The organism is Corynebacterium gallinarum (assembly GCF_014837045.1).
GTDB lineage: Bacteria > Actinomycetota > Actinomycetes > Mycobacteriales > Mycobacteriaceae > Corynebacterium > Corynebacterium gallinarum.
Window position 1 is genome coordinate 1 of the sequence record NZ_JACSPR010000014.1, and the last position, 57,671, is coordinate 57,671.

A 57,671-nucleotide genomic window follows, 5' to 3' on the forward strand; every position below is an offset into this window, starting at 1 on the left:
CCCTTACTTTCACCCGTGTTTACATGGATGCGCGAAAGCTAAAGCCATGTATACAACCCTTGGCATGTGACCTGCGGAAATGCACACCCTGTATACAGGGTCACTTCGTGAACAGGGTGTGCCGATGGGGCCTGTATACAGGATTTACCACCCCATCGCCGCAGGTCACATGCCTGATCCCTCATTCCTCTCCACAAGTTCCGAGGAAGTTCGGTGTTAGGGACGAAAGGGCATAAGGGTAAGCGACGCCACCCCGCTTTTCGCTGCGCTCAAACCGGGGTGTCGCTCGGCATAGCCGAGGCTTTGGCCGGGGGCTCGGTTTCGCTGCGCTCAACCGGCCCCGTCCACCCGCTGGCGCGGGCCCCTTACCGCCCTGGTCTCACCTCTCGCTGGGGCTCGATGTGGCCAGGGTCGGCCCCTCGTTCGCTGGCGCTCACTCAGGGTGCCCAGGCGGCGGCTGGAGGCGATGTCGGATGCGTCAGCTCTGGTTCTCGCTGGGGCTCGTCCCTGTCTGTCTCATCCGTCGCCTCCAGCCGCCGTGCACCCGTCTCGTGGCCGAGCCGGTTGATCTGCCCGCGTGACCGCGGGCAGCTGTTGCGCCCCGCCGCAGGCGTGGCTTCGGGACTCCGGGGCGTCGCTGAGGCGGCGATCCCTGTCGGGTCGCTGATCCCCTCAAGCGCCCCGGCCGTCCGGGATGCGGATCTCGATCCGGCGCTAGAGACCGGGCTGCGACCCGGTCGGTATCGAGCCTGCGATTGCTGTTTCGATCTAGCCGATGAAGCGCCTCATCCACGCCGTCGACGCTGTCTCCAATCCCCGTGGCTGGCCTACCGGCAGCGTGGATTGAGGGGTGTCGTTGAGACGCCGATTCAGGTGGAGTTGAAGCGGCGATCTGATGGGGTTGTCGGCGCTACTTTTCCTCGTCAAGAACCCGCCCAGAACCGATCCCACGAGGGTCAGCGTGAGACGGGTGTTCCACCCTCGTGGAGGCGAGCCTGAGGCGCTGATTCTGGTGCCATCTGCGACGAGCATCGCGGCGGTTCTCCCCCACCGCCGAGCCACCTACGGGCGACCTCCAAGAGGCCCCGGCTGGCCCCGCCGCCCCGTCTGTGGCCACGGCGCTGCCGCGGCCACAGAGGCTGACGATCCGGCGTGTAAGGCTCAGCTCCGGGACGCGCTTGCCGTACCCCACATCGACCACGCGAGGCCTTGTCGATGGTGCGCCCAGTGGCGATCTCAGTAGGCATGATCCCCGCGACCTAACAGCGCTTCCCGGCCCCGTGAGTGGATATTCGCTGTGTTATTGGGGCCGATATTAGGCCACTTAATGACCGTCTTATTCTTACCCGCGTGAGGGTCGCTGGGCACGGCTCTGGTGGCCTGTTGCTGGCCCGGTCAATAACACGAGGAATAACGCCACCGACCCGACCTCGGTGGGCAGCCATAGGCTGCTCGAAGCTGGCGGCGAACACCGGTCTTCTCGTAGGCAATCCGTGTCGAAGCAGTACCGACACCGCACTCGTCCCCGTTCGTTTTTGGGCGGGAAAAGCTGGGTTTGTTCGACTGTTCGATACTCACTCATATGTTCGATAAACCGCGAATGTCACCCACCGTGAAGGAGCGCCCTCAATGACCCCGCAGTCTCGCCCCACTGACCACACTGCCGACCATAACGACTCAAGCCCCGATTGCTCGCCCGCGTCATCACCCACGGTGCTTAACCGCGAGACCGCCTTCCACGGAGCGATCTTCGACATCGAGGATGTCAGAGTCCGTCTCCACGACGGACGGGTGGCCCGCCGCCAGGTCGTCGCCAAAGCCGACGGGGCCATCACCATCCCGATCACCGACCGCGGCACGCTTATCATGGTGCTCCAGCACCGGGTGGGGCTCCTGGACAACCCCGCCTACCCCGACTGTGAGGTCTACGAGTTTCCAGCCGGCCACGTCGACCCGGGCGAGACGCCCGCGGCGGCCGCGGAACGCGAGCTGCTCGAGGAGACCGGCTACACGGCTGCGCGAGTGATCCCTGCCGGCTCCACGGCCACGGTGCCCAGTTACAACACCGAGTTTGGCTACCGCTTCCTGTGCGTCGATGCAGCACTGACCCAGACCCCAGCCCCGGGTCAGTTCGAGGACGTCCGGACAGCGGAGGTCACCGCCGACGAGGTCGCCGGCTTCATCGCCGGGATGCTTAGGGTGACGGTATCGCCGGAGGGTTGATGGCTGATAGCTGTGTGGAGGGGTGCTCTGCTCTATGCGTGAGATCGTCCACGGGAAGAGTGGACGATCTCGCGGTGAGAATGCAGTCGGGCCAGCGACAGGGCGCTCGTCAGTCAGTATATTTCTTCTGGAATTCCCGCATCGCCAAGTACACTTGCTTGTTTCTGCTGATGCCGGTGGCTTCCGTATAAGTGACCATCCATTCATAAAGATCCCATGGGATCTTATACGTTGTTTGATGCTGGTCATGGCCAGGATGTTTCTGGCCCCGGCGGTAATGATCCGGGACAATAAATCTTAATTTCGATGACACAGCCTCCTCTTGTGGTTGCTGTGATACTGAGGGTGGAGATGGTGGCGTGGTAGGCGGGCCCTGGGGTCGAACGCTTCGCCGTCGGTGGCGTGGTGATGTCATCGTGGTGACTCCTTCTTGGTTGAAGTTCGCCCACGACGATACTCAGGGCCTATGGCTTTTTTCGCAGATGTATCATAGGTGATTCAAATTTTATTCAAGATAATAAGGAGCTCCTGGGTACGGTAGGTCGCCACACTAGCGCTACCTGTACCTCTGCCGGGTTATCTCAGAGGAACTCGTACACAGGTGGCTGGACTGTGCCACCATTCTTCTTGATCGGAAACCAGTTGCTCCCTTTCAGGCTCCCGTGTCCACTGACGCTAAAAGATCGGGTCGCCGCCCGTTCTACTAGCTAGGTCGTGCGCCTCCGTGGGGCTTTCACAATCTCTCGGAGAAAGTATTGCAAGTGCCGTCGAAAACTATCCAGCCAACGTAGCCGGTATCCCTTGAGGGACGTGAATGTTTAGGATTTCTAGCCCATGTCCATGATGTTTTTATAGCCACAAGATGCGCACTGGACATAACCGTAGGAGTTTCCGCCATCTTCCCATGGTGCAGTGAAGTCGCCGCGAAGCTCCCGCTGGCAGCTCACACATGTACGTCCCGTGGTTCGACGGCTATCGTCAAAGGGACTGATGAGCCCCCCGTTCTGCAAGTAGAAGCGCTCACTGCAGCCAGTGCAGTTGAACCAATAGGTGGCATCGGGTGCATCCCCTTGAACCATGCTTCCGCATGCGGGACACGGTGGGATACCCATGGTTTCCTGGTAATGCTCGTGGCTGTCATAGAGGTTAGTACTTGTTACGTCATTATCGTGACTGCATTCTGTGCATTCCCACGTTGAGTAATCAGTTGTGAAGCCTGACTGGTCGTTTAACTTGGTGTTGCAGCCATCGCAATACCATTCATCGTCAGATCCGCCCAGGGACGATAGAAATCCGCCAACAATGTTCCCGAATAAACCCATGGTAGAAATCACTTTCTTAATAGTTTTTGCTGGTTATGAGCTTAAACTATTTGCTAGCGATAGAAGACTTGATCGGTGAGTTATCGCGTATGTTTCCAACGTCTTAGCGTAGGTATGTTGTTATGTTGGTACATTAATATGCCGTGAAGCTAAAGCGTAAGTATGTCAAATATGGTGCCACGTCCATCTTGGTTCTCTTCCACATGAAGGACGGGGTAGGTGAAACCGCCTCCGCGGCCCTGCTATGTGCGACTGCCTACGTTTGCGGAACATATGTCACTCTCATCGACTCCGGCCCTCAGGGCGCCGTCATCGGTTGGGGGTAGGCGGTGAGCAGGTTTCGAACAGATGTTTCTGCTGGCTAACAGCCCAGTCGTATCGGTGGGATAAAGTGCGGTTTTTACATAGCTGACCAGGAGGAGACGATTATGCGAAAGCTCAATACCCATAATTATTCGTGGGAGGGTCATTGGTGGCTTCCTGATCTTCAGGAGCGTCACCCGGGTGTCCTTTCCTATTCCCCAGCGGAGGGATTTGTCCTGAAGCTATTGAGTGAAGGATTTGAATCGCCCTACGTTGAAGTAGATGTGCCCCCCATTCGATTCACGGGCAAGGGGCGAGGGGTGAGGGTTCTCGGGCTGCGAGACAGCATCTACCCGGCAGTTTATGGTGAGGCGGACGGGAGGTTCGTGACGATCTTCAATGTGATGGGCATCCAGTCCTCCCAGAAGCATGCCGCCCAAGCAGCGTCAGCAAAATCCACCTATAACGCCTCAGCTGTGGTTGAAGGCGCTCATGTGCCAAGTGAAGATTCCGCCGTCATCAAATCAGCTTCGGTCTCCATTGATAATCTGCACCGATGGTTGGGGGGTCCGGAAGAACTCTCCGTTCTGTCCAGCTATTCGGAGGACCCCGTCCACCAGGTTCATCTTGTAGAGGTACGCACAGGCCGGAAGCTCGGGCCGAAACGTGGAGCAACTTTAGAGTGTGGAACAGCAGTGACCATCTCCCACAGCTGGATACTTCCGAATCTCCGGTGGTCAACAAATTCTTACGAGTCTCAAGCTCAAGAGTTCGCACAAATTGAGTTTGCGCCTCCCGCTTCGTGGTCCTTGATGGATGTCCGCAAGCATGCGTGGGAAATGTCTAGCTTGATCACCCTGGCACTTGACCGGCCTTGTGCGCCTCACGCGATTGACGTGGTAGTCCAGGATCCCGTGAAAGATCAGTGGGCTTCCTATCTCACACATAGGGCCACTGGAGAAAACAGTGAAGAATTCGTCCACAAGTACGACCCATCAACGTTCACCTGCGACGAGGTCCGATTCGAAGAAGTTGTCCCAGCATGGTTCGCCTTCTGTCGGAAGCACGGCGCAGTGCTGAATCTGTTCACCACCTTGAAGACCGGGACTGTGGACTATCTTGAAACTTCTGTGTTCTTAGCCGCGATTCTTGCTGAAGCGTTTCATAAGGGAGTCTTTGGAAGAAAGGGGGCGATTACACCTCAAGCCAGAGACCTCGCCGAGAAGATTTTCCATGAGGACACAAATCCGTCTTCTCTTTTCAAACGCCTTGTTGACCTGTACTGCCGGGCACCACAAGCTGTTGCGCACGCCCTGATTCCCGATCTAAAGGCATGGAGTCGGGAACACGTCAACGCACGCAACTCAATTTCTCATGAAGCTGGGTTGGGTGAAGCTTCGCCACACAGTGCCTGGGCCGCTGCCCAAGTCACCCTAGCTCTCGTGACGGCGCATTTGATGGTTGCTATTGGGGTGAGTGAGTCTATTATTGAGCAGGCCCTGACCGAGTCGCCGACTTTCCGGAAGGCCACTTACTCTGCAAAAAAGTATCTCAATACGGCTGATGGAAGCGGTGTTGTCGCAAAATAATGTTCAGCCCAGCTGTCTTCGCGGATATGGAAGCCGCATCCTAGGCGCTGACACTAGACATACAAACATAGGTGTGTTGTAGCGTTAAAGCGTGCAACATACGTATGTTGTGAGTTTAGGACGTAAGTATGTCAAACTAGGTTCATGTCCATTCTGACTATTGCCCACACGAAGGGCGGGGTAGGTAAAACAACCTCCGCCGTCTTGCTGTGCGCAGCTGCCCATGCCCGCGGAATAGACGTCACCCTCATCGACTCCGACGCCCAGGGCACCGCCACCGCCTGGGCCCAGGCGGCCGAGGAGGGGGGCGATGCCTTCCCCTGGCCCATCGTCACGGCGGCCACTCCCGCCCATCTTGTCCGCGCCCTCGACGATCGTGAGGGACTCGTCATCGTCGACACTCCACCCGGTGGTTACGAAGTTATCGAGACCGCGATCGAAGCCGGCGACTTGATCCTGATCCCTACCTCTGCCTCTCCCCTAGACATCAACCGAGTTTGGCCCACTGTGGAGGCGACCAGTCACAAACCGGCCGTAGTCTGCCTGACCCAAATCGACTCCCGCACGACCCTGCCCAAAGTTGCTCGCACCACGCTCGAAAGTGAGGACGTGGTCGTCACCGAGGCGGAGATACCCGCCCGCGAGGCGTTAAGACATATGTATGCTACAACGCCACAACGTCTATATGGCTATGATGAGCTGCTCGCCGAACTGCTGTCTTCGAACCTGCTAGGAGAATACTGATGGCCGACCTGTCCAAGAAGCTGGCGAAAGCCTCACCCACCACTGCGCCGAAAAAGAGGGTGGCAGACACTTTCACGACGGCCACCGACAAGCCCACCCGCACTACCGTCTACCTCCCGGCTGGCTTGGCTAAGCGGCTCAAGCACGCTGCTATCGAGGAGGAGAGCAGTGTCTCTGCGATCCTTGCCGAATTAGCGGAAAGTTGGCTGGAAAAAAAGAGTAGGTAAGTGTGTTTTTATGGCTAAACATACGACATAGAGACGCTATAACATAACAACGTCTTAGTGTAACAACGTCATTATTTACCTCTTTTTTCTGTTGAGAGCTACTTGCTTCGAGATTCTGGGGCGTGATCACCGGTAGAGGGCACATATGCAACAGAGCATAAAAAGACCTTACGGCGGTAGAAATTTTCCCTAATGGGGCATAAGGGCGTGTTATCCACGGCATATGTCCATGCAGTGACTTAGGCTGTCAGGAAGCATTAATGAAGAATGCCCCGCTGGCGGCAACCGGCGAGGCATTCGCTGACCCCCAGGTCTGCACCCTGGGAGAAAGCTTCACCGTGAGTATACCTACCCCACGTGTCGAAGTCCTACCGACACGATCATTACTGGGCGACGCCGTCGCCTTAGTCACTGAGCACCTTGGTGCACGCCCAGTTCAGCTACATTCCAATGGAGCCACCGCCGGGCAACGCGCGGGCCTACTGGCACATCTGGGGCGTGAAACCCTCCACGGGGCGCCGAAGCGAAACTTCTCTGCTGCTTGGCGCAAAAATTCGGACGGGACCAAGACCCCGCGGCTCTACCGGGTGGATTCCCCTGCGCTCGGCAGGCTGCAGTACGTCAAATTAGCTCACCCGCAGCGTGCCACCGTCATCGTCCTGGACATCGACCAGACCGGCACTGAAGGTGGACAGGTAAGTAACCTCCACCCGAACGTGATGACACTGCTGGCCCAGCTGGCTGATCATGGCGCCGGCCCCGCCTGGATTGGCGTCAACCCTCTTAACGGTAAAGGCCAGTTGATCTGGCAGATCGACCCCGTCTACGCCGACACCAGCGGTGACTCCTCGAATATCCGCTTGCTCAAGGCCACCACCGCGGTGTTGTGCGACCTGCTGGGGGCTGACCAGCACTTTGCGCACGGGTTTTCCCGCTCCCCCTTCTACACTGGAGATGATCCGACCGCATACCGGTGGCACTACCAACATGCCCGCGTGCACCGGTTATCCACCCTGATTGAGGAGGCACGAGCGATGTCCGGAGCACCTGCCGGTCATACTCCGGCCCCACGCCAGTCCTTCACCAGCGGACGTGAGCTCATCGAAGCTGTGAAAGCCCGCCGGGAGGAGGCCACCGCTTACTGGAAGATCGCCAAGGAACTAGAGGGCGAGATCGCTGACATGGATGCTTACGATGCCGAGCGCATCGATGGAGTGAAGGTCCTCTGGCTTATCGAAGGCCAGCGCGCAGCCCGCGACGAGACGGCCTTCCGCCATGCCCTGCGCAGCGCCCACAAGCTCCGAGCCGCCGGCAACCGTATGACGGACGCGGCGATCATCGACGCCTACGAGCACGCCTACGCAGTCGCCCAGCAGGTCGGTGCGGACGGGCGCGTCGCGGAGATGCCTCCGATGCGCGATCGCCAGACCATGGCTCGTCGCGTACGTGGCTATGTCCTGGCCGGTAATAAGGACGGTGGATCGAAAACAAGTGGCGGGGCTGGCTCCGGTACGGCGACGTCCCGTGAGCGCAAAGCACTTGCGACGATGGGGAGCCGGGGTGGAAAGAAGGCTGCGCAGCGATGGAAGGACCGCGATAGTGACTACGTCAAAAACGAGCTCGCGAAACTGGAGAAGACGCACCGTAAGAAACGCATCGCGGGACAAACGACTAAAGCACGCATCCAAACCCTCGTGGGGCAACACTACATAGAGACAGGAAAAGTGCTCTCCCGCAAAGAAATCATGACGGAAACGGGTCTCTCTCGAGCGACGGTCACCCGGCACCTCTCGGCGCTGAGGAGTGAAGGATTGATCCCTGAAACCTAGGGGGCTCACACCGTAAGCAATATACGGTTCCCCTGCGCTAGCAGTAGAGGCGGTGACCCACTACCTACCTGAAGGGCAGTGGGCGTGCAGAGGTTCTAGGTGGAGAGGTGCCGCTTCTTAGAGAGACACTGTGGTTCTTGGACTCATCATGTTGTGTGGGTGGGGTGGTGGGTCTACAGAGTTCTTGCGTACCTTGCCGGGGTGGGACACTGTGCGTCAGGCAGCGTGCTGGGCCATCGTCTCCATCTGCTCGATGACTAGCTTGATAGCCTCCGGTTGCTTATCCGGTGGGTAGCCGTTGAGGATCAACAACCGTTTGACCGAGGATCGTAGTTTCGCCCGGACATCCTCCCGGACTGTCCAGTCGGTGCGGACATCACGGCGCATCACGCCCACCAGCTGGCGGGCGATCTCGGCGAGCATCCCCGGCCCCTGCTCCTGGACCGCGGACTCGTTCAGCGCCACGGCATCGTAGAAGGCGAGCTCATCGTCGTTGAGCGGGGGAGTGAACTGCTTCCCGCGGGTGGCTTCCTGGGCGACTTCTTTGGCTAAGGCCACCAGCTCGGCGATGACCTCAGCTGAGGTCAACTGCTGGTTGGTGTACTTGTTCATCAGCTCGGTGATCCGCTCCGAGAACGCTCGCTGCCGGATGACGTTGTTGCGGGTGGTGCGCTGGGTTTCCTCCGCGATCAGTGCTCGTAGCGCTTCTATCGCCAGCTGTGGGTTGCGGGCCTTTTGGGTTCTGGCGATGAATTCTGGGGTCAGGTCGTCGAGGGAGGGTTTGGGCATGCCGGCAGCAGCGTAGATGTCCAGGACCTCGCCGGTGGCATCGGTAGCGGTAGCGATCAATTGCCCGAGCATGCGCTGGACGTCCTCCGGGACGGGTTCGCCACGGCTGGCGCGGTCCTGGGCGTCGTATTTGCCCATCCACACCCGGATCTCCTCGTACACCTGGATCTCCGGGCGTAGCTCCTCCAGCTGCCCGGACCCGGTGCACAGCGCCCACGCGCGGGCTAGCTGTCCGGCGGTGCGTTGGTAGCGGGCGGCCAGGGTCTCCGATTCGTCTTCCGCGGTAGCATTGCCGGGGGTGGCGGGATCGCGCAGGTAGTTCACCGCCCCGGTGACCGCGTTGAGGAAGGCCTTCGGCCCGGACTGATTGAGCACACCCCGCCAGTCGTAACCGTCGAGCAGCTCCCGGATCCGGCCGACAAGGACGGTGACTAGGGCGGCGGCTTCCTCGATGTTCTTGCCGACCGGCTTGTTCTTCTGATCGGTGTGGGAGTACTCGGCCAGGGCCGTGGCGAGGTTATCGGCCAGGGGAGCGTAGGCGACGAGCAGGCCGTCAGTTTTGCCGCGGAAGGTGCGGTTGACCCGGGCAAGGGTCTGCATCAGCAGTGCACCCTTCAAAGGGCGGTCAAGATACAAGGTGTGCAGGGGAGGGGAATCAAAGCCGGTGAGCATCATGTCCTTGACGATGACCAGCTCAAGCTCATCGTCCGGGTTTTTGAGTCGCTCTTTGATGGTGTTGTTCGCTGACGCACGACGCACGTGGTCGGCGACCGGGGGAGTATCTGATGCGGAGCCGGAGTAGACGACCTTGATCTTACCCTTGTCGATTTCCTCGGAGTGCCAGTCCGGGCGCAGGGTGGTGATCGCTTCGTAGAGGTTCGCACAGATCTCCCGGGTCGCACCCACAATCAGTGCTTTGCCGAAGGTAGGGGCACCGTCCGGATCGGCGATAAACGGGGCCACGGCCTGGCGGCGCTGCTCCCAGTGGGCAACCAGATCCTTCGCGAGAATGGCCAGGCGATCAGGTGCCCCGTAAACGGCGTTAACCACCGCAACGGACTGCTCGATCCGGGCCCTGGTCTCGCCCTCAAGCCCGGTGGTGGCCTCATCGGCGGCAGTGTCGAGATCATTCTCGGTGACACCGTCTGCCAGTTGCACCTTGATCAGGCGGGGTTCGAAGTAGACAGGCACGGTCGCGCCGTCGTCGACGGCGCGCGACAGGTCGTAGATGTCGATGTAGTCGCCGAACACATCGCGGGTGTTGCGGTCCTCGAAGGAGATCGGCGTGCCGGTGAACGCGATGAGCGTGGCGTTGGGCAGGGCGTCGCGTAGGTGGCGGGCGTAGCCGTCGAGGTCGTCGTAGTGGCTGCGGTGGGCCTCATCGACGATGACGATGATGTTCTTGCGGTCACTGAGCAGCGGGTGTTCGGTACCGGAGTCCTTCTCGTCTTTGGTCAGGCCGAATTTCTGCAGGGTGGTGAAGTAGATCCCCCCGGTCCCCCGGCCGGTGAGCTCTGCGCGTAACTGCGCGCGGGTGCTGATCTGGTGTGGGGTATCCGGTAGCAGCTGGGAGCGGGCGAAGCCGGAGTAGAGCTGCCCATCAAGTTCAGTGCGGTCGGTAACCAGGACGACGGTGGGGTTTTTCAGCACCGGGTGGCGCATGACGGCAGCAGTGTAGAGCTCCATTTCCATGGATTTGCCTGAGCCTTGGGTGTGCCAGACGACGCCGGCTTTGCCGTTGGTGCGTACCGCGTCAATCGTGGATCCTACGGCCTTGGTGACCGCGAAGTATTGGTGGGGTTTGGCGATGCGTTTGACCAGGCCGTCGGCGCCGGCATCGAACGCGGTGTAGGAGCGCAGCAGCTGCAGGAACCGGGTGGGGTTGTACAAGCCGGCAATCGCGGTTTCGATCGGTAGGACGGCTTGCCCGTCCATGGTGTGGTTGACGGGAACGGGGGCGCCGTCGTCGTCGACGTTCCAGGGGGAGAAGTGGTTGAGTGGGGTAAACGGGGTGCCGTACTTCGCGTCCAACCCATCGGAGGCAAAGGTGAACACACAGAACCGGAACGCCAGGGGAAATTCGCGGAGGTAGGTCTGCAGCTGGGCGTGGGCGGCTGCGACATTGGCTGTGTGGGAGCCGGCTTTTTTTAGTTCCATGATGCTCACAGGCATGCCGTTGCAGTAGAGCACGATATCAAACCGGCGTCGGTAGTCGCCCTGGACGAGGGTGATCTGGTTGACGGCGAGGAAATCGTTGTCGAACTCTTCTGTCCCGATGATGCGCAGGGTTGGGTTGTGTTCGGTGCCCTCTGAGTCGAGGTAGGTCAGCCGGTAGCCGTCGACGAACATCTTGTGGATGCGGTGGTTCTCGGTGATCGCATCCTGCGATGTGGGTGCGGTGATCTCAGCACAGGCCTGCTGTAGGTACTGATCTGGCACACCCGGATTCAGCCGGCGTAGGGCAGCAAGCAGGCGGGGGCGGATGAGTAGTTCATCCCAGGAGTCGCGCTCCCCGGTGCCGGGAGCGATGTCATCGCCGTGGAGGGGCAGCCAGCTGTTCTCCCCGAGCTGGTCGAGGACCAGAGCTTCCCAGTCAGCCTCGGAGAAACTGGTCTGTATACCCATCACACGCTCCTGTTTTCATCTTTTTATGTCCTATGACCTCACCTTAACCAGCGTGAACACCAGTCCAGGTCAGTAGACAGGCATATTCTTCACCACGAGGTGGATCAAAGGGTGCTCTCGAGAACCTTCTCCGCGTCCTTAACCTGAAGTTTTCCTGACATCAGCTGCGGTAAGAGCGCATCACGAGTGGCGGCGAGAGAGTGATTCTCAAGTAGTGCCGCCCGGGCGCTGTTATGGAGAGCAGCTGCGGTTTCATTAAAGGCCGCCATGGTCTCCGGGGCTGCCTTTCGGACCTGGAACTTCTTGAAGTTCCCTCGGCTCAACTCCAGGAAGGTGGCGCCGTTGGCGAGGGAAATGAACTCATCGACACGGCTGCGCATTTCGTGGAAGAGCCAGAAGCGCAGTGAGGGATCGTTCGGTTGCACGACAATGAAACCTTGATTGACGGCAGTTAATACTTGAGCGAGCGCGAAGGCGCCGATGGTTGCCCTAGACGTCATCAGGATTGACCCTGCCGGGTACAGCTCGGATGAGCAGGCATTCAGACCGGCTTCGGAGATAGTCCTGGAAGTTTTTTCCAGGTACGGACCGCTTAGCGCGGTCACGTCTGTCGGAGTCGCCCATGGCACCTCCCCGTCCCAATACTCGGGTTTCTTGGTGCTGGGGGTTCCTCCACCGGAAACCTTAGCGATATCAGCGAAAGTCTCATCTGAGTAGGTAGCTGATATGAGAGCGTGACGAAAAAGGGAATCGGCAAGCTTGTCAGAAGTCTTCGCCAGCTGGGTGTTGGCGGCGATCTTGTCGTCGAGAGCCCCAAGAACCTCCGCAATGGCACGCTGTTCAGTAAGGGGGGGAAGAACAGCATCAAAAGCTTCGATTCGAGAAGGGCTCGTATGGCGAACGGTGCTTCCTGAGGCGGTTCCTAAAATGTATGAACGGTATAAATCAGTGCGTAAATAGTACGCCAAAAAATTCTTACTTAGTCGATTCGGGTCGGTAACCTCTACGAGACCAATTCTCTGATTATGGAGATAACGGCGCCCAGCTGGCACCACCGCAGGCAATCCTAGAGTGTCCCCCGCCTTACTGAGATCCGTCATTGTGATGACTAGATCTCCTGGCTGCAACTCATACTCTTTAGGAAAATCACCAGAGAAGGTTTTTGGCTTTGCCTCTCGAAATCCGCCGCCTACAGCGAAATTACCTGGTGTTAGAAGTGTAGGAAAATTCAAATCCTCACTGAATTCCTTGCCTGGAAAAGCAAAACCATGCTTCACTCGGAGGATATCACCAAGGCGAATGGACTGGGGCTTAGACATCAATCCTCCCGAGTTGCTCGCGCACAATCGCTGCCAGTCGTTCGGATTCGTCGAACTGCTCGAAGAGTTCCTTCTTCAAACGGGCAATCTTTTCATTGATTGGTTCCCCGTCGTCTTCGATTTCGGCTGCGCCGACGTAGCGGCCGGGAGTCAGAGCGTAGTCGGCATCCTTGATCTCGTCGAGGGTGGCTGAGTAGCAGAAACCAGCCTCATTCTCGTAGGTCTTTCCTTCGGCGGAGGGGGTTCCGCGCCATGCGTGGAAGGTGTCGGCGATCTTGGCGATGTCTTCGTCACTGAGAGCGCGCTCTGCCCGGTCGATCATGTGGCCGAGGTTGCGGGCGTCGATGAACAGTACCTGCCCCGTACGGTCTATCGAGCCGTTCTCGCCGGCGGTTTTGTCCTTGGCGAAGAACCACACGCATACCGGAATACCGGTGGACCGGAACAACTGCGTGGGTAGGGCCACCATGCAGGAGACAAGGTCGGCTTCGACCAGTTCGGCACGGATTTTTCCTTCGCCACCCGAGTTGGAGGACATGGAGCCGTTGGCCATGACCACACCAGCCGACCCGCCGGGAGCGAGCTTGGAGATGATGTGCTGGATCCAGGCGTAGTTGGCGTTGTTCTTCGGGGGCACACCGTAGCGCCAGCGGGGGTCTTCTTCGTTGCGTGCCCAGTCCTTGATGTTGAACGGGGGGTTGGCCATGATGTAGTCGGCCTGCATATCTGGATGCTGGTCGCGGGCGAAGGTATCACCCCAGCGAGGGGCGAGGTTGGCGTTAAGTCCGTGGATGGCGAGGTTCATCTTGGCCATTCGCCAGGTACGTTCGTTGAGTTCCTGGCCGTAGACGGAGATCGCGGTGCGATCCTCGTTGTGGGCGTCAAGGAACTTTTCGGTCTGGACGAACATGCCACCTGAGCCGCAGCACGGGTCGTAGACTCGTCCGCTAGTCGGCTCGAGGACTTCGACGAGGACGCGGACGACGCCTGCAGGGGTGTAGAACTCGCCGCCGCGCTTGCCTTCTGCCCGGGCGAATTTCTCCAGGAAGTATTCGTAGACCTCGCCGAGTAGATCTCGTGCGCGACCGGGGCCTTGACCGGTAAACTGGGCGGTGTTGAACAGGTCAATCAGCTCACCAAGGCGGCGCTGATCGATGTTGTCGCGGTTGAAGATACGCGGCAGCGTGCCTGCCAGGGTGGGGTTCGCGGCCATGATCTCGTCCATGGCTGCATCGATGAGCTCACCGATGCTCTTCGGCGCCTGGCCGTTCAGGGCATGCAGGCCCTTGGCGTTATCCGCCAGGTACTCCCATCGGGCATGTTCAGGAACCCAGAACACACCGTGGCCGATGTATTCGTCGATGTCGTCGATGAGTAGCCCTATCTGCTCATCCGTCATGCCGTCCGCGGCGAGTTCCTCACGGAGCTGGGTGCGACGCTCGGTGAAAGCATCGGAGACGTATTTGAGGAACACCAGTCCAAGGATGACGTCCTTGTACTGGGAGGCATCCATGGAACCGCGGAGTTTGTCGGCGGCCTTCCAGAGCGTGTCCTTCAGTTCCTTCATGGTCGAGGGCGTAGCCCCGTCCTTCTTCTTCGTAGACAAATTGTTTTCCTTGTGTAGAGATGGTCTTTTTAGCTTAGGCGCAGTGGTCGACATACCTACCCTCGGTCCTCTTTGATTATCGAATGCTTGTGCGCTAAGAGGGGGTTGTAGTGTTGTCGGTGTCCAGTTGGTGTTGTCGCCGTAGCGGACGAGATTTATTGCGGCATCTACGGTCTGGCTGACCTGTTGGGGCAGGCGCTCAGCGGTGGTCTGGAGATCAGCCAGTTTGGTCAGAGGGCCAGCAGGTTCAGTTTGGTGTTCGCCAGCCGGATTTGGAATTTCGATCTTCTGGGGGTCTCTCCGGTAGATCACTGTCTCGAGGTTGGCCGCTTCATTGAATGAGGCATTGATGCAGGCTACTAAGCAGTTATGACTCCTCCCTCCGGGTGCCTTAAGAGGTGCAGGGTGGGCGGAAAAACATACGTATGTTGTAACGTCATGGCGCTAAATATAAGTATGTTGTGGTGTTATGGCGATTTAGTGCGTAGCAGCTCAACTCCCAGAACTTCTGCTTAGAGATCGCGCGGATAGGTCAGGGTTGTTGGGTCGGGCGAGTCTCCCAGCGATAGGTGCACCAGGCCTCCCGGGCCAGCCGGCGAACAACGATCACGGCGTTGGCTAAAGAAATGAACGCTTCAATGACCCGGATGCGACGTTCGGTACACACCTGCAGTTTCTTGAACCCGCGGTTATGCCACGAGTTCGTCCGCTCCACCACCCACCGGGCCCCGGCCTGCAACGGGACCCCTTTCTGGCTGATCACCCACTCGCAGCCAAGTTCGGTCAACAGACTGCGGGTCTTGCTTGAGTCGTATCCGGCGTCCAGATGCACGGTGATTTGATCGGGCAGGGCGAGTCCGAACCGGCCTAGTTTCTCCAATGTCGGGCGCAACAACGGTGAGTCATGCCGGTTGGCACCGGCGACCACGCACCCAAGCGGGATACCTGCGCCGTCGACCAGCAGGGAGCGTTTCGTGCCTTGTTTGCCCCGGTCAACCGGGGATCGCCCGGCGGCTTCACCACCGCAGGGGGCTTTGACGATGCACCCGTCCACGCTTAAGTTTTCCAGATCGAGTCCGACGATACGGTCGTAGAATTCCAAACAGATCTGTTCCAGCTGCTCGAAGATGCCGGCGGTGATCCACTCGTCCCGGCGATCTTGGCATAGGAGGCGCCGAGGACGAGGACCTGGATGAGCTTGTCGAAGATGATCCGGTCCGGGATTCGTGGGCGGTGGCACCGAAGTGGGTGGGTGTCGGTCACGGGTGGGATCAGCGCGGCGAACTGGCACCAGAGGGGGTCGATGATAGAGGATGGAAGGGCAGGCACGAGTGCTCCTGAGTGGTGTACGTTTTCTTGGTCGAATCCGTATCTACCAGGCCTCGTGCCTGCTCTTGTTCACCACCCCACCGTGGCCCCCTGTATCTTCCTATCCGCGCAATCTCTTATAACAACGATGCGTGCAAAAGTAGCTGCCTACACCACCGAGCGAGATGTAGCCAGAATAGAATCTGCTGCTAACACCGCTTCGACCTTGTGCTTAGTAGTCTGTGCTGCTGAAATCTCATCTCGTGCATTCATGAGTCGCCGATAAATATCCGCAATCACTTTTTCGCGTCCTTCAAGGGCGGTACCGATCCCCTGCGTGAACATTAACTTATCCCACACAATGATCTGTTCACTAAGATCAAAAGAAGCATCTGCAGCCAAAGCATCAATTTCATTATTAACAGCTTCACTATCATGATCTACAGAGAACTGAGATCTGATAATCAATATCAACCCTATAACAGGAACGATAAAAGTCACCAAGAACGCCAGAATCCATAGAATCGGACCCCAAGCGAAGAAAAGTACAACAGGGGCACCCAGCACAGTCATAGCGATCCAAAACTGCTTATTGTCGTTCTTACCCTGCTCTGTTGGATCATTACTCATATTTATAAATTAAATCCATTTCAAATAACCAGGCCAAAGCGAGATTGCTGCATAAAACAACAGAATACCCGCGATTAATCCAATAACGACAAGTACAATTCCGATATTCCTGAGAAATAGATCATTAGTCACAGGCTTCGCATAGACATCACCAGCAAGATTACGCAAATGCGCTCGCACACTTGCCTGTTCAACCTCTGACATAGCTTGGCGACGCTGGCGGCGGATACGCTCAACATCAGCGACAGACACCCGTGGCGCTTCTTTGGGGCGACCAAGCTCAGCCCACGTGAATTTTGACATGTATAAAATTTAACACGGTGTTGTGTAAAACATATATCTATCCTGCAGCAGTATAAAAGGGACCTGACCCGCCCGTTAGGTGTCTACCAAACGGAGGTCAGGTCCATAAGAACCAGATCTCAACATTATAGAAATGTTGATAATAATGTATGTATCACCAGTGTCGCGACAATCGTTACGACCGTCTTGCCTGGCCACCGCGCATAGTTAAAATCGATCCCCCTTCCCCACCGCATGGGCACCATTGCAGCAGGATCCCCCGGGTTGTAGTAGAAAATACGCAGAACATAATGGGCAGGGTCGTCCCGGGGATCTTTCCCTTTACCCACACAGGGCAGATTGTCCGACATCGTTTGCCCCGACCGGTTATCAGCTACCCCATCATCATCTGAGGTCATTGTCGTCCCAACATCCCAATCAACGTGGTGAATCCTTATCGTCCCTCCTCCAGCGTAGGGCACCTCTGTTAGCCGAATAGCGGCCCACGTAGTAGGAACGCTATTAGTTAGAGTGCTATTGAGGCGGGCGCACAAGTGCCATGGCGAGGGTGTCCCATTTCCAAGGAAGTGGAACACCCTTAATGACGCCAATTGAAAATGCATAGTCCCAGGAGAAAATTGTTCCACAAGCTATTCCAACGAACTGCCTCACTAAAGCTGCTGCAGAATAGACTTCCGGTACGCTGTGGGCCATGGATATTGGTTACGCCCGGGTTTCCACCGCGAAACAAGACCTCGACCGCCAGATCGACGCGCTCCGTAAAGAAGGTGTTGCGGACAAATACATCTACGTCGACAAGAAATCCGGATCCACCACGAATCGGCCCGGACTCCAGCAAGCCCTGGAGCAAGCCCGCGCGGGAGATGTCATCGTCGTCCACACCCTCGACCGGCTGGGCCGCACCGTCCGTGACACCCTTAACCTGATCCATGACCTTCAGGAGCGTGAGGTCGGGGTGCGCACCTTGGCCGATCCGATCAAGGTCGATTCCTCGAACCCGAATGATCCGATGGCGCAGTTGGCGGTGGTGATCTTGTCGTTGTTCGGGCAGATGGAACGCACCTACGCCGTCGAGCGCGCGGCCCATGCCCGGGCCGTGGCCGAGGCGAAGGGAAAGCGCGTGGGCCGGCCCAGTGTGGTGGACCCGGACAAACTCCGATACGCCGAACACTTGCGCAACGAGGGTTACTCGATGAGCAAGATTGTGGAGAAGACCGGCATCACCCGCTCCAGTCTCTACCGGCACCTCCCGCCCCGGCCGGTAGAGACCCACACCGCTGCAGACATCCCCGACGCCTCAAGCCCCACCTTGGGGTGACGGTTGGGACTGCGGATGTGTTGTTGGACTACCCGTCATCGACTGGTCCGAGACAGCGTCCGTAGCCCCTCAATACTCGTGTGTACCAAGCTGAAAACATCAGACGTCGTGTTCACTATGTCGCGGGGCAGTACAGCTAGGACACCTTCCGGCCCTGTTCGGGATCATTGGCCAGGGAGATCAGTTTCCTGAGTGCGCGGACGGGGATCGTCGCCTCGTCGCTGGTGTGCTCGGCGACAGCGCCTTCGACCATCCGGCGGATGACTGACCCGGTGGTGTCGTTTCCTTCTGCGGCAATCTTTCGGACCGCCTCCAGAACCGATACCGGCAGCCGGACAGTAAAGGAGTCCATCGGTTCCGTCGGCCCGCCGGGACCGGCATCATCTGTCGTCGGCTGGGCGGCCTTGGCCTCCTCGGAGAAGTCGCCGGTGTCGTAGTAGTCGGCCAGTTCCTGGAAGTTAGTGTTCATTATGTCCCCTTGTGTTTGAAGTTCTTTTTCTCGCCCGGGGTCATCTCCCGTGCGGTCACCACATAGTCGCGGCCATCGAGGGCTTCGGCCAGGACGACCAGCAGATGTCGTCCGGAGTTCGTGGTGCCGAACACCAGCGTGGTGTTGTCTCGGCCCGGTCGGTAGAGCTTGGGATCTGCTTGTAAGACCTCATGGACGTCTGCGGGAGTGACATTGTGTCGAGCGATGTGCTGTTCGCTCATATCAGTCCAGGCGATCTCGTGCCACATTCATATATCCTGTCTGACCTCCACTTCATGTACGTATACATATCGTACGCGATAGCGCGCTCGGGGGAAAGGGGGTCTGGCGGCGGGTGCCCTGCTTCGTGCGGCGGTATCTTTGGCCGCCGGCAAGCGCGTCTCGAGCGTCTGTGTGGTCTATCCGGGTGTTCTCATCAGATAACAGCTGAGCCGCCCTTCGGCGCTGCAATCCACAGCGACCTTGGACGACATTTTCCTGACGGGTGTCACGTAAACGATCGTATAAGTGATGGGAAAATACTATGACACTGATTGGTTATATGCGGGTCTCCAAGTCGGACGGATCGCAGACCACCGATCTGCAGCGCGACGCCCTCATCAATGCCGGGGTGGATCCGGGGCATCCCTATGAAGACCGGGCGTCGGGCAAAAGTGAGGACCGCCCGCATCTCGAGGCGTGCCTCAAGGCACTGCGCCCTGGCGACACCCTGCTCGTGTGGAAACTCGACCGGTTGGGCAGGAATCTACGACACCTGGTCAACATCGTCCATGACCTCACCGCCCGGGAGGTGGGGCTGAAGGTGCTCACCGGTCAGGGGGCGGCGATCGACACGACCTCGGCCCAGGGCAAGCTAGTGTTCGGGATTTTCGCTGCCCTGGCCGAGTTCGAGCGTGAGCTGATCTCCGAGCGCACCAAAGCCGGCCTGGAATCTGCCCGGGCCCGCGGGTGCAAGGGGGGCCGGCCGTTCAAGATGACCCCGGCGAAAGTGCGTCTGGCGATGGCGGCAATGGGCCAACCCGAGACCAGTGTCGCCGCGTTGTGTAAAGAACTCGGGATTACCCGTCAGACCCTCTACCGGCACGTCTCTCCCACCGGTGAGCTGCGGGAGGATGGGCGCAAGCTGCTTTCCGGGAGCTGACTACTGGCGGTAGAGCGCGGGTGGGTCGGGTTTTCTGGGGTCGTCTCGAGGTGTCCTATATATAGAGGTATAGGGGAGAAAAATTGAGGGGGGAATCCGGTCCCACTGACTTCCCCATCACTGCAGTAGTCAAAAGAGTCTGTGGGTCACATCCCAGGATGATCTCATGGCAGGAAAAGTCGGCCCGGGAAAATGCCCCTGATCTTCATCGTGCCAGAGAAGGGCCGCGCATCTCGCGAGTGCGGCAGTATCCCTAAAAGTTACCCCCCGAGACTATAAGTTCGTGTAACTTAACTTTTATGAAGCTCCGTGGCGCCCGAGCCGAGCTGAACAAAGCGGCGTAAGAGGCACCGGGTGATCCCGGGTCGAGGCGACAGTCCCTGCCCTGGCTGCTGGGCCCGGCCTTCATGGCTGCGGTGGCCTATGTGGACCCGGGTAACGTCGCGGCGAATATCACCGCCGGGGCGCAGTACGGGTACCTGCTGGTGTGGGTGCTGGTGGTCGCCAATGTCATGGCGATGCTCGTGCAGTACCTCTCAGCCAAGCTCGGGTTGGTCACCGGTCATTCCCTGCCGGAGTTGCTGGGGCAACGGCTACCCCGGGGACGACGCTGGGCATTCTGGGTACAGGCGGAGACGGTGGCCGCGGCCACGGACCTGGCCGAGGTGATCGGCGGGGCGATCGCCCTCCACATTCTCTTCGGCCTCCCCTTGTTGGTGGGGGCCTGCTCATCGGACTGGTATCGATGCTGCTGCTGGCCGTCCAATCCAGGCACGGTCAGCGCCCCTTCGAGTTCGTCATAGTAGGTTTGCTGGTAATCATCACCGCCGGCTTCCTCACGGGCATGTTCATCGGCACTGTTTCCTGGAGGGAGGCATGGGCCGGGGTTGTTCCGCGCTTTGAGGGAACCCCGACGGTGGTGTTGGCCGCGAGCATGCTCGGGGCCACGGTGATGCCCCATGCCATCTATGCCCACTCCTCCCTCGCCCGAGACCGCCACGGTGACACCATCGCGCCCGAGGCATTGCCGCGTCTGCTCCGTGTCACCCGGTGGGATGTTCTCCTGTCGCTGCTGGTGGCCGGGTCGGTCAATATCGCGATGCTGTTGTTGGCTGCCGGCAACTTGAACGGCATTCCTGGCACCGACAGCATCGAAGGGGCCCACGCGGTGATCACCGACACGCTGGGCCCGGTGGTCGGGGTGGCCTTCGGTGTTGGTTTGCTGGCTTCCGGGCTGGCGTCCACCTCGGTGGGCTGCTACGCCGGATCCACGATCGTGGGCGGATTGTTGCACCGGCAGATCCCGCAGGTGGTGCGGCGAGCGGTCACCCTGATCCCGGCCTTGGCTGTGATCGCCATCGGTGTGGAGCCGACGTGGGCGCTGGTGCTCTCCCAGGTGGTCCTGAGTTTGGGCATCCCCTTCGCCCTGATCCCGCTGGTGGTGCTGAACAGTGATCGAACCCTCATGGGTGGCTTCGCTATCCGGGTTCCGCTGCGGGTGGCGTCCTGGGTGGTGGTCGCGTTGATTGTGTCGCTGAACCTCGCCTTGATCGGACTGCTGGTCACCGGTCGGGGCTGACCGGCTGTGGTCTTCGGTAGCGTGAGTCCATGGACCTGAATGAGATCACGCCGGTAGCCCAGGACTACCTCAAGGTGATCTGGGCGGCCACCGAGTGGGGAGGCCCACCCATCACCGCCACGGCCTTGGCGGCACGGATGGGCACGACCACACCCAACGTCTCGGATACGGTCAAGCGGCTGGCGGCCCAGGGACTGGTGGAGTATCAACCTTACAAACCGGTCATGCTTACCGAGCAGGGCGAGAAGTACGCCATCGCGATGGTACGCAGGCACCGACTACTCGAGACCTTCCTCGCCACCACCCTGGGCTACCCGTGGGAGGAGGTCCACGACGAGGCCGAACGGCTCGAACACGCCGCCTCAGAAACCATGATCGAGCGTATCGACGCTTTCCTCGGGAACCCCGCCACCGATCCACACGGTGACCCCATCCCCACCGCCACCGGGTATGTCTCCCGTCCCGTCGATGCCACCCGGCTCACCCACGTTGTTCCGGGTGACTACGTAATCATCCGCATCTCTGATGCTGACTCAAGCCAGTTAGCCGGCTTTAGGAGGCAGGAAATAGTTCCGGGCGCCATAGTGAACGTCGCTGGCGCGGACCCACGCCAAGACAGAGTTCTCCTCAAAGGCGCTGATGGGAAAGAGGTCATCCTCACCACGGAGCAAGCCAATGCCATTTGGGTAGCGCCCTCCCCCGGCCTCCGGGGCAGCACTTCCTTGTAGCTGGTAGGGGGGGGATATCGGCCGCACCACTCTTTGCATCTAGCGTGATTGTTTTCTGAAGTCCTGCGCCCAAGGCGCCCGTTTGCGATGCGTGACGTTCGGAGCTGATGCACATATTTCCTGGCCCATCCTCCGGGGGCGGGCAAGGATTGTTCAGTGTCTGCTGTATAGTTAAGTGCATGCTGACTATTGCTTCCTGTCTCGATGTGATGAACCGGTTAGGCCGTGCCATGGCCGATCCCACCCGGTCCCGGATCCTGTTGTCCCTGCTGGAGGCGCCCGGCTATCCCGCGCAACTGGCTCGGGAGCTGGAACTGACGCGCCCGAATGTGTCGAACCATCTCGCCTGCCTACGCGACTGCGGCATCATCGTTGCCGAACCGGAGGGCCGGCAGACTCGCTACGAAATCGTCGACGCCCACCTCGCCCAGGCGCTCAACGCGTTGCTGGACGTCACGCTCGCGGTGGATGAGCACGCTCCCTGTCTCGACTCGGGCTGTGACGTGCCCGGTTGTGTCACCGGGCAGGAGGGCATGTGATGGTCTCCGGCTTGCTGTCGGCGATTGGCCTGTTCCTCGCCACGAACATTGACGACATCATCGTGCTTTCGCTGTTCTTCGCCCGCGGTGCGGGACAAAAGGGGACCACAGCCCGGATCCTGGTCGGCCAGTACCTCGGATTCGTCGGCATCCTCGGCGCCGCCGTCCTGGTGACCCTGGGGGCGGAAGCCTTCCTGCCCGAGCAGGCCATCCCATACTTCGGGCTCATCCCCCTGCTCCTCGGCTTATGGGCGGCCTGGCAGGCCTGGCGGAGCGATGATGACGACGATGACGCCGGGAAGGTCGCCGGGAAGAAGGTGGGTATCCTGACCGTCGCCGGGGTGACGTTTGCCAACGGCGGCGACAATATCGGCGTCTACGTCCCCGTCTTCCTCAATGTGGGAACCGCCACGGTCATCACCTACTGCGTCGTCTTCCTCGTCCTGGTGGCAGTTTTGGTCCTGCTGGCAAAATTCGTTGCCACCCGTCCGCCCATCGCCGAGGTCCTCGAACGCTGGGAACATGTACTGTTCCCCATCGTTTTGATCGGCCTGGGTATTTTCATCCTCGTCGGCGGCGGTGCTTTCGGTCTCTAGGTGTACTTCCTCGGGAGGTTGTAAACGGTGTGAGCAGATAAGCAGATAAAGGAAGTCCCCGGTAGTGGTGTAGGTAACCACACGAACAACCACACCGGAGGCTTCCATGACACACCGTAACGCGCCGATGACCCCGACCGGTAGGGCCAGGATGATTGAACTGGTCATCACCCACGGATGGACCCAGCGCAGGGTTGCAGAACGGTTCCAGGTCTCCCCGGCCACCGTCAACCGCTGGGTACAACGCGCCCGCAACGGTGAGCATCTCGGCGACCGTTCCAGTCGGCCCCACACCTGTGCCCACCGGCTGCCACAGCGTAGTGAACGCCGGATCATCAAGCTGCGGTTCACCCGTCAGTGGGGACCCCACCGCATCGGCTACCACCTGGGCATTGCCCGTTCCACCGTCGGCCGGGTCCTGGCCCGCTACGCGATGCCCAAGCTGTCATGTATCGACCAGGCCACCGGACTGCCGGTACGAAAGAACCCGGCAGTGCGCTACGAACGCGACGCCCCTGGGGATCTGGTGCATGTCGACATCAAAAAGCTCGGGATGATCCCCGACGGCGGTGGATGGCAGATCCACGGACGTGGTTCTGCCCAGGACCGGAAGGCGGGGGTCGCCCGGCAGAGGAGAACCCGGGCAGGGGCACCGTCCGGACGGGGATACTCGTACCTGCATCACGGTCGTGGATGACCACTCCCGGGCGGTGTATTCAGAGATCCTCACCGATGAGAAGAAGGAGACCGCGGCCGGGTTCTGGAAACGGGCCGAGGCATTCTTCGCACGTCAGGGGATCACCGTACGTGGGGTGATGACCGATAACGGGGCCTGCTACCGCTCGCATGCCTTCGCCGCGGCACTGGGAGACGACGTCAGACACATCTACACCAGGCCGTATCGTCCGCAGACCAACGGCAAGGTGGAACGGTTTAACCGCACGCTGATGCAGGAGTGGGCTTACGCGCACCCCTATCTCAGCGAACAGGCCCGGCAGGCAACGTATGAGAAGTTCATCCACGAGTACAACTACCATCGGGCCCATACCGCTATCGGAGGGCTAACTCCCATGCAACGCGTTCACAACGTCACAGGGAAGTACACCTAGGGGATTGATCATTAAATGTATGCAGCATGGTTGATTCTCGGCCTCGAAGGCCGCGAATCGCCACGCCACCCCTCCCATTGCCGATGGTCATTGCCTGGGGCAAGCGCGCGGCGTGATGATGGGATCGAAGGGCAGGCGGGATTGTCGGCCCCTCGGAAGTAGGCCACGATGATCGACCGTGTTGAGATAGCAGATGGATACTGGCGAGCCTATGCCGAACTGGAGGACGTCCTCGCGCGGGCCGGGGATGCCGAGCTGCGCAGCCATAGCGTGGGGACCCGGTGGACCAACGAGGAATTGCTATTTCACATGGTCTTCGGCTACTTGGTGGTCCGCCGACTACTACCTCTAGTCAAGTTCTTCGGCTATCTGCCGCCCTCGCTGAGCGAGGTGTGCGCGCGTCTGCTCAATTCCAGCACCCGCCCCTTCGGCTGGGTCAACTACTGGGGATCTCGGGCTGCGGCCCGGGTCTACCACCGTCACCGCATGGCCCGGAAACTCCGGTGGCTCACCACCGCCCTGGCCACCAGTCTGGAGAAGGAATCCGAGCACTCCCTGGCACGTGAGATGGCGTTTCCGACCCGGTGGGATCCGTTCTTTGCCCCGGCGATGACGGTGGCGGACGTCTATGCCTATCCGACTCGGCACTTTGATTTCCACGCCCGGCAACTGAGTCTGCCCTTCGAGCGGGGAAACGCGGAGGAATAGGAAATCCTCACTCCAAGGACCCTCGCCGCCAGTGACCGGCCGGGGACTGTGAACAGCCCCGAAATATAGTGCTAAGCAGGTCAAAAAGGGCGGACAAGCCGTCGCCGTGGGGTCCCACTCTGGCAGTGAGTGATCAACAGACCTCTTCGTGATGGACGTGGCCGTCCTGCTCGATCTGGATAGTCGAGTGCTCAATGCCGAAGTCTTGCAACCGAGTTTGAGCGGCGGCCAGAATCCCTCCGTCGGAGACGTTCATATCGTCGACGACCAGGTGGCAGGTGGCAAGCGGCTTCGTGCCGTCGGTGCTCCAGATGTGCAGGTCGTGCACGGCCGTGACCCCGGGCAGGCCGACCAAGGCGGCTTCTACCTCGCGGGTATCGACACCCCGGGGGGTGTGGTTCATCAGGACCGAGAGGGACTCGGCCAGCAGGCGCAGTGCTCGCGGCAGCACCAGGGCGGCAATGAACAGGGAGGCGATGGTGTCGGCAGCTAGCCAACCGGTGAAGTGGATGATCAGGCCGGCGATGATCACGGCAACCGAACCGACCAGGTCGGAGAGCACATGCAGGTACGCCCCGCGCATATTGAGGCTCTCATGCTGACGGCGCATGAGAATCAGGGCGGAGATCAAGTTAGCGAGCAAACCGACCACCGCCACGACGAGCATCATGCCCGTGTCGATCGATTCGTGGCCGCCGATCCGGCCAACCGCGCGGATGACGATCCAGACCGAGACCGCGGAGACCACCGCAGCATTGACCAGTGCGGCGAGCACCTCGACGCGTCGGTAACCGTAGGTGGCCCGAGGGGTGGCGGCACGACGGCCGATGAGGAGGGCCACCAGGGCAATAAGCAGCCCCGTGGAATCCGAGAGCATATGCATCGCATCGGACAGCAAGGCCAACGAACCGGAAAGGAGGCCGCCGATCACCTGCGCCAGGAAGATGGTGGCGGTCAGGGCGAAGGTGACCGCCAGGGCGGTGAGGGATCCGTTCGAGGCAGTACGGTGGCCGGGGTCATGGTCGTGTTGGTGCTCGCTCATGCCTGTAGCCTAACGGGGAAAACCTCTTATTGAAAGCTTATTAAAAATCCTTGAGGGTATCCCATTCCGCACCCTCCGTATAGACATCGAGCGGGCCGCAACGTGGGTGCGGAAGGCTGCGGTTAGAACCGCTCGTGCCGGCGGTTGGTGAATTTCCGGGAGTGGTTCGGCTGGCTGTCGCCGTAACGGTCGTGCAACATGCGTGCACGGGCACCAGAGGATGCGGAAGTAGTGGCTTGGGCATGGGCGAGACCCTGGGTGTCATTTTCCGGGTGAATGGTGCGGAGGGCGCCCACCGGGTCGGAATCTGTCTCTTCGTCCTGAGAGTCCCCGGTCTGCTGCGAGGATGCGGATCCGTCGGCCAGCTCGGCCTCCTCGCGGCGCACACGGCGGCGTTCCTTCAGCTCCGCCCAGATAAAATACCCCAGGCCGAGCGGGGCCATGATGCCGAAGGCGATCCACTGGAAGGCGTAAGACAGGTGCGAACCGCGGTCGAGCATGGGCACCGGGATGGCGTTGATCTCCCCGGCCTGCCCCTCGGCCAGCTGCACATAGTCCTCCGCCAGGTCCATGCCGATCACCTCGGAAATCTGCGCGGTGTTGATGCCGTAGACCTGGCGGTAGCCCTGGTCCTCGATCGGGGGGGACATCGGTGTCTGCTCGGTGAATCGGGCGTGGCCGACGATGGACTGCTCACCGGCTGGCGCAGTATCCATCGGTGGGACACCGCCCTCAAGCGGCGGGTTGAAACCCCGGTTGACCAGGATGATCTCACCGGAGTTCAGCTGGAAGGGAGTCAAGGCATGGAAGGCAGGGGAGGAGTCGACCGGACGGTTGCGCATCAGCACCTCATCCTCGGACAGGTAGTGGCCCTGAAGGATCACCCGGGCCCATTCCTCCCCGGGCTCGATACTGCCCTGGGCGTCAAAGATCTCCTCGGCGGGGACGAGCTCGACCTCGAAGGCGGCTTCGATCTGCTCGTTGCGCTCGACGATAGTGCTATCCCTGCTCAGCTGCCACGGCGCCAGAAAGGTAAAGGCGACGTAGGAGAAAGCGATGATGGCAAGGACACCGAACACCCAGCCGGGCCGGAGGAAGGTCCGCCAGCCCTTCTTCTGCGGGGCCCGACCGTACCTGCGTTCATGTGTGCTGCTCACAGCCATGAAGTCTACTGCCCCGTCCGGTGGAAAGTACATCCTGTCGCAGGGTGCTCATGGGGAAAGCACTACGAGACCCGGGACCTTCCGTACGCATCCTCGTCGGCGGTGACCGTGGTCGCCTCGACGGGCTTCAGGTCAAGATGCTGGGTGCGGGCGGCCCGCAGGCCGTTGGCGATGACGATGACCTCGGCCACCTCGTGGACCAAGACAACCGCAGCTAGTCCCAACACACCAGTGATCGCCAGCGGCAACAGGACGATGATGATCGCCAGGGACAGCACAATGTTCTGGTTGATGATCGCCCGGCCCCGGCGGGCGTGGCGCAGAGCCCTGGGGATCAGGCGCAGGTCATCGCCGGTAAACGCCACATCCGCAGACTCGATCGCCGCATCCGAGCCCTTGGCACCCATGGCGATACCGATATCGGCTCGGGCCAGGGCGGGCGCGTCGTTGATGCCGTCACCGATCATCGCCACCGGGCCGCGGGTCCCCAGTCCGGCCACGGCGGTGGCCTTGTCCTCCGGGCGTAGCTCGGCCCGCACGTCCGTGATGCCGGTCTCCCGGGCCAGCGCAGCGGCGGTGCGGCTGTTGTCGCCGGTGAGCATGGTGACCCCGAAACCCTCATCGGTGAGCGTCCGGATGACCTCGGGGACCTCGGGGCGGAGTTCATCGCGCACCCCGATCGCCCCCACGGGCTGGCCATCGCGGTGGATGACGACCACGGTCATGCCTTGTTTTTCCAGGTCCTCGACCTGACCGGCCAAGGGGCCGGGGGACAGCCAGCGGGGGCTGCCCACGGCGATCTGCGCTCCGTCAATAAGTCCGGTGATGCCCTGCCCGGCGGCTTCGTCGACCTGCTGGGCGGCCGGGGCCTGCGGTGTAGCGGCGGTAATGGCGGCAGCCAACGGGTGGGTGCTGTGAGCCTCCAGCGCCGCGGCCCAACCGAGGACATCCGCCCGGGTGGCTCCACCAGTGGTGAGCACATCTACGACGGTGGGCCGGTTGCGGGTCAGGGTGCCGGTCTTGTCCAGGGCCAGATGCCGGATACCACCGAGGTGCTCGAAGGCGGCGCCGGACTTGATGACCACCCCGAACTTGCTGGCCGCCCCGATCGCAGAGACGACCGTGACCGGCACCGAGATCGCCAGCGCACACGGCGACGCCGCGACCAGCACGACCAGGGCACGCTCAATCCATACGCCCGGATCCCCCAGCCAGGACCCGATGACGGCGACGAGGATGGCGAGGATGAGGACACCGGGCACCAGGGGACGGGCCAGGCGGTCGGCGATCCGGGCCCGTTGGCCCTTATCGTGCTGGGCCTGTTCCACCAGGGCGACCACGGTGGTCAGGGAATTGTCCGTCCCGCCGGCGGTGGCCTCGACCTCGAGAGCCCCGGTGGTGTTGATCGACCCGGCCAGCACCGCATCACCGGGGCCGACTTCGACGGGGATGGATTCCCCGGTGATCGCCGAAACATCCAGGCTGCTGTGCCCGGACCGGATGATCCCGTCGGTGGCCAAGCGTTCCCCGGCCGCCAGGCGCAACACGTCCCCGGGGACCAGCTCCTCGACCGCCACACTGCGGGTCACCCCGTGGGAGATGATGGTCGCGGTCGAGGGGATCAGAGCAAGCAGGGACCGCAGGCCCGAGCGGGCCTTGTCCATCGCCTTATCTTCCAGCGCCTCTGCGATGGAGTAGAGGAAGGCCAGGGCGGCGGCCTCCTCGATGAACCCGAGCAGGACGGCACCGGTGGCGCTGATCGTCATCAGCAACCCGATACCCAGTTTTCCCCGGGTAAACAACCCCTTCAGCGCCCCAGGAACGAACTGGGAGGCACCCAACAACAGGGAGGCCCAGAATAAGACGAGGGCGATCATCCCGGCATTGGGGACGAACCACTCAAGGATCAGACCAACCAGCAACGATACACCGGAGGCCACAGGAAGGAGGATAGCCCGATCACGCCACCAGGGCGTGTGCTCCTCTTCTCTGGCCATCGGTGCAGATGGTTCACAACCACAGGCAGACGTCATGACTGCTGGCCTCCTTCTGTATCGCAACAGCCGGCGACCGGACAGGCAGGGTCTAGGCAGGGGGCATCCTCATCAACGGCGAGGGTGATCTCTACCAGGGCATTGAGCGCGCGGGCCAGGTGTGCGTCGACGATCTCGTAGCGGGTACGCCGCCCCTCCGGCTCGGCGACTACAATCCCGCAGTCGCGTAGACAGGCCAGGTGGTTGGAGACATTCGTCCGGGTCAACCCCAGCGTTTCGGCCAGTTGGGCCGGATACCCGGGGGATTCGAGTAGGGACAACAGGATCCGGGACCGGGTGGGATCGGCCATGGCACGGCCCAGGCGATTCATCACATCAAGACGAGAAGCAATAGTCAGCATGCACTGACTATACAGTGGGGACTGATTAGTCTGCAATTGTCCCTAGGGTGGTCGCCCCTGGATGTCCGACGAACGTCAGGTGGGAGGTGGGGTCCTGAAACCGCGTCAGCCTGGAGGGAGATTGACCCGCGGCATGGCACACCGGCGCTCAGGATGTAGCGGGAGTCTTCTGCTCCCTAACGCCTGTCACGGCTCCGGACAGCCAGCACGATGGCCCCGGCGATGACGCCGAAGAGGGCCAACCCCGCGAGGGTCAGGACTATCGGATTACTGACTATGGAGGTGTCCCCCTCGGCGGTGTTCTCGACAGCTGTGGTCTCCTCCACAGGCTTGGCGTCGGCGCCCGTGGGGGTGGCGGTCGTTTGGGCGTCACCGGCGACGGTGAAAGTGGTCGCGCTGCGGGTGGCGTGGCCGTCGGAGGAGAGGATCTGGAAGCCGACGGTGTAGTCACCTGGCCCGCCGCTGACATCCGCAGGTAGATCAAGGGTCACCAGTCGGCCGTCGATGGTCGGCTCACCACTGAACAGGAGATCACCGGAGTCCTGGTCGGTGATGGCCACGGTGCTGAAACCCTCCTGGGGCAGCCCGGAGAATTCCAGCTCGATGCTGCGCGGAAATTCTTCGACCACGTCACCGTCCGCGGGATTGCCGCCGATCACGGAGTCATGCGCGAGGGCAACCGGGGTGGCTACGACGGTCAGGGCACCGACCGCCGCAGCAGTAGCCAGCACACGACGAGGGAGCATGGGGGAGATGAGCACGAAAGTCCTCCTGGACCGGGCCGGTTTTTCAACCGGATGTGAGCGACTAAGACACCTGCCTGCGGGAGGTACCAAGACACTAGTCGGAACAGGCGGGAGGAAAGTTCCCGGCCACGGCGCCTTCACCGGGTGTTGTTCTTCCCAGGTCGGTGCACCCCTGCAGGGTGCGAACCGGGGAAGAGACCGGTCCCTGGGTAATGTACAAGAACACCCGCAGGCCCCATTAGGGTGAACCTCACGCCCGCTTCCGAGCACACCATGAGAGCGGAGGCGGCATGGACGGCGAAATGGACACAGATGACCCACCCGGTAAATGACACCCCCACTGCCACGGATACGACCACAGGGACGACCCCCACCATCGGGAGCCGGCCTCAGGAGCGGGTGCGCCCCACGTGGCCGTTGTACCTGCTCTTTTTCGCCGTCGCCGGTGCCATCGGCGGGACGGTTGCCTACAGCTTCCTCGGTGAATCCCTCGCGGCCCTGGGGATCCCCAACCCGGGCATCGCGACCACCTTCGGGTTGCCGTTTTTCCGTGCGGTCGGTTGGATGCTCGCTGCCCTGTCGGCCGGTTCTTTCCTGTTCGCTGCTTTCCTCATCTCCCCACGGTTGCCCGGCGGTGATCACGACCGCCTGCACCAGGCCTCGTTGAGTGTGGACGGGCACCTGGCCTCGCGTACCGGTGCGGTCGCGGCCATCTGCTTCGGACTGATCGCGTTGTTGATGATCCCGCTGGTGCTCTCAGATGTCTCCGGCACCCCCCTGGCCCAGACACTGGGCGTGGAGACCCTGACGGTGGCCGTCGAGCAGGTGGCCATGGCCCAGGTGTGGCTGATCGTCGCGCTTATTGCCCTGGTCACCGGTGGTACGGGCCTGATGAGCCGGGCGTGGATCACCCAACCACTGTTGCTCCTCGGGTCAATCCTCATGATCATCCCCCTGGGCCTGACAGGGCATTCCTCCTCGGGCGGTAACCACGACCACGGCACCAACTCCTACCTGTGGCACCTGGTCTTCTTAGTCCTGTGGGTCGGCGGACTCATGGCCCTGCTCGCCCACGGGCGTCGCCTGGGACCTGACCTGGATATTGCGCTGCGCCGCTACTCGACAATCGCCCTGGTCTCCATCATCGTCATGGCCGTGTCCGGGCTGGTCAACGCCGCCATCCGCATCGAGCTGACGGATCTGTTGACCACCCGGTACGGGTTAATCATCGTGGCCAAGACCATCGGCGTGATCATCCTCGGTGTCTTCGGGTGGATCCACCGGGCGTGGGTCATTCCGCAGGTGCAGGCCAACCCCGCTGATCGCCGACTGTTCCGCCAGGTCGCCATCGTCGAGGTGCTTGTCATGGCGGCGGTCACCGGTATCGCCATCACCATGGGGCGCACCCCGCCGCCCCCACCGCGCATCCCGAACCTCTCGCAGATGGTCACCAAGCTCGGCTACGAGCTGTCCGAGAAGCCCACCATCCTCAACGTGTGGGGCATGTGGCGCTTTGACCTGCTGTTTGGTGCCCTCGCCCTGCTGCTGGCCGTCGGCTATCTGGCCGCTGTGTGGCGCACCCGCCAGGCAGGTCACACCTGGTCGAGTACCCCCACCGCCTGGTGGTTGGCCGGATGTGTGACCCTGCTGGTGACGATGAGTTCCGGGATCGGGCTGAATATGCCCGCGGTCTTCTCGGTGCACATGGTCGGTCACATCATCTTGTCGCTGGTCATCCCCATCTTCCTGGTGATGGGTGCCCCGCTGACCCTGCTGATGACCGCCTTCGCCCCGGGGGCCCCGGGTAGGCCGAATATCCACGACTGGGTGCGCGCCTTCACCCGCAGCCGGTTGGTGGGGGTGATCACCCATCCGGTGGTCAACACCCTGCAGTTCCTGGTGTTCTTCTACGTCATGTACCTGTTCATCCCGCTTTATGAGCTGCTGATCTCCAAGTACGCGGGGCAGCTGATCATGAACGCCGTGCTCCTGGTCTCCGGTTGCTTCTACGTCTGGGGGATGCTCGGACCCGACCCGATCCCGCGCCGGCGCCCGGCCACCATCCGCCTGGGGTGGCTGGTTGCCTCCCTGCCTGTCCACCTGCTCGTCGGGGTCTATCTCCTGCGCCTGGACACGATTCTGGGCGAGGAGTTCTACCGCTCCCTGCTCCTGCCCTGGGAGCTCGATCTGCTCGCCGACCAACGCACCGCCGTCCTGGCCTGGGCCACAGGTGTGGTCCCACTGGCCGTCGTCGCCCTCCTGCTCATCGGCCAATGGCCGGGCACGGTCGGGAAAACCACGGGCAACGAGGAAAAGACCACCACCGGTAGCAACGCCGAGAACGAAAACCACACCGCATTCCTCGGCCCCACCGCGGACGGTAAGACCCCCACGTCCGACCACGGCACCCGGACAACCGACCAGCCTTAACCACCCCGGTCTCACCGCCGGCCCCTCACGGGGCCAGCGAGGAACTGGTCGCGTGACCTCCTCCCGGGCTCCCGCGGCCATGGCCCATGCCTCGACGAGCTCAGCGACAAGCCCGAGACAGGCCTTTCCCCTGGTGATCCCGCCCGCCCATCACAGACCCCTCTCCGACTAGGAGCCGAGGAAACTATGAAATAGATCACTAAATGGACTCCGGAGGTGACTTCGGTGGGGATGAGAGGTTAACGTCACCTCCATCAGGTAACGGAACAGTCACAATTTCGTCTCTAACGAGTACAACGGTGAGATCGAGTGTGGCGGGACAACGGACAACGACGGAAGAAGATTCATGCTCCTGAAGGCCCAGCGATCAGCCGGAGGAAAACACCGCAAGATCCCCACCTCGCAAACCAAGAGCCGCGTAGCCTTGGTGGCCGTGGCCACGGGAGCGGTCTCGTCCGCGGGTATCGGGGGTGCCGCCGCCGCCACGCTGCAGACCCAGGCTGAAGCCTCGATCTCCCCGCAGGACACTGTCGGTGGCGTGCAGTTGGCCACCAATGACACCGCGCTGCCCCCGGACACGACGGAGACGGCCCCGCAGATCCTGACGATCTCAGAGTATAAGCCGGTAACCAATATCAACGAGCAGTTGGACAAGGCGGTTGAGTACGCCGCCGAGCGCACCGAGGCCGCCCGCGCTGAGGCCGCACGTCTGGAAGCAGAACGCATTGAGGCAGAACGCCTGGCCAACGCCTCATCCGTGGTCAAACCCACTGAAGGCACCTTCACCTCCGGTTTCGGTATGCGCTGGGGCAGCCTCCACGCAGGACTAGACATCGCCAACGTCGTGGGCACCCCAATTCTTGCGGCCATGGGCGGCACCGTCATTGACTCCGGTCCGGCTTCCGGTTTCGGCCAGTGGATCCGCATCCAGCACGATGACGGCTCCATTGCCGTCTACGGCCACATGGAAACCCTCGATGTCAGCGTGGGTGAGCAGGTCACCGCCGGCCAGAAGATCGCCGGCATGGGCAACCGAGGTTTCTCCACCGGTTCCCACCTGCATTTTGAGCTCTACCCGACCGGCAGCGGCGCCGTCGACCCCGCCCCCTGGTTCGCCCAGCACGGCATCACCTTCTAACCTTCCCCCCCCACCCGGGAGAAAACCCGGTCCTGACCCTCAGGCCAGCGCCTGTGGTCCGGATGTAAACATGCTCCCGGTCATCTCACACTCCTCCGCCGAGGGCACCGAGGAGTAGTACAGGGGATTGTGTACTGTCTACGATTATGAGCACGGTGACCGTCACTCACACCTCGGCGTTGTCCCGGGTAGGCCATGCCCTGTCCGATGACACCCGGACCGGGATCCTGTTGGCCCTGCGCCACGGGCCCGCCCGACCCTCGGACCTGGCCCGGCAGTTGGATGTCTCCAAACAGGTGATGTCGAATCAGTTGGCCTGTCTGCGCGGATGCGGGCTGGTGGCCTCCACCCCGGAGGGGCGCCACGTCTGGTATTCCCTGGCTGACCCCCAACTGGGTCACGCCCTCGGTGAGTTACTGGAGTTGGTGGTCACCATCGATCCGGCCTGTTGTTCGCCGGACGGATGCACCTGCTCATGACCGCCTCGGTCCTGGAGGACTTCGTCGCCACCGTGCCGGGTCCCCCGGGGCCCACGGCCTGGACATCCCTTAATTTCCACCAGCGATAGAACGGACCCTTCGTGAGCACCCCCACCAACCGCACCACCTCCACCCGGCCCTCCGGGAATTGGAGAAAAGCCCAGATCATTGTCTGGGCGTTATTGGCAATCGTCGTCATCGCCGGGATCGTCGCCTTTTTCCTCGGCCGATCCGACTCCGCTTCTGCGCCCGCCCCGGAAACCGTGACCAGTGATGCGGGGCAGGTGGTCCGGGACAACAGTCGGGTGCTGTCCCAGGCGCCGAACGAGAAGGCCGTGCTGGTGGAGTTCCTCGACTTCGAGTGTGAGGCCTGCCGGGCGGCTTACCCCTTCGTGGAGGAACTTCGTGCGGAGTACTCCGACACCGTCACCTTCGTCAACCGTTACTTCCCGCTGCCGGGTCACCGCAACTCCATGCCCGCTGCCGTGGCTGTGGAGGCTGCCGCCCAGCAGGGCCAGTACGAAGCGATGTACCAGCGGATGTTTGAGACCCAGTCTGAGTGGGGTGAGTCCGCCGAGGACAACAGTGCGGTCTTCCGCGGCTTCGCCGAGGACCTGGGTCTAGACATGGCCGCCTTTGACGCCGCTGTGGCCGATCCGGCCACCGAGGAACGGGTCCGACTCGATGTGGCTGACGGCACGGCCCTGGGTGTGCGCGGCACCCCGACCTTCTTTCTCGACGGTCAGCTCCTGACCCCGGACTCCCTGGAGCAGTTCCGGGCCGAGGTCGACGCGGCCGCCGCCGACTAATCCGAATCCATGATGCACCCAGCCCCCGCCGACGACAATGAGGTTCTTGTGACCGAGACGAACGACGACACCTTCCTGCCGGTCTTTGCCCGCCAGCGTCCTTTCTCCCTCATCCTGCTGGTCACCGGCGTGATCGGCTGGGTGGCCTCCGGTATCCTGGTGCTTGAACGCCTGGCCCTCTACGAGGACGCCGAGCATGTCACCACCTGTGACATCAACGCCCTGGTCTCCTGCGGAAAAGTGATGGGCACCTGGCAGTCCGAACTCTTCGGCTTCCCCAACCCGTTGATCGGCATCGTCGCCTTCGCCGTGGTCATCACCACCGCGATGGCCATGCTGTCGCGGGCACGCTTCTCCGACTGGTACTGGGGAGGTTTGCAGGCGGGTGTGACCGTGGGCCTGCTGTTCATCATCTGGCTGTGGTACCAGGCGCTGTTCGTCATCCATATTTTGTGCCTGTACTGCATGGTGGTGTGGGCGATGATGGTCCCGCTGTTTATCCTGCTCACAGTACGCAACCTCGCCCACGGCCTCTTCCCCGCCTCCTCTGCTGTGGTGCGGTTTGCCTCCCAGTGGGCAGGCACCCTGATCGCCGTGGTGTACGTCGCTGTGGCGGCCTCGGTGTTTTTCAGCTTCTACTCCGATTTCACCACCCTTTGACGCTCATGCACTGTGGTTTTTCACGCCTCTACCGACAGCCCGGGGCTCGCGCAGCTGCCTGTCGGCAGCACTGACGATCCCCACCAGCAGACCCGGTGACGGTGGTGTCGCCTGAGCCCTGGGGCTTTGTCCAGTGTTGGACGAGCAGCTGCTGGGCCTCGTCCTGGCTGAGTTCATTGATGACCTCCGGGGATAGACGAAGATCCTGTTCCAGGGCCTGAAGCAGCCACGGCGGCAAGGTGGAGGTCGGGAAGGTGCTGTTGCAAAGTTGGGGCAGTAGGAAGAGCGACGTGAAATAATCACAGCCATGGGTATCTTCTCGGGTCGTCATTTCCCCCGTGACATCATTCTGTGGGCAGTGCGCAGGTCACTGCCGCTACGGGGTGAGCTGACCTAAGATCTGGAGGAAATGATGACTTCAGCGGGGCGTGCCGGTTGATCACACCACGATTCTCACCGCTGGGTCCAGAAATACGGCCCTGAGTTGGACAAGCAAACACGGTGGTACCGGCAGGTACCTGATTGGCAGGCCAGTTCCTGGCGGGTGGATGAGACCTATATCCGGGTCGGCGGCAGGTGGTGCTATCTCTGATCTGGCGGTCACCGCTGGTGGGCATACCCTGGATTTTTACCTCTCTCCGAAGCGGAACGTGGCCGCAGCGAAGCGTTTCCTGGCCAAGGCCCTCAGATCCAATGCGTCAGCCGGGTCCCCGCGGGTGATTAATACAGATAAGGCACCCTCCCTAGCCAGGGCAATCGCCGAGTTGAAGTCAGAGGGAATCTGCCCGCCAACAGTGGAACACCGGCAGGTGAAATACCTCAACAACATCCTGGAAGGCGACCATGGTCGGCTGAAGCGGATCCTCGGGCCGAAAGGCGCGTTTAAGAACCGGACATCTGCATATCGGACGTTGAAAGGGATGGAAGCGATGCACTCGATTCACGGAAAGGGCAAGGCACGATGTTTGACCTCACGGGCAACCGAACCCGGACGCGGTGATCGTCAACCAGGTCTTCGAGACGGCCTGAGAACGCCCACACGCAGCGGCCATCAGGGAATGAGAAACTGAGTCTTCGCGGCTCTCCCCCCAACTTTGCAACAGCACCGGCCAAAGCGGCGTCGATGGCTTCGGTGAGCTTGTCGACGTCCAGGTCATCGGTGGGGTTGGGGTGGGTGGTGACCATGGCGGTGGTGGTCATAGATCCTCCTGAGATCGCATCGATCGGGCGTGGCCCCGAGGCTAACCATTCTCGTTCAGGGTGGACGCCTGGGAGCCGGATCTTCATCAAAACTTCACACAGTCCGCTTCAGCAGAAGGGCCGTCAGGGCCGTGGCATGTTCGCAGGGGTGCACCCCTTGAACTGCGAAAAAGAAGAGGTCTAACGGCAGCGGGGTGCTTGTTTCTTCCCTAGACGCCAGGACCATGTGTTCGCGGGGTGGTGAGGACTCACCGGCTACAGTCAATCAGGTTCACAACCAGGTCCCCTTAACAGCTGTGCTACCGAGGGGACTCGACTAAGGAGGCCACACCATGACCAGCCATACATCTTTCTCCGCCTCCGATCGTGTGCGTCGCGGCCTGGCGGACCAGTTCAAGGGCGGCGTCATCATGGACGTCGTCACCCCCGAGCAGGCGAAGATCGCCGAGGACGCCGGAGCCACCGCCGTCATGGCGCTCAAGCGGGTGCCGGCCGACATCCGCGCCCAGGGCGGGGTCTCCCGCATGTCCGACCCGGACATGATCGACGGCATCATCGCCACCGTGTCGATCCCGGTCATGGCGAAGGTCCGCATCGGCCACTTCGTCGAGGCCCAGGTGCTCCAGTCCCTCGGCGTCGATTTCATCGACGAGTCCGAGGTGCTCACCCCGGCCGACTACACCCACCACATCGACAAGTTCGCCTTCGACGTGCCCTTCGTCTGTGGCGCCACCAACCTCGGTGAGGCCCTGCGCCGCATCAACGAGGGTGCGGCGATGATCCGCTCCAAGGGGGAGGCCGGCACCGGTGACGTCTCCAACGCCGTCACCCACATCCGCACCATCCGCGCGGAGACCAACCGCCTGACCTCCATGGCCGAGGACGAGCTCTTCGTCGCCGCCAAGGAGCTGCAGGCCCCCTACGAACTGGTCGTCGAGGTCGCCCGCGAAGGGAAGCTGCCGGTGCCGCTGTTCACCGCCGGCGGCATCGCCACCCCGGCGGATGCCGCCATGATGATGCAGCTGGGTGCTGACGGCGTGTTCGTCGGCTCCGGCATCTTCAAGTCCGGCAATCCGGAGCAGCGTGCCCGCGCCATCGTCAGGGCCACCCAGAACTACGAGGACCCGGCCATCGTCGCCGATGTCTCCCGTGGTCTGGGCGAGGCCATGGTGGGCATCAACGTCGACGACATCCCGGTCCCGCACCGCCTCTCCGAACGCGGCTGGTAGCCCCACCTAACTTGCATCGAAAACTGAGCCTTACAACCCGCCTGCCCGACGGACAGGCGGGTTTCGGCTACCTGCGAAGGAATGCGGGTTGAATTGTTCTGTCTCGGTAACTCCGGACGCCTATATGTGTGATGAGCGGTCGTGGCGAGTAGCTCGTTCGCCTGGTTCGGTTGCCATTGTGGTTAGGAGCGGGCGAAACGGGCGATGGCATCGGTGACTTCCTGAAATTTCGCGTCTGCAGCCTCGCCTCCCGACTGGGCGGCATCGCGCACGCAGTGCCTCATGTGGTCATCGAGCAGGCCCAGGGCGACGTTGCGCAGGGCGGAGTTGACCGCGGAGACCTGGGTGAGGATGTCGATGCAGTACTGCTCCTCGTCGACCATGCGGTGTATTCCCCGGACCTGTCCTTCGATGCGCTTGAGTCGGGCAAGGTAGCGGTCCTTGTCGTTGATGTAGCCGTGGGTGGGGTAGCAGGTGCCCGCCGCGTCGTCGGTGGGAACGGTCTGATTAGGGGTGAGGGCATCCATGGTGGTTTCCTTGCTAAAAAGGGGTGGGCCGGGACGTGGTGAGCTCCAGGTCACCACGCCCCGTTTACGTTATCCTGCTGGATGGTCGGTTGATATCAGCCTGCGTGGGCGTGCTGGACGGGGTGGGCGTCAAACTTTGGTCTGCAGCCGGGGCAGCAGAGCCAGTAACGCTGGCCTTCATAGTCCCGGTAAAGGCCCTTGGTTTCTGCGGCGGCCTTGACGAGGAGGGTGCCGACCATGACGGGGCTTTCGGCCGTCTCGCCGGTAGTGTTCTCTGCGTTTGTTGGGGTGGTAGTCAGGGTCAGGACCTCCGGGGTGGATTCTTGGAGGTTCTTAGAGTGGCCGCAGCCGCAGGAGGAGTCAGACATGGGTGAGCGTCCTTATGAGTAGGGGGCGTGGATTAGGCGTTGACCGGCTGCCTAGTGGCCGACTCAGTCGTGGTCGGTGCGGGGGCTGTCGCACCGTGACTAGACGTGAAACCGCGCAACCGCAGGGAATTGGACACGACGAACACGGAGGAAAACGCCATCGCGATACCGGCGAGAATGGGGTTGAGCAGGCCGATGGCGGCAACCGGAATCAGGGCGACGTTGTAGGCGAAGGCCCAGAACAGGTTGCCCTTGATGGTGCCGAGTGTGCGACGTGACAGCCGGATCGCGTCGACCGCGGAGCGCAGGTCGCTGTTCATCAGGGTGATGTCCGATGCCTCGATGGCTACATCTGTGCCTGCCCCCATGGCCAGGCCCAGGTCAGCCTGGGCGAGTGCGGCGGCGTCGTTGATGCCGTCGCCGACCATGGCGACGTTCTTGCCCTGCTTCTGCAGCCTCTCGATGACTCGGACCTTGTCCTCCGGCATGACCTCGGCGATGACCTGGGCCGGGTCGATGCCGACCTCGGCGGCTACCGCCTTCGCGGCGCCGGCGTTGTCACCGGTGAGCAGCATCGGGGTCAGGCCCAGCTCCTTCAGGCCGGCCACCGCGGCGGCGGAGGTCGGTTTGGCGGTGTCCCGCACGGTGATCACCCCGGCGTTGCGGCCGTTGATCTGAACGACTACCGGGGTGCCACCCAGGGTTTGGGCGTGAGTGAAGGCGTCCTGCAGGGGTCCGGTCAGTTCACCGGCGGGGCGTCCGACGGTCACGCTGTGGCCTTCCACCCTGCCGGTGACTCCCCGGCCGGCGGTGTTGGCGAAGTCGGTCACCTCGGGCAGGGTTTGGGTGCGTCCGCCTTCCCGGGCGATGGCTTGGGCGATGGGGTGTTCGGAGGCGAACTCGACGGCGGCGGCCTTGGTCAGAACATCGTTACGGTCAAATCCGTCGGCAACGGTGACGCCCGTGACAGACATGACGCCGGTGGTCACGGTGCCGGTCTTGTCCATGACAATGGTGTCCACCTTCTTGGTCGACTCCAGCACCTCGGGGCCCTTGATCAGCAGACCCAGCTCGGCACCACGGCCCGTACCCACCAGCAGGGCGGTCGGGGTGGCCAGACCCAGGGCACACGGGCAGGCGATGATCAGCACCGCGACCGCGGCGGTGAAGGCCGTCGCCAGTCCGGCGTCGAGGAGGAAGACGTGGGTCAACAGCGTGAGGATCGAGATGACGATGACCACGGGCACGAAGACCGCAGAGATCCGGTCGACCAGGCGCTGCACCGGGGCCTTCTTCGCCTGGGCCTCGGTGACTAGCTTGGCCATCTGCGACAGCGTGGTGTCGGCACCGGTGCGGGTGACCTCCACCAGCAACCGCCCTGAAGTATTCAGGGTGGCACCGGTGACCTTGGAACCTGCGGTGACCTCCACCGGCACGGACTCACCGGTGAGCATGGATTCATCCACGGCCGAGGAGCCCTCAGTGACACGACCGTCGGTGGCAATCTTCTCACCTGGGCGGACGACGAAGACATCACCAATCTTGAGCTGGCCCACCGGGACGCGGACCTCCGCGCCGTCGCGGATGACCGCGGCGTCCTTGGCACCCATGTCGAGTAGCTTGCGCAGCGCCGCGGAGGACTGGCCCTTGGCCTTGGTCTCAAACCAGCGACCCAGCAGCAGGAAGGAGATCACCACTGCCGCGGTCTCCAGATAGATCTCGTCCATGGTGGAGTTTGTCGGCAGCAGGTGAATCTCCATCGTCATGCCAGGATGGCCGGCATTACCGATGAACAGGGCCCACAACGACCACAGGTAGGCCGCCCCTGTGCCGAGCGTGATGAGCGTGTCCATGGTGGTCGCGCCGTGGCGCAGGTTAACCAGGGTGGCCCGGTGGAAGGGGGCACCGCCCCAGAAAAACACCGGGGTGGTCATGGTAAGGACAGCCCACTGCCAGTTGGTGAACTGCAATGCGGGAATCATGCTCAGCAGGACGATTGGCACCGTGAGCAGTGCGGAGATGATCAGGCGATTCTTCAGGTCAGCGGCCTCATGCTCGCGGGCGGTGTCGACCTGACTCCGGGCACCGCTGGAACCTGAAGCCACTGTCGCGGCGTCGTCCGTACTGTCGCCGCTATCGTCCGTGGCACCTGACATGGTGAAGGCACCGTAACCGGTGGCCTTAACGGTCTCGATGAGGTTGTCAGGGTCGACTTTCGCCGGGTCATAGCGCACGGAGGCCGATTCGGTGGCGAAGTTGACGGTCGCCTCCACACCGTCAAGCTTGTTGAGTTTGCGTTCCACCCGCGACGAACACGAGGTGCACGTCATGCCGGTCACGCCGAGGTCGACCTGGAGCAGGTCGACCGCTGGTTGAGTCTGGGTCATCACTTATCAGTCCTCAGGGAGAGTGCATCGGTAATTATTGTCCGGTGCGGGCGGCAATCCCCGCCTTCCATAACCCTAACCATATACCCCTTGGGGGTATAAAGCAAGGGTGGGTGATGTCCGCGAATCTGTGGATGAAAACGGGCCCGGCCCCGCTGTGACGCAGTGCGGCGGCCGGGCCCTGGGGGTGGGAACTAGGGCTTGAGGGTGTAGCCGGCCTCCTTGATGGCGGCGGTGACATCCTCGTCAGTGAAGTTCTCTCCGGTTACCTCCACGCGGCCGGTGCCGGGGTTCGCTTCCACGGAGTTCACGCCTACCACCTCGCGGACCTCTTCCTCGACGGAAGACTTGCAGTGTCCGCAGGTCATACCTTTGACCATGTAGTTCTTGGTGACGGTTGCCATGTGAATGTCCTTTCAGGGGGGTGGGGCCGGAGGTGGCGAAGTGGCGTCAGTGCTGGGGCACCCCTTCGACTATCCTCCAATTTATACCCATGGGGGGTATAAATCAAGGAGGTGGGCAATCAGGGCAAGTGCAGGGTCTGGGTGCACTCGAAACACGCTGTGATGCCTTCCGGTCAGTGTCTCCTTGTCGCTCGGGCTCAGGTCTTTCGGGTGGTGTCCGGCATGGTGCGTGCGTGATGGGTCATGCTGTGCTCCCTATCTCGCGTCGATCCGGAAAAGCCGGTCGAGCCAGCTTGACCACACTCTCGACCCTAGGGGCCTCCCGGCGGGACTCGGGGGTTGAACCATGAAGATTTCATGAAGAAATCCATTCTCCATCCCGCGGCTGTGGCGCTGGAGGGGCGGCCCCAATACCTGCCCCTACTTCCCTGGGGATGGGCCCGCCCTCTGCGGGCTGTGACCAGCCATTTCCGAGTGTCACCTGGGGTTGTCTCCGGGTGCGGAAGCCCGGTCGCCAGGCTCGTGCACGTGTCGCGGGGAGTGGAAACTCGTGCCCGCTGAGGGTCAGGGCCCGCGTGTTTTCCCTGGGGAATGCGCGGACAGAGGGGTTGTCGGGGTGGGGCATCTGCAATTGAAGTGCTATTGTCATCTCGAAACGATAACGCTATGATCACAATCCCGCATAGGGAAACGACGGAAGAAGATTCAATGCGACTGACGGCTCAGCGGGCTCCCCGAGGAAAACATCGCAAGATCACCACCTCGCAGACCAAGGGGCGCGTGGCACTGGTGGCCGTGGCCGCCAGTGCGGTCTCCTCGGCCGGTATCGGTGGGGCCACCGCGGCCACACTGCAGGCCCAGGATGAAGCCCCGGTATCGTCGGAGGTCGCCTCCGTCGATGTGGAGCTGGTGGCCAATGACACTGTCCTATCCTTTGATGCGGCACAGGTGGCACCGCAGATCTTGACGATCCCGGAGTATAAGCCGGTAGCCAACGTCGACGAGCAGCTGGACAAGGCGGTGGAGTACGCCGCCGAACGTGCCGAGGCTGATCGTGTGGCCCGTATTCCCTCCGTGGTGAAGCCGGCCGAGGGTATCTTCACTTCCGATTTCGGTATGCGCTGGGGCAGCCTCCACCAAGGCATTGACATCGCCAATGTCGTGGGTACCCCCATTCTCGCAGCGATGGGAGGCACCGTCATCGACTCCGGCCCGGCCTCCGGTTTCGGCCAGTGGATCCGCATCCAGCACGACGATGGCTCTATTGCCGTCTACGGCCACATGGAAACCCTTGACGTCAGCGTGGGTCAGCAGGTCACCGCCGGCCAGAAGATCGCCGGCATGGGTAGCCGAGGATTTTCTACCGGTTCCCACCTGCATTTTGAGCTCTACCCGTCCGGCAGTGGTGCCGTCGACCCCGCCCCCTGGTTTGCTCAGCACGGCATCACCTTCTAAACCCACCCCACCGGGGAGAAAACCCGGCCCCGGCCCTCTGACTGCGTCTGTGGTTGAGGCGTCGAACATGCTCCCGTTTATCGTGGGTTAATGCGCTGGGTGTTTCGAGGTTTAGTACAGGCAACCGTGTACTTCCTATCGTTATGACTACGGTGACCCTGCCGCACATCTCCGCCTTGTCCCGGATGGGCCACGCCTTGTCCGATGACACCCGGGCCGGAATTTGCTTGCTCGATGACACGAGCCGGCTCGACCGTTTGAGCTGGCACGGCAGTTGGATGTCTTCAAGCAGGTGATGTCGAATCAGTTGGTTTGCTTGCGCGGATGTGGACTGGTGGTCTCCACCCCGCAGGGGCGCAGCGTCTAGTGTCCGCTGGGTGATCCTCGGCAGGGGGGAGGAACCTTGGGTTAGTTCAGTCCAGCGTAGGAATGCAGACCAGACACCACCAGGTTGATGAAGAACAGGTTGAAGATCATCACAGCCAGCGCCAGGATATTGATCCACGCGGCCTTGTGATCACGCCAACCTGCCGTGGCCCGGGCATGTAGATAAGCGGCATACAGGATCCAGGAGATGAAGGAGGCTGTTTCCTTTGGGTCCCAACCCCAGAACCGACCCCACGCGGCTTCTGCCCAGATCGCCCCGAGAACAATCCCCAGGCCGAGAACCGGCAGAGTGATGATGGCCGATTTATACGCCAGCCCATCAAGCTTCTGTGCATGGGGCAGGGGTTTCGCCACCGCACCGAAGAAACCGCGCTCTTCACCCTGGGGCTGCTTGATCCGCAGGAGATACAGCAGGGAAGCGATACCGGAAACTATACCGATCGCCGCACCGAGCGAGACGGTGGAGACATGGATGGGAAGCCAGTAGGACTGTAGTGCCGGGACCACTGGTGCGGACACCGAGTACAGGTTGGTGCCACCGAAGAAGAGCAGTACCAGAATGGGCAACAACAACCACGGCCAAAAACTGCGCCATTCCTTTCGCTGGATCACAATCGAAGCGGATATCACCGACAGCACACAGATCATGGAGATGTACTCGTACATATTTCCCAGTGGGAAACGGTCGGTGGCCAGTCCACGAAGGATCACCGATGCCAGGTGAACGACAGCCCCGAGGTACACCAGCCCCTGGGTCATGCCACCGAACTTGTCGGTGGCGTTCCTCTTCTTGGTGAATTCTTCTTCGCTGAGGGCCTCGATGTCCACACCGCTGGCTGTCTCCACCTCTTGGTTGTCTCCAGCGGAGGAGACCAGTGCTTTTGCTGTCATTTTTTCCCGTGCGCGGTGGGCGTCGATGACTCCCTGAAGCTTCACGTAGTAGATCAGTGAGAGCACCAAGGCTAGTAGGTAGATGACGAACGCTGTCTGGAAGGCGGTGTCGGAGAATGTGGACAAGGTTTGATTAACCGGCATGGGGATGTGGATTCCTTTTGCAGAACATTGGATGTGGATCTACGGGAAAGTCAAGGTCGGTTCAAGTCATGAGAGGGTGCGCCGTTCTCGGTGGATAGATGAAGGATCAGTTTCTGGACGCGGACTGGGCAAACCAGGAGTCATCCTCGGTTTGCTCCGCCACATCATCGGGGTCGGGCAGGTTGAATAGTGCGCGGTGGAGTTTGTCGAACTCCCGACCACCACCGGCGTTATCGGTTCGTGCCAGACCGGCGATCTCCATGGTGGTGGTGTTGTCTGTGGGGCCGGGATACAGACGTATCCAGATACGACGACGCTTGATCAACAGGGAGCTGACCAACGAGATGAGCATGGTCGCTGTGGTCACCAGGACCCACGGTTGGAAGGGGTCGTAGCTGATCTGGAAGTTGGCGAATTCACTGGCACCATCGAACGTGATGGTGGTGCCGTCATCGAGGGTCACGTCACTGCCTTGTTCAAGGTTGACCCGCTCGATTTTCTGTAACTGCCCGCTGGCAATCAGTGTGGGGTCGAGTTCAAAGATGGACTGGGCCCGACCGGTATCCAAGCCAGCATCTCCACGGTAGATATCGATCGCTACTGCGGGATCACGCATGGCAGGGAAGGCTGATGTCAGTAATTCACCGTTGTCCCCGCCCCAGGCTGCGGTGGGGGCAAAGAGGCCTTGGATGGCAATCTGCTGTTGGCGGCGTTCATAAATCTCGGGGTACATCCCGGCCGGTGGATCAAAGCGCATCGCTCCGGAGGAAAGAAAGAAGGTTGGGTCTTCGGGGCCAAATTGGATGGTTTGGGTGCGGGTTTCGCCGTTGGGCCAGGTCACGGTGAATGTTGGTGCGTACCCGTGGCCCATCAGATATACGCGGTCACCTGCCAGTCGCAGCGGGTGGTTGACCTGTAGTTGATAATCGGTCCATTCTTCCTTGGGCCGGAGGATGTGCTCGCCAACGGCGTAGGAGATGTTGGAGGTAAACATCTCCGCCTGGCCGTTACGTAGATAATCGGCGGAGAAGTCGTGGGCATCAAAGCAGAAGGTGTTCAATCCGGTTCCATCGAATACTGGACCGGCGCGGAAAGAATCGAAGTTGGCGGTGGAGGTGTTGCAGAACTCGGTGCTTTGGTCGATCGGAGGGGTCTCGTAGTTGCCGGATTCGGTGACGATGATGACCATGCCCTCGTAGTAGATCATTTTTCCAGCTGCGATCGTAGCCAGCATGCCAACGAGACTGAGATGAAACACCAGGTTCGCCAGTTCGCGGGCGTATCCTCGCTCTGCTGAAAGGGAGAATTTCCCAGCCCGGTCTTGGTTCGGCTGGTAGTCAGCAACTTTCCACCGCTTGAGTAGCTGGCGTGCATCGCGAGTGACCTGGTCCATGGGCTTGTCGATGGTGCCGGTAGCGTGGAATGGAAGTCGTTCCAGGCGTTTTGGTGCACGGGTTGGCGGGGTTTTCAGTGCTTTGTAGTGTTCCCAGGATCGGGGCAGAATGCAGCCGATCAGAGAAAGCGTCAAGAGCATGAAGATAGAATTGAACCAGGTGGATTCGAAAACATCGAAGAGCTGAAGTTGGTCGTAGATCTCAGCGAGTTGGCCGTTGTTGGCAATATAGTCGGCAACATTTCCTGCGTTGAGGCTGCGCTGGGGTAGCACAGTGCCAGGAATTGCCGCGATAGCCAGTACAAACAGCAGTGCCAGCGCGGTGCGCATGCTGGTTAACCAGTGCCAAGCCTTTTTGAGATACGTCCAGAGGGTGCGCATCAGGGTGATCATGAGTGTTCCTCTGCCAAGCAGCCGCCCCGACCTACCACGGTGGTGGGTGGGGCAGATGGGAGATGTGTAATGGGCCTGTCGTTGCGGTGTTAGATCAGGGTTGCACCGTATTCCACGGTCCACTGGCGAGCCCAGTTGATGAAGTAGGCCCAGGCACCGCTAGTGAGGGCGACACCGACCAGGACCATCAACACCCCGCCGAAAATCTGAATCTTCCGGGAGTGCTTGCCTAACCAACCAAAGGTGCGCATGGCCTTGGCAGAGCCAAACGCCATCAGCAGAAACGGCAAACCCAGACCCAGGCAGTAACCGATGATGAGGATGACCCCGCGGGCAGCGGTCATTCCCTCGGTGCCTGCGGAAACAGAGATGATTGCAGCAAGTGTTGGGCCAAGACACGGGGTCCAACCCAGGGCAAAGACCCCACCGAGCAGCGGAGCGCCCAGCCAGGTCGACCACTTCTTGGGAGCCATCCTGGTGTCGCGTTGCAAGGCGGGAACCATCCCCATAAACGCCAAACCCATGAGTATGGTGATCACCCCACCAATGCGCATGAGGGTGTCGGCATTGAGTGTGAGTAGGCTGATTGCCCCGAATACGGTGACGGTGGCCAGCACGAAAACAACTGTGAAGCCAAGGATGAATAATCCGGCTGCGCCAGCCACGGCCCACTGACGTTTCTTGGTCACCACGGCACCGTGTTCGGAGTCGTATTCCACCTCACCGCCCACCACACTTGCCAGATAGGACATATAACCAGGCACCAGAGGCACTACACAGGGGGAAGCAAAAGAAATAAGACCGGCGGCTGCAGCAGCAAAGATCCCGAGCATCAGGGGACCAGAGGCTGCAACATCGGCGAACTGCTGGCCGATGGACAACTGGGCCATCACATCAATAGTCATGATTGAGGTGCCTTTTCAGCTAACGGCAATGCCACGTCGAGGATGTCGTCGGCATCGACTTCACGCAGGAACACCGCAGCCGGGCGGTGCTCTCGGTCCAGAATAATGGTCGTTGGGACCACAGAAGTGGGTATTCCACCCAAAGACGCAGCGGTGCGGAAGGGTGGGTCATAGATCGAGGGGTAGGTCACGCCATTGTCGAGGATAAAGTCCTGGGCGATGGTTTGGTTATAGTCGCGGACGTTAATGCCCAGCACGGTGCCACCGAGTGGTTCGAGAGTTTCCTGGACAATTTGGAGATCATCGACTTCTGCGCGGCAAGGGGCACACCATTGTCCCCAGGCGTTGAGGACTACTACCTCGCTGTCAAAATCGGACAGGTTGATTTCTTCACCTTCCTCCATCAATGATGGCCCGGAAAAGTTCGGCAGGGGGGCGCGTTGCTCTTCGTCGTAGAAAATCTCAGTTTGTCCACCGGGGGAGTGGAACTGGAAGGTGCCCCCGAGAGCGACAGCATTTTGTGCGCCTTCTCCGGAAGAACATGCTGTAACCGTCAGGGTGGTGAGCAGGGCAAGCATGGCGGTGATAATGCGGGGGCGAATTTTCGACATGGACAAGGTCTCCTTTTCCAGGACAAGAGGAAAGAATCCGATGATCTGGCGATTCCGCAGAATCAGTGCATCATCTAATAGGGCCGTGGTGTAGGACTACTCGTAGCGAAGCGAGCTGATCATTCCGGTTTCCATGTGGTAGGCGTTGTGGCAGTGAAATGCCCACTCACCGGGGTTATTGGCGATCAGATCAGCGATCACGGTTTCTCCGTGGCGGAGCAGGACGGTGTCTTTGCGCAGTCCACCGCTGCCGGGTAGAGACCACGTGTGGCCGTGGATGTGCATGGGGTGGGGCATCATGGTCCTGTTGCGCATGACCATCCGCAGGCGCTGGCCTTCCTGCACGGTGCCCGGGGAGGACTGGCCGTTGGTGAGGATGCCCCATTCGTACGGCATCATCTGTCCGCTCAGGTCGATGCTGACTTCTCGGTCTGGTTTGCCCTCCGGCATGAGTGCACGATCCGCGGGTTCAAAGGACGTCAGGAAGGTGCCGGTAGCGTTGAGCTCGGGGAAGGTGGTCTCTGGTGCGGGGGCCTGGCCCCCGGAGGTCCGGACCACGGCGAAGGCCCGGTCATCCTTGCCGGCGGCTAGCGCAGTCAGGGGGAACACACCATCGCCCAGGACCACCTCCACGTCCACGCGCTCGCCCATCGAGAGGTAGAACGATTCGATGTCGCGGGGGCGGACAGGGAAACCGTCGATATGGGTGACGGTCATGCGGTGTCCACCGAGGGCGACTTTGAAGATGGTGTCACCGCCTGCATTGATGAACCGGAGGCGGGCTTTATCCCCCGGTCGGGCGTTGAACGTGCGGTGTGCCCGGGGGATCCGGCCGTTGATGAGGTAGTGCGGATACATAACATCACCGGCATCACCGCCCAGAACGGGGTCAGGGGTGCCGTGGGCCATCATGCCCCCCTCACCACCCATAGCCATCCCGCCATGGTCACCCATATCCATGTCCCCGTGGCCGCCCATGTTCATCCCCGTCAGCATGCTCAGCTGGTCCTCGGGGGTGCTGCCGTCGATACCGTCGACCCAGTCATCAAGCACGATGGTCCATTCGACATCCTGGTCGTCTGCGTCTTCCGGATCACGGACGATCAACGGAGCATGCAGGCCACGGTCGAGTTGCAGGCCACTGTGGGAATGGTAGAAGTAGGTGCCCCCGTGTGGGGTTTCAAAAAGATAACTAAACGTCTCGCCCGGTTCAATCGGGGATTGGGTCATTCCGGGAACACCGTCGGCCGCGTGATGCAGGGCAATACCATGCCAGTGGATGGAGGTGGATTCGGGAAGTTCGTTGGTGATGTCGACCTGGAGGACATCCCCTGCGGTGGTTTCGATGGCGGGTTCACCGGTATCGGCGTTGTACCCCCAGGTTTTTGCCTCGATGCCACCGATATCGATCGACATGGGTCGGGCTGTTAATTTCTTGTGTACTGAGGGTTGCGCCAAGTTCGTTGGTGTTGGGTACGGGCCACGGGATGGGGAAGTGGTGGCAGGGGCTGTGCCAGTGTTGCCACCGCAGGCGGCCAACGCGCCTGTGCCAGCGAGAACAAGCCCGCCGAGCAAGAACTGTCGCCGGGAAAAGTTACTAGTCATAATTCAAACTTTCTTATTGCCAAGCTCAGAGAAACAAAAGGAACATCCAGACTGAATATCAGGTCAGACGCAGGTCCGTGACACAGGTGGCACCGTCGTCGGTGGTACTGAAGTCAACAGCTCCGGTGTGGCCCCCGTGGTTGATCTCAATGAGTCCTTCGGCATTATCTGGGAGCCAGAAGCCGACAAACCCGTTATCGAAGGTGGTGGTCTCTTCGTTCACCAGAACCTCTCCGGAGGCCTCATCTGTGATCTTTACCTTGATCTGCTCATTGCCCAGTTCGCCCCGACAGGTGGTCAGACTGTGATAGAAGCAGTCATGCGTCTGGTTCAGGTAGGGGGCTATGGATACGTAGGTCAGATTCTCCGGCAGGTCCAAGGCCACTTCCTGGGACTGATCCGAGAGGATGAGTTGATCGGTGCGTACCGAGGCGATGAGATCAGTGGGGCGATCGGCGAGAGCCTGTTGATCAAGTTCGTCAATGATGTCTCTGGCGTCCATGCCTGCCAGACCTTGGGAAACCAGAAGATCCTGATCCCTGGTCTGGTCAGCCACTGCGGAGTCAGAGTCGGTGGTTGTACATCCGGCCAACACCAGGCTGAGGGCGGCGAGAATAATCGCAGCTCGTTTCATATCCATCTCCTAAAGGCAAGTGCTCCACACCGTCCTCTGTGGCGGTGATACCTGGCATTTCTAACACGGATCTCTACCCGGTGAAAAACTAAAAACCCTGCTCAGTCGGTAAAAATGGAGGGATATCTGTTCATAGAAGTGGTCGTTGTCACCACATCCTCCTCATGTGTAGCTTGATGTTGACTGGGGTGGGATCCACGGGAAGTGGCCGCTGCGGTGGGTGAACCTATGGTGGGAGCACCTTTTACTCTTATCCCAGTGCCTGTGACCACCGTGGGTAAGGGAGTCCGTCGTCGGCAACTTACACATCGGTATTTAAAGATTTGGCAAAGATTTCCCTGATCAGGGTTTTCGGGTCTCTTCCGGGCAGGTGTTGGGGAGATACTGGGAGCTATGAGTGAGCACACTAGAACACCCCAGGACCCGGTCGGTAGGGTGTTGGTCGTCGACGATGAGCAACCCCTGGCTCAGATGATCGAGAGTTATCTGGTGCGGGCTGGCTTTGATGTCACCCAGGCTCATACTGGTCCGGCGGCGGTTGAACAGGCACGGGCGTGGGCACCAGATGTGGTGGTACTGGATCTGGGCCTGCCGGAGTTGGATGGAATGGAGGTCTGCCGGCGAATCAGGGAATTCTCGGATTGCTATATTCTCATGCTCACTGCCCGAAACAACGAGGATGACAAAATTGCCGGATTGACCACGGGTGCAGATGACTACATCACCAAACCATTTAGTATCCGGGAATTGGTTACCCGAATCCGTGCGGTTCTGCGTCGACCCCGCGTTGCCACCACGGGTACCGGGATGACCTCCACCTGGGTGTTTGGGGATCTTGTTGTTGACCTAAGCGCCCATGAAGTTCGAGTCAACGATGCCCCGGTACCTCTCACACTCACGGAATTTGCGGTCCTGGTAGCCCTAGTCACCCATCCTGGTCAGGTTCTGACCCGTCAGGAACTCATCACTGATGTCTGGGATACCTCCTGGATCGGAGATGAACGCATCATTGATGTCCATATCGGTAATCTGCGGCGCAAGCTGGATACAAGCGGAGCGGGGCTTGGATATATCGATACGGTTCGTGGTGTTGGCTACCGCATGGGGCGGGCATGACACACGGAGCGAATCTGACCCTCCGGTTTCTTGTGGCCCAGGCTGTGGTTGTGGTCATCAGCCTGTTGTCAGCAGTGGCCGTGGCATCATTGGTGGGTCCACCACTGTTTCATGATCACCTGTTGATGGCTGATCGCGCGGATGAGCTGCGCCATGTTGAGCAGGCCTACCAGGATGCTGGGCTGATCACCCTGGCCGTGGCGGTGCCGATTGCCTTCGTGTCTGCGCTGTTGGCCAGCTTCTGGCTGGCCCACAAGATCCGAGCACCCCTGCGTGGTCTGACCAGGGCTGCGACTGCGGTCGCGGGGGGAAATTATGACGTTAAAGTCCCTACCGGTAATGCCGGCCCAGAGGTGACAACCCTGGCCGTGGCGTTTAACACCATGGCTGACCGGCTCGCACATACCGAAGAGGTGCGTCGCCAACTCTTATCCGATCTTGCACACGAAATGAGCACACCCGTATCCGTCCTTAGCGTTTACCTCGATGGTCTACAAGATGAGATCGTGGACTGGAATGCCACCACGCAGCAGGTGATGGGGGAACAACTGCAACGCCTCACCCGATTGATCGAGGACCTCGATGATGTCTCCCGCGCCCAGGAAGACCGCATTGAATTAGACCGTGCCGAACAACCCCTGGGTGAGCTTATCCATGCCAGCGCAATCGCGGCACAGGAGGCCTACGCGCTCAAAGGGGTGAGCCTGCAGGTGGTTCCTGTCACAGCGCCCGTTTTCGTGTTCGTGGACCGCCAACGTTTCGGCCAGGTCATGGGCAATCTATTGTCCAATGCACTGCGTCACACTCCCGCAGGTGGTCAGGTCATGATCAGCGCCCGTCGACAAGGTTCGGAAACCGTGCTGATTGATGTGACGGACAACGGGGAAGGGTTGACCAGCGACCAGCTGGGGCACATCTTCGAACGCTTTTACCGCGGTGACGCTGCCCGCAATCGTGACAACGGTGGTTCTGGGATTGGTCTCACGATTTCCAAGGCATTAGTCGAAACCCACGGTGGCACCCTGACTGCTGCGTCCGCCGGGCCTGGTACCGGGACCACACTCACCATCCGTCTCCCACTTTCTCCACCATCAGGGGGTTCTGCTCATGGCCATTCCGTCTTACCTGGGGCATGAAAACTCTCAACCCCTAGCCCATATACCCCATGGGGGTATATGGTGGTGGGTGAGAACCTCCCCAGTCCACTCTTATCAGGAGCTTGAAGATGACCACCCTGCTGCCATTGACCTCCACCCAATCGACTGATCCCGCTGGTTGTGGGTGCTGCGGCCCTGCCGAGTCAGCTGAGGCTTCCGCCCCCAGCGGTGACGCGGCCACTGAATCCATGACCCGATATCGAGTATCTGGTTTGTCCTGCACCGGGTGTGTCAACACTGTCACCTCTGCCCTCGGGGAGGTGCCACAGATCACTTCAGTTGATATAGAACTGATCAAGGGTGGTGTCTCCACGATCACCGTGACCGGAACCGCATCCCGGAAAACCGTCACGCAGGCCATTGAACAAGCCGGTTATGCCCTCGCCCCTTCCTGATCCGACCACCCACCACCCCCAGAGAAAGACAGGAGTTTCATGAGTACCCCACATCATCACGGTGATCACACTGGACATGAACAGCACGACGATGCTGCCACCCACGGCCAGGCCATGCCCCAGGATCACCCCCACTCCGCAATCGACGAGCACCACGGGCATGGCGACCATGCCAGCCATGATCACGACGATGATCACCATGTCCACGGCCACGGTGACCACGCCGGCCACAGCGTTGCGATGTTCAGGGATAAATTCTGGTGGACGCTGATTCTGTCAGTGCCGGTCGTGTTCTTTAGCCCCATGTTCGCCGACATCATCGGTTATCAGATCCCGCAGTTTCCGGGTTCCACCTGGATCGCCCCGATACTGGGAACCATCATCTTCATCTTCGGTGGAGCCCCGTTCCTTAAAGGCGGAGTCGCCGAGCTGAAATCCCGCCAACCAGGCATGATGCTGCTGATCGCCATGGCCATCACCGTGGCATTCGTCGCGTCCTGGGTCACCACCTTAGGGATTGGCGGGTTCCACCTTGATTTCTGGTGGGAACTGGCGCTGCTGGTGACCATCATGTTGCTGGGCCATTGGATGGAAATGCGTGCCTTGGGCTCAGCCTCCTCAGCCCTGGACGCCCTGGCGGCTTTGCTTCCCGACGAAGCGGAGAAGATCGACGGCGATACCACCAGGACCGTCCCCATCGCCGAGCTGGCTGTGGGCGATCTTGTCCTGGTACGCGCTGGTGGTCGCGTGCCCGCGGATGGAACCGTGATTGACGGTTCCGCCGAGTTCGACGAAGCAATGATCACCGGCGAATCCCGCCCTGTGTTTCGTGATGTCGGCGCGCATGTGGTCGCCGGCACTGTGGCCACCGACAACTCCGTGCGTGTCCGCGTTGAGGCGGTCGGTACTGACACGGCACTGGCGGGGATCCAGCGTATGGTCGCTGATGCCCAGGAATCCTCCTCCCGCGCCCAGGCGCTGGCTGACCGGGCTGCGGCATTATTGTTCTGGTTCGCGCTGATCGCAGCACTGATCACCGCGGTGGTCTGGTCGATGGTCGGCAGCCCGGATGACGCCGTGATCCGGACCGTAACCGTGTTGGTCATCGCCTGCCCGCATGCGCTCGGGTTGGCCATCCCGCTGGTCATTGCCATCTCCACGGAACGCGCAGCCAAGTCCGGTGTTCTGATCAAGGACCGGATGGCGCTGGAGCGCATGCGCACCATTGATATCGTCCTCTTCGACAAGACAGGTACCTTGACCGAAGGTGCCCACGCTGTCACCGGCGTGGCACCTGCAACAGGTACCTCGGAAGGCCAGCTATTGGCTTTGGCTGCCGCAGCTGAGGCTGATAGCGAGCACCCCGTGGCCAGGGCCATCGTCGCGGCAGCCAACGAACATGAAGAAGCCTCCCGCCAGCCGATGCGCGCAACCGGTTTCACCGCGGCCAGTGGCCGCGGGGTCCGCGCGCTTGTCGACGGCGCAGATATCCTCGTCGGCGGACCCAATATGTTGCGAGAATTCAATCTCACCATCCCCGGCGAACTGAATGAGCAGATTGAATCCTGGGAACAGCGCGGTGCTGGTGTGCTCCACGTCGTCCGGGACGGACAGATCATCGGGGCACTCGCGGTCGAGGACAAGATCCGTCCCGAGTCCCGCGCCGCAGTGCAGGCGCTGCAGGCGCGAGGAGTGAAGGTTGCACTGATCACCGGTGATGCCCGTCAGGTTGCTAACGCCGTCGGCAGGGATCTGGGCATTGATGAGGTCTTCGCCGAGGTCCTTCCTCAGGACAAGGACACCAAGGTAGCGGAGCTGCAGGATCGTGGACTGCGTGTGGCGATGGTCGGTGACGGCGTCAATGACGCACCAGCCCTGGCCCGGGCTGAGGTCGGTATCGCTATCGGTGCCGGCACTGATGTGGCCATGGAATCTGCCGGGGTGGTGCTTGCCAGTGACGATCCCCGAGCAGTCCTGTCGATGATCGAACTTTCCAGGGCCAGCTACACCAAGATGATCCAGAACCTGATCTGGGCCTCTGGATATAACATCCTCGCCGTTCCTTTGGCTGCCGGGGTGCTCGCCCCGATTGGATTCGTGCTCTCTCCGGCAGTTGGCGCGATCCTGATGTCCGCATCGACCATTGTGGTTGCCTTAAACGCCCAGCTGCTGCGCCGGATCAATCTTGATCCTGCTCATCTGGCTCCCAGCAAGTAGAAGGAGGAGACCCTGTGGGTCGACATCCCCCTAATCAATAATGACCATCCTGGTCACTCGGCCCCCAGTTCTATCACTATTCCTTGAAAGGAACGATCATGAAACGCACCATCACCATTGCGGCCCTCGCATTGACGTCAACCCTTGTGCTGAGCGCTTGTAGCGACGATGCCAGCGACTCTGACAACGCTGATACTGTCAGCGCCACAGCGACATCTGCGGATAACGGTGAGACCCACGAGGACACCACCACTGCAGAAGACGGTGGGCATGACATGGATCATCCAGAAGACGGTGGTCCGGCACCAGAAGGTATCGTCGAAGCCGTCGATCCAACCTATCCAGTAGGGTCTGAGGTCATTCTCACGGCCGATCACATGCCGGGCATGGATGGTGCTCAGGCCACGATCTCCGGTGCTTTTGACACCACCACGTATTCGGTCAGTTACACCCCGGTTGGCGGTGGTGAACCGATCACCGACCACCGTTGGGTGGTCCATGAGGAACTGGTTGATCCAGGCCAGGCACCGCTGTCTGACGGAGCCGAAGTGGTCATCGATGCAGAACACATGTCGGGGATGAAGGGTGCTACCGCCACCATCGATTATTCGACGGATGAGACTGTCTACATGGTTGATCTGACCACCGACGACATGACCATGACTAATCATAAATGGGTCACCGAAAGCGAGATTGAGCCGGCAGAGTAAGACCCACCAACCGCAACCTCAGCACCTCGGGCTCCTCCACCATCTGGTTGAGGTTCCTGGGTGCTTACCTCTTTGGTTTCTGCCCTAGGACGAGTTAGTCCTCGTCCTGGGTGAGCACCTGTCGGGCCAGTCGGTAGGCGTGGTCGTTCCATCCCTGGCGGACGACGTCGCGGACGAGTCAGGAGCATCCCACCGGTGGTGGCTGCCCGTGACGGGGATGTTCCCTTGGTGACGGCCGCTCTAGACGGCGTGGCGGATGTCCTCTGAGTGGGCAGAGACGGTACATCGTGGCCCGCTTGTCTGCCGGGTGAACCGGCCATAGCCATCAGGATGCGAAATGAGCCCCACACCAAATCCCGCACCGGTCATCGTCACCGGGGATGACCTGGTCTCATTGGTTGGAGCTTATCTTCGCGAAGCAGCTACGTACCGTGCCCAGAGTTACTCGGGTTGTGGTCGGTGATACTCGACTTGTGTACTACGAACCGCAGGACCAGACCCCCGCCAGTGGAGCGAAGGCGGAGTGGGTCCAGACCAGCTTGTTCCAGGGCGGATTCGAAGGCATCGGCCTCGATGAGGCGGTGCGGGGAGCCATCGACCCGGTGAAGCCAGCCCGCGACGCGCGAGGAGAGCAGGTCATATCCCACGAACAACCCGCCTGGGCGCAGGACCCGAGCCACCTCAGCCACCGCCTGCTCCCACTCGACCACGTGATGGAGCATGAGAAAGCTCACCACCATGTCGAAGGACTCGTCTGCAAAGGGCAGGGCAGTGGCATCAGCCTGACGTGCCTCAATGGGCAGTCCTGCGAGGGATCGCTGCGCGGCCTGGACCATGGCCGGATCGACGTCGGTCGTTGTGAGGTTCACCTGCCCGTGGGAGTGGATGATTGCTTCAGCCATCGCTCCGCTGCCACCGCCGATCTCCAGAACGCGTCCAGCGAGGGAGCAGTCCTGAGTCGCCCAGGGAATCATCCTCGGGGCCAGAAAATGCCACAGTGCACTGCGGCAGAACAACGCTTCTGCGGTCGACATCCGGGGCATGGATTCCTCGTATCTACGGGGCAGTCTGAGATCGGATCAGTTTCCCGGCGGTAATACCGAACCGCATTGGGCTGCTATGGCTCTACAAACATGCCACCGTGTCGCCGATGTTACCCGGCACAGCAGTCCGTATCGCCGCGCGAGCCAACATTTCACCTGCTGGGAGTAGGGTGTGTCCGCCACGGTGAAGAAGCTGTCCGCAGTCTCCTGGGAGAGCTGCGTAGAGACCTGGGAGGGTGCTGTTGCAAAGTTGGGGCAGTAGGAAAAGCGACGTGAAATAATCACAGCCATGGGTATCTTCTCCGGTCGTCATTTCCCCCGTGACATCATTCTGTGGGCAATGCGGTGGTACTGCCGCTACGGGGTGAGCTACCGCGATCTGGAGGAAATGATGACCGAGCGTGGCGTGCCGGTCGATCACACCACGATTCTCACCGCTGGGTCCAGAAATACGCCCCTGAGCTGGACAAGCAAACACGGTGGTACCGGCAGGTACCTGACTGGCAGGCCAGTTCCTGGCGGGTGGATGAGACCTATATCCGGGTCGGCGGCAGGTGGTGCTACCTCTGATCTGGCGATCACCGCCGGTGGTCAGACCCTGGACTTTTACCTC

At 60.8% G+C, this 57,671-nt stretch carries 47 protein-coding genes and 5 pseudogenes (1 of these 52 running past the window's edge); 27 read left to right on the forward strand and 25 right to left on the reverse strand.

Annotation, left to right across the window (positions count from 1 at the left end; all coding sequences use genetic code 11):
- The first annotated feature begins 1,713 nt into the window (after positions 1-1,713).
- The 5 genes from H9627_RS13390 (at position 1,714) to H9627_RS13410 (ending at position 8,237) form a co-directional block, all read left to right on the forward strand.
- Positions 1,714-2,223 (forward strand): NUDIX hydrolase, encoded by a 510-nt coding sequence (locus H9627_RS13390; protein WP_191734534.1) that lies wholly within the window; start codon positions 1,714-1,716, stop codon positions 2,221-2,223.
- A gap of 1,750 nt (positions 2,224-3,973) precedes the next feature.
- On the forward strand, positions 3,974-5,437 hold the full coding sequence (locus H9627_RS13395; protein ID WP_191734535.1) for an ApeA N-terminal domain 1-containing protein: 1,464 nt from the start codon (positions 3,974-3,976) through the stop codon (positions 5,435-5,437).
- A gap of 144 nt (positions 5,438-5,581) precedes the next feature.
- Entirely contained in the window at positions 5,582-6,181 is a 600-nt protein-coding gene (locus tag H9627_RS13400; RefSeq protein WP_191734536.1) for a ParA family protein, read from the forward strand.
- Positions 6,181-6,408: a ribbon-helix-helix domain-containing protein gene (locus tag H9627_RS13405; protein ID WP_191734537.1), complete on the forward strand. Its 228-nt coding sequence runs from the start codon at positions 6,181-6,183 to the stop codon at positions 6,406-6,408. The genes H9627_RS13400 and H9627_RS13405 overlap by 1 nt, the downstream gene beginning before the upstream one ends.
- Positions 6,409-6,995: 587 nt before the next feature.
- Entirely contained in the window at positions 6,996-8,237 is a 1,242-nt protein-coding gene (locus tag H9627_RS13410; protein WP_318247802.1) for a replication initiation protein, read from the forward strand.
- A gap of 216 nt (positions 8,238-8,453) precedes the next feature.
- On the opposite strand, the gene H9627_RS13415 is transcribed toward H9627_RS13410, so the two are convergent.
- From H9627_RS13415 to H9627_RS13440, 6 genes and pseudogenes are all read right to left on the reverse strand, one after another.
- Positions 8,454-11,651, reverse strand: coding sequence for a type I restriction endonuclease subunit R (locus H9627_RS13415; protein WP_191734539.1), 3,198 nt, complete (start codon positions 11,649-11,651; stop codon positions 8,454-8,456).
- Between the two features lie 104 nt (positions 11,652-11,755).
- Positions 11,756-12,970, reverse strand: coding sequence for a restriction endonuclease subunit S (locus H9627_RS13420; RefSeq protein ID WP_191734540.1), 1,215 nt, complete (start codon positions 12,968-12,970; stop codon positions 11,756-11,758).
- Positions 12,963-14,537 (reverse strand): class I SAM-dependent DNA methyltransferase, encoded by a 1,575-nt coding sequence (locus tag H9627_RS13425; RefSeq protein ID WP_191734573.1) that lies wholly within the window; start codon positions 14,535-14,537, stop codon positions 12,963-12,965. The genes H9627_RS13420 and H9627_RS13425 overlap by 8 nt, the downstream gene beginning before the upstream one ends.
- A 571-nt stretch (positions 14,538-15,108) precedes the next feature.
- Positions 15,109-15,905 (reverse strand): annotated as a pseudogene (locus H9627_RS13430) (IS5 family transposase).
- A gap of 147 nt (positions 15,906-16,052) precedes the next feature.
- On the reverse strand, positions 16,053-16,514 hold the full coding sequence (locus H9627_RS13435; protein WP_191734541.1) for a hypothetical protein: 462 nt from the start codon (positions 16,512-16,514) through the stop codon (positions 16,053-16,055).
- A 9-nt stretch (positions 16,515-16,523) separates the two neighbouring features.
- A complete protein-coding gene (locus H9627_RS13440) occupies positions 16,524-16,817 on the reverse strand; it encodes a hypothetical protein (RefSeq protein ID WP_191734542.1) in 294 nt (97 codons plus the stop codon).
- Positions 16,818-17,508: 691 nt separating this feature from the next.
- Between H9627_RS13440 and H9627_RS13445 the strand changes: the two genes are divergently transcribed.
- Entirely contained in the window at positions 17,509-18,135 is a 627-nt protein-coding gene (locus tag H9627_RS13445) for a recombinase family protein (protein ID WP_191734543.1), read from the forward strand.
- Positions 18,136-18,271: 136 nt separating this feature from the next.
- Here H9627_RS13445 and H9627_RS13450 read toward each other — a convergent pair whose 3' ends face one another.
- Both H9627_RS13450 and H9627_RS13455 read right to left on the reverse strand, forming a co-directional pair.
- Positions 18,272-18,604 (reverse strand): ribbon-helix-helix protein, CopG family, encoded by a 333-nt coding sequence (locus tag H9627_RS13450; RefSeq protein WP_191734544.1) that lies wholly within the window; start codon positions 18,602-18,604, stop codon positions 18,272-18,274.
- The gene (locus H9627_RS13455) at positions 18,604-18,873 is read right to left on the reverse strand and encodes a hypothetical protein (protein WP_191734545.1); all 270 of its coding nucleotides are present in this window, start codon (positions 18,871-18,873) and stop codon (positions 18,604-18,606) included. Before H9627_RS13455 ends, H9627_RS13450 begins: the two co-directional genes overlap by 1 nt.
- Before the next feature lie 275 nt (positions 18,874-19,148).
- On the opposite strand from H9627_RS13455, the gene H9627_RS13460 reads away from it, so the two are divergent.
- The 7 genes and pseudogenes from H9627_RS13460 (at position 19,149) to H9627_RS13490 (ending at position 25,025) form a co-directional block, all read left to right on the forward strand.
- A complete protein-coding gene (locus H9627_RS13460; RefSeq protein ID WP_191734546.1) occupies positions 19,149-19,766 on the forward strand; it encodes a recombinase family protein in 618 nt (205 codons plus the stop codon).
- A 407-nt stretch (positions 19,767-20,173) separates the two neighbouring features.
- Positions 20,174-21,345 (forward strand): annotated as a pseudogene (locus tag H9627_RS13465) (Nramp family divalent metal transporter).
- A 29-nt stretch (positions 21,346-21,374) separates the two neighbouring features.
- Complete coding sequence (locus tag H9627_RS13470) at positions 21,375-22,073, forward strand: metal-dependent transcriptional regulator (RefSeq protein ID WP_191734547.1); 699 nt, start codon at positions 21,375-21,377, stop codon at positions 22,071-22,073.
- Between the two features lie 179 nt (positions 22,074-22,252).
- Positions 22,253-22,612, forward strand: coding sequence for a Cd(II)/Pb(II)-sensing metalloregulatory transcriptional regulator CmtR (gene cmtR / locus H9627_RS13475; RefSeq protein WP_003860192.1), 360 nt, complete (start codon positions 22,253-22,255; stop codon positions 22,610-22,612).
- On the forward strand, positions 22,612-23,208 hold the full coding sequence (locus H9627_RS13480) for a cadmium resistance transporter (protein WP_099299367.1): 597 nt from the start codon (positions 22,612-22,614) through the stop codon (positions 23,206-23,208). The genes cmtR (H9627_RS13475) and H9627_RS13480 overlap by 1 nt, the downstream gene beginning before the upstream one ends.
- A gap of 106 nt (positions 23,209-23,314) precedes the next feature.
- Positions 23,315-24,317, forward strand: a pseudogene (locus H9627_RS13485) (IS481 family transposase).
- A gap of 168 nt (positions 24,318-24,485) precedes the next feature.
- The gene (locus H9627_RS13490) at positions 24,486-25,025 is read left to right on the forward strand and encodes a DinB family protein (RefSeq protein ID WP_191734548.1); all 540 of its coding nucleotides are present in this window, start codon (positions 24,486-24,488) and stop codon (positions 25,023-25,025) included.
- Positions 25,026-25,158: 133 nt separating this feature from the next.
- On the opposite strand, the gene H9627_RS13495 is transcribed toward H9627_RS13490, so the two are convergent.
- From H9627_RS13495 to H9627_RS13515, 5 genes are all read right to left on the reverse strand, one after another.
- Positions 25,159-26,067 (reverse strand): cation diffusion facilitator family transporter, encoded by a 909-nt coding sequence (locus H9627_RS13495; protein WP_191734549.1) that lies wholly within the window; start codon positions 26,065-26,067, stop codon positions 25,159-25,161.
- A 122-nt stretch (positions 26,068-26,189) separates the two neighbouring features.
- Entirely contained in the window at positions 26,190-27,230 is a 1,041-nt protein-coding gene (locus tag H9627_RS13500) for an SURF1 family cytochrome oxidase biogenesis protein (RefSeq protein WP_191734550.1), read from the reverse strand.
- Between the two features lie 62 nt (positions 27,231-27,292).
- Positions 27,293-29,263 (reverse strand): heavy metal translocating P-type ATPase, encoded by a 1,971-nt coding sequence (locus H9627_RS13505; protein WP_191734551.1) that lies wholly within the window; start codon positions 29,261-29,263, stop codon positions 27,293-27,295.
- The gene (gene cmtR, locus H9627_RS13510; protein ID WP_011896442.1) at positions 29,260-29,625 is read right to left on the reverse strand and encodes a Cd(II)/Pb(II)-sensing metalloregulatory transcriptional regulator CmtR; all 366 of its coding nucleotides are present in this window, start codon (positions 29,623-29,625) and stop codon (positions 29,260-29,262) included. Before cmtR (H9627_RS13510) ends, H9627_RS13505 begins: the two co-directional genes overlap by 4 nt.
- Positions 29,626-29,801: 176 nt before the next feature.
- Positions 29,802-30,386, reverse strand: coding sequence for a copper resistance CopC family protein (locus H9627_RS13515; protein WP_191734552.1), 585 nt, complete (start codon positions 30,384-30,386; stop codon positions 29,802-29,804).
- 258 nt (positions 30,387-30,644) lie between these two features.
- On the opposite strand from H9627_RS13515, the gene H9627_RS13520 reads away from it, so the two are divergent.
- The 7 genes and pseudogenes from H9627_RS13520 to pdxS all read left to right on the forward strand — a co-directional run bounded on the left by H9627_RS13520 (position 30,645) and on the right by pdxS (position 38,316).
- Positions 30,645-32,801: a bifunctional copper resistance protein CopD/cytochrome c oxidase assembly protein gene (locus tag H9627_RS13520; protein WP_191734574.1), complete on the forward strand. Its 2,157-nt coding sequence runs from the start codon at positions 30,645-30,647 to the stop codon at positions 32,799-32,801.
- A gap of 346 nt (positions 32,802-33,147) precedes the next feature.
- Complete coding sequence (locus tag H9627_RS13525; RefSeq protein WP_018297431.1) at positions 33,148-33,939, forward strand: M23 family metallopeptidase; 792 nt, start codon at positions 33,148-33,150, stop codon at positions 33,937-33,939.
- 146 nt (positions 33,940-34,085) lie between these two features.
- Positions 34,086-34,418, forward strand: a complete 333-nt coding sequence (locus H9627_RS13530) for an ArsR/SmtB family transcription factor (RefSeq protein WP_191734553.1) — start codon at positions 34,086-34,088, stop codon at positions 34,416-34,418.
- Between the two features lie 101 nt (positions 34,419-34,519).
- A complete protein-coding gene (locus tag H9627_RS13535) occupies positions 34,520-35,227 on the forward strand; it encodes a DsbA family protein (protein ID WP_015453104.1) in 708 nt (235 codons plus the stop codon).
- A gap of 9 nt (positions 35,228-35,236) precedes the next feature.
- The gene (locus tag H9627_RS13540) at positions 35,237-35,887 is read left to right on the forward strand and encodes a vitamin K epoxide reductase family protein (RefSeq protein ID WP_191734554.1); all 651 of its coding nucleotides are present in this window, start codon (positions 35,237-35,239) and stop codon (positions 35,885-35,887) included.
- Between the two features lie 307 nt (positions 35,888-36,194).
- A pseudogene (locus H9627_RS13545) lies at positions 36,195-36,916 on the forward strand (IS6 family transposase).
- A 503-nt stretch (positions 36,917-37,419) separates the two neighbouring features.
- Entirely contained in the window at positions 37,420-38,316 is an 897-nt protein-coding gene (pdxS, locus tag H9627_RS13550) for a pyridoxal 5'-phosphate synthase lyase subunit PdxS (RefSeq protein ID WP_191734555.1), read from the forward strand.
- A gap of 182 nt (positions 38,317-38,498) precedes the next feature.
- Here pdxS and H9627_RS13555 read toward each other — a convergent pair whose 3' ends face one another.
- The 4 genes from H9627_RS13555 to H9627_RS13570 form a co-directional block, all read right to left on the reverse strand.
- Entirely contained in the window at positions 38,499-38,843 is a 345-nt protein-coding gene (locus H9627_RS13555; RefSeq protein ID WP_225213877.1) for a metal-sensitive transcriptional regulator, read from the reverse strand.
- Positions 38,844-38,938: 95 nt separating this feature from the next.
- Entirely contained in the window at positions 38,939-39,211 is a 273-nt protein-coding gene (locus tag H9627_RS13560; RefSeq protein ID WP_191734556.1) for a hypothetical protein, read from the reverse strand.
- A 32-nt stretch (positions 39,212-39,243) separates the two neighbouring features.
- Complete coding sequence (locus H9627_RS13565) at positions 39,244-41,598, reverse strand: heavy metal translocating P-type ATPase (RefSeq protein WP_191734557.1); 2,355 nt, start codon at positions 41,596-41,598, stop codon at positions 39,244-39,246.
- A gap of 194 nt (positions 41,599-41,792) precedes the next feature.
- Positions 41,793-42,002, reverse strand: coding sequence for a heavy-metal-associated domain-containing protein (locus tag H9627_RS13570; RefSeq protein ID WP_131386720.1), 210 nt, complete (start codon positions 42,000-42,002; stop codon positions 41,793-41,795).
- Positions 42,003-42,710: 708 nt separating this feature from the next.
- Between H9627_RS13570 and H9627_RS13575 the strand changes: the two genes are divergently transcribed.
- Positions 42,711-43,457 (forward strand): M23 family metallopeptidase, encoded by a 747-nt coding sequence (locus tag H9627_RS13575; RefSeq protein ID WP_191734558.1) that lies wholly within the window; start codon positions 42,711-42,713, stop codon positions 43,455-43,457.
- 408 nt (positions 43,458-43,865) lie between these two features.
- Here the strand turns inward: H9627_RS13575 and ccsB are convergent, their stop codons facing one another.
- The 6 genes from ccsB to H9627_RS13605 all read right to left on the reverse strand — a co-directional run bounded on the left by ccsB (position 43,866) and on the right by H9627_RS13605 (position 50,420).
- Positions 43,866-44,879, reverse strand: coding sequence for a c-type cytochrome biogenesis protein CcsB (gene ccsB / locus H9627_RS13580; RefSeq protein WP_191734559.1), 1,014 nt, complete (start codon positions 44,877-44,879; stop codon positions 43,866-43,868).
- 106 nt (positions 44,880-44,985) lie between these two features.
- Positions 44,986-46,665 (reverse strand): cytochrome c biogenesis protein ResB, encoded by a 1,680-nt coding sequence (locus H9627_RS13585; RefSeq protein ID WP_225213878.1) that lies wholly within the window; start codon positions 46,663-46,665, stop codon positions 44,986-44,988.
- An 89-nt stretch (positions 46,666-46,754) separates the two neighbouring features.
- Positions 46,755-47,570 (reverse strand): cytochrome c biogenesis CcdA family protein, encoded by an 816-nt coding sequence (locus H9627_RS13590; RefSeq protein WP_191734560.1) that lies wholly within the window; start codon positions 47,568-47,570, stop codon positions 46,755-46,757.
- Complete coding sequence (locus H9627_RS13595; protein WP_191734561.1) at positions 47,567-48,181, reverse strand: TlpA family protein disulfide reductase; 615 nt, start codon at positions 48,179-48,181, stop codon at positions 47,567-47,569. Before H9627_RS13595 ends, H9627_RS13590 begins: the two co-directional genes overlap by 4 nt.
- A gap of 96 nt (positions 48,182-48,277) precedes the next feature.
- Positions 48,278-49,786, reverse strand: coding sequence for a multicopper oxidase family protein (locus H9627_RS13600; protein WP_191734562.1), 1,509 nt, complete (start codon positions 49,784-49,786; stop codon positions 48,278-48,280).
- A gap of 58 nt (positions 49,787-49,844) precedes the next feature.
- Positions 49,845-50,420, reverse strand: a complete 576-nt coding sequence (locus tag H9627_RS13605; protein WP_191734563.1) for a CueP family metal-binding protein — start codon at positions 50,418-50,420, stop codon at positions 49,845-49,847.
- 393 nt (positions 50,421-50,813) lie between these two features.
- Here H9627_RS13605 and H9627_RS13610 point away from each other — a divergent pair, with 393 nt between their 5' ends.
- The 3 genes from H9627_RS13610 to H9627_RS14350 all read left to right on the forward strand — a co-directional run bounded on the left by H9627_RS13610 (position 50,814) and on the right by H9627_RS14350 (position 53,088).
- Positions 50,814-51,536, forward strand: a complete 723-nt coding sequence (locus tag H9627_RS13610; RefSeq protein ID WP_191734564.1) for a response regulator transcription factor — start codon at positions 50,814-50,816, stop codon at positions 51,534-51,536.
- Positions 51,533-52,672, forward strand: a complete 1,140-nt coding sequence (locus tag H9627_RS13615) for a sensor histidine kinase (RefSeq protein WP_191734565.1) — start codon at positions 51,533-51,535, stop codon at positions 52,670-52,672. The genes H9627_RS13610 and H9627_RS13615 overlap by 4 nt, the downstream gene beginning before the upstream one ends.
- Before the next feature lie 89 nt (positions 52,673-52,761).
- Complete coding sequence (locus tag H9627_RS14350) at positions 52,762-53,088, forward strand: heavy-metal-associated domain-containing protein (RefSeq protein ID WP_191734566.1); 327 nt, start codon at positions 52,762-52,764, stop codon at positions 53,086-53,088.
- Here H9627_RS14350 and H9627_RS14355 read toward each other — a convergent pair.
- Positions 52,969-53,310, reverse strand: coding sequence for a hypothetical protein (locus H9627_RS14355; protein ID WP_318247804.1), 342 nt, complete (start codon positions 53,308-53,310; stop codon positions 52,969-52,971). The genes H9627_RS14350 and H9627_RS14355 overlap by 120 nt on opposite strands.
- On the opposite strand from H9627_RS14355, the gene H9627_RS13625 reads away from it, so the two are divergent.
- Positions 53,203-55,305, forward strand: a complete 2,103-nt coding sequence (locus H9627_RS13625) for a heavy metal translocating P-type ATPase (RefSeq protein ID WP_318247803.1) — start codon at positions 53,203-53,205, stop codon at positions 55,303-55,305. The two genes, H9627_RS14355 and H9627_RS13625, sit on opposite strands and share 108 nt — an antisense overlap.
- Positions 55,306-55,403: 98 nt before the next feature.
- Positions 55,404-56,015 (forward strand): YdhK family protein, encoded by a 612-nt coding sequence (locus H9627_RS13630; protein ID WP_191734568.1) that lies wholly within the window; start codon positions 55,404-55,406, stop codon positions 56,013-56,015.
- A gap of 422 nt (positions 56,016-56,437) precedes the next feature.
- Here H9627_RS13630 and H9627_RS13635 read toward each other — a convergent pair whose 3' ends face one another.
- Complete coding sequence (locus H9627_RS13635) at positions 56,438-57,049, reverse strand: class I SAM-dependent methyltransferase (RefSeq protein WP_198028689.1); 612 nt, start codon at positions 57,047-57,049, stop codon at positions 56,438-56,440.
- 298 nt (positions 57,050-57,347) lie between these two features.
- Here H9627_RS13635 and H9627_RS13640 point away from each other — a divergent pair.
- Positions 57,348-57,671 (forward strand): annotated as a pseudogene (locus H9627_RS13640) (IS6 family transposase) (it continues 376 nt past the right edge of the window).

Coding starts and splice junctions, on each gene's coding strand:
- H9627_RS13445 (WP_191734543.1), top strand. CDS start 17,509: ATGGATATTGGTTACGCCCGGGTTTCCACCGCGAAACAAGACCTCGAC.
- H9627_RS13400 (WP_191734536.1), top strand. CDS start 5,582: ATGTCCATTCTGACTATTGCCCACACGAAGGGCGGGGTAGGTAAAACA.
- H9627_RS13530 (WP_191734553.1), top strand. CDS start 34,086: ATGAGCACGGTGACCGTCACTCACACCTCGGCGTTGTCCCGGGTAGGC.
- pdxS (WP_191734555.1), top strand. CDS start 37,420: ATGACCAGCCATACATCTTTCTCCGCCTCCGATCGTGTGCGTCGCGGC.
- H9627_RS13490 (WP_191734548.1), top strand. CDS start 24,486: ATGATCGACCGTGTTGAGATAGCAGATGGATACTGGCGAGCCTATGCC.
- H9627_RS13635 (WP_198028689.1), bottom strand. CDS start 57,049: ATGTCGACCGCAGAAGCGTTGTTCTGCCGCAGTGCACTGTGGCATTTT.
- H9627_RS13405 (WP_191734537.1), top strand. CDS start 6,181: ATGGCCGACCTGTCCAAGAAGCTGGCGAAAGCCTCACCCACCACTGCG.
- H9627_RS13520 (WP_191734574.1), top strand. CDS start 30,645: ATGAGAGCGGAGGCGGCATGGACGGCGAAATGGACACAGATGACCCAC.
- H9627_RS13575 (WP_191734558.1), top strand. CDS start 42,711: ATGCGACTGACGGCTCAGCGGGCTCCCCGAGGAAAACATCGCAAGATC.
- H9627_RS13540 (WP_191734554.1), top strand. CDS start 35,237: ATGATGCACCCAGCCCCCGCCGACGACAATGAGGTTCTTGTGACCGAG.
- H9627_RS13470 (WP_191734547.1), top strand. CDS start 21,375: ATGGACCTGAATGAGATCACGCCGGTAGCCCAGGACTACCTCAAGGTG.
- cmtR (WP_011896442.1), bottom strand. CDS start 29,625: ATGCTGACTATTGCTTCTCGTCTTGATGTGATGAATCGCCTGGGCCGT.
- H9627_RS13555 (WP_225213877.1), bottom strand. CDS start 38,843: ATGGATGCCCTCACCCCTAATCAGACCGTTCCCACCGACGACGCGGCG.
- H9627_RS13435 (WP_191734541.1), bottom strand. CDS start 16,514: ATGAGTAATGATCCAACAGAGCAGGGTAAGAACGACAATAAGCAGTTT.
- H9627_RS13605 (WP_191734563.1), bottom strand. CDS start 50,420: ATGAAACGAGCTGCGATTATTCTCGCCGCCCTCAGCCTGGTGTTGGCC.
- H9627_RS13615 (WP_191734565.1), top strand. CDS start 51,533: ATGACACACGGAGCGAATCTGACCCTCCGGTTTCTTGTGGCCCAGGCT.
- cmtR (WP_003860192.1), top strand. CDS start 22,253: ATGCTGACTATTGCTTCCTGTCTCGATGTGATGAACCGGTTAGGCCGT.
- H9627_RS13415 (WP_191734539.1), bottom strand. CDS start 11,651: ATGGGTATACAGACCAGTTTCTCCGAGGCTGACTGGGAAGCTCTGGTC.
- H9627_RS13585 (WP_225213878.1), bottom strand. CDS start 46,665: ATGATCACCCTGATGCGCACCCTCTGGACGTATCTCAAAAAGGCTTGG.
- H9627_RS13600 (WP_191734562.1), bottom strand. CDS start 49,786: ATGACTAGTAACTTTTCCCGGCGACAGTTCTTGCTCGGCGGGCTTGTT.
- ccsB (WP_191734559.1), bottom strand. CDS start 44,879: ATGCCGGTTAATCAAACCTTGTCCACATTCTCCGACACCGCCTTCCAG.
- H9627_RS13500 (WP_191734550.1), bottom strand. CDS start 27,230: ATGGCTGTGAGCAGCACACATGAACGCAGGTACGGTCGGGCCCCGCAG.
- H9627_RS13395 (WP_191734535.1), top strand. CDS start 3,974: ATGCGAAAGCTCAATACCCATAATTATTCGTGGGAGGGTCATTGGTGG.
- H9627_RS13455 (WP_191734545.1), bottom strand. CDS start 18,873: ATGTGGCACGAGATCGCCTGGACTGATATGAGCGAACAGCACATCGCT.
- H9627_RS13565 (WP_191734557.1), bottom strand. CDS start 41,598: ATGACCCAGACTCAACCAGCGGTCGACCTGCTCCAGGTCGACCTCGGC.
- H9627_RS13610 (WP_191734564.1), top strand. CDS start 50,814: ATGAGTGAGCACACTAGAACACCCCAGGACCCGGTCGGTAGGGTGTTG.
- H9627_RS13450 (WP_191734544.1), bottom strand. CDS start 18,604: ATGAACACTAACTTCCAGGAACTGGCCGACTACTACGACACCGGCGAC.
- H9627_RS13425 (WP_191734573.1), bottom strand. CDS start 14,537: ATGAAGGAACTGAAGGACACGCTCTGGAAGGCCGCCGACAAACTCCGC.
- H9627_RS13625 (WP_318247803.1), top strand. CDS start 53,203: ATGCCCCAGGATCACCCCCACTCCGCAATCGACGAGCACCACGGGCAT.
- H9627_RS13590 (WP_191734560.1), bottom strand. CDS start 47,570: ATGACTATTGATGTGATGGCCCAGTTGTCCATCGGCCAGCAGTTCGCC.
- H9627_RS13460 (WP_191734546.1), top strand. CDS start 19,149: ATGACACTGATTGGTTATATGCGGGTCTCCAAGTCGGACGGATCGCAG.
- H9627_RS13630 (WP_191734568.1), top strand. CDS start 55,404: ATGAAACGCACCATCACCATTGCGGCCCTCGCATTGACGTCAACCCTT.
- H9627_RS13525 (WP_018297431.1), top strand. CDS start 33,148: ATGCTCCTGAAGGCCCAGCGATCAGCCGGAGGAAAACACCGCAAGATC.
- H9627_RS13505 (WP_191734551.1), bottom strand. CDS start 29,263: ATGACGTCTGCCTGTGGTTGTGAACCATCTGCACCGATGGCCAGAGAA.
- H9627_RS13495 (WP_191734549.1), bottom strand. CDS start 26,067: ATGAGCGAGCACCAACACGACCATGACCCCGGCCACCGTACTGCCTCG.
- H9627_RS13560 (WP_191734556.1), bottom strand. CDS start 39,211: ATGTCTGACTCCTCCTGCGGCTGCGGCCACTCTAAGAACCTCCAAGAA.
- H9627_RS13440 (WP_191734542.1), bottom strand. CDS start 16,817: ATGTCAAAATTCACGTGGGCTGAGCTTGGTCGCCCCAAAGAAGCGCCA.
- H9627_RS13480 (WP_099299367.1), top strand. CDS start 22,612: ATGGTCTCCGGCTTGCTGTCGGCGATTGGCCTGTTCCTCGCCACGAAC.
- H9627_RS14350 (WP_191734566.1), top strand. CDS start 52,762: ATGACCACCCTGCTGCCATTGACCTCCACCCAATCGACTGATCCCGCT.
- H9627_RS13570 (WP_131386720.1), bottom strand. CDS start 42,002: ATGGCAACCGTCACCAAGAACTACATGGTCAAAGGTATGACCTGCGGA.
- H9627_RS13420 (WP_191734540.1), bottom strand. CDS start 12,970: ATGTCTAAGCCCCAGTCCATTCGCCTTGGTGATATCCTCCGAGTGAAG.
- H9627_RS13595 (WP_191734561.1), bottom strand. CDS start 48,181: ATGTCGAAAATTCGCCCCCGCATTATCACCGCCATGCTTGCCCTGCTC.